This is a genomic window from Solwaraspora sp. WMMA2056 (assembly GCF_030345095.1).
In the GTDB taxonomy this organism is placed as follows: domain Bacteria; phylum Actinomycetota; class Actinomycetes; order Mycobacteriales; family Micromonosporaceae; genus Micromonospora_E.
This window is the reverse complement of record NZ_CP128360.1, coordinates 4,142,063-4,199,733: the sequence shown is the minus strand read 5'-3', so window position 1 is coordinate 4,199,733 and position 57,671 is coordinate 4,142,063. Positions and strand designations below refer to the sequence as shown.

At 72.1% G+C, this 57,671-nt stretch carries 50 protein-coding genes (2 of these 50 running past the window's edge); 19 read left to right on the top strand and 31 right to left on the bottom strand.

All coding sequences use genetic code 11. The annotated features are described in order from the left end of the window. A protein-coding gene (locus O7608_RS19050) for a glycoside hydrolase domain-containing protein (RefSeq protein WP_289210950.1) crosses the window boundary here: on the bottom strand, positions 1-232 show its beginning. It extends 1,985 nt beyond the left edge of the window; the window shows 232 of its 2,217 coding nt (coding positions 1-232); its start codon is at positions 230-232; its stop codon lies beyond the left edge, outside the window. Between the two features lie 193 nt (positions 233-425). On the opposite strand from O7608_RS19050, the gene O7608_RS19045 reads away from it, so the two are divergent. After that, positions 426-1,562: a hypothetical protein gene (locus O7608_RS19045; protein WP_289205879.1), complete on the top strand. Its 1,137-nt coding sequence runs from the start codon at positions 426-428 to the stop codon at positions 1,560-1,562. 197 nt (positions 1,563-1,759) lie between these two features. Further along, on the top strand, positions 1,760-4,213 hold the full coding sequence (locus O7608_RS19040; RefSeq protein WP_289205878.1) for a M14 family metallopeptidase: 2,454 nt from the start codon (positions 1,760-1,762) through the stop codon (positions 4,211-4,213). Positions 4,214-4,267: 54 nt separating this feature from the next. Here the strand turns inward: O7608_RS19040 and O7608_RS19035 are convergent, their stop codons facing one another. Beyond that, the gene (locus O7608_RS19035) at positions 4,268-4,483 is read right to left on the bottom strand and encodes a hypothetical protein (protein ID WP_289205877.1); all 216 of its coding nucleotides are present in this window, start codon (positions 4,481-4,483) and stop codon (positions 4,268-4,270) included. Positions 4,484-4,632: 149 nt separating this feature from the next. On the opposite strand from O7608_RS19035, the gene O7608_RS19030 reads away from it, so the two are divergent. The 3 genes from O7608_RS19030 to O7608_RS19020 all read left to right on the top strand — a co-directional run bounded on the left by O7608_RS19030 (position 4,633) and on the right by O7608_RS19020 (position 10,211). Continuing rightward, positions 4,633-5,268, top strand: a complete 636-nt coding sequence (locus O7608_RS19030) for a M23 family metallopeptidase (protein WP_353850449.1) — start codon at positions 4,633-4,635, stop codon at positions 5,266-5,268. A 176-nt stretch (positions 5,269-5,444) separates the two neighbouring features. Beyond that, entirely contained in the window at positions 5,445-9,251 is a 3,807-nt protein-coding gene (locus O7608_RS19025; protein WP_289205875.1) for an endo-1,4-beta-xylanase, read from the top strand. 258 nt (positions 9,252-9,509) lie between these two features. Continuing rightward, positions 9,510-10,211, top strand: a complete 702-nt coding sequence (locus O7608_RS19020; RefSeq protein ID WP_289205874.1) for a cysteine hydrolase family protein — start codon at positions 9,510-9,512, stop codon at positions 10,209-10,211. Here the strand turns inward: O7608_RS19020 and O7608_RS19015 are convergent. The 11 genes from O7608_RS19015 to O7608_RS18965 all read right to left on the bottom strand — a co-directional run bounded on the left by O7608_RS19015 (position 10,196) and on the right by O7608_RS18965 (position 21,650). Continuing rightward, positions 10,196-11,893: a class I adenylate-forming enzyme family protein gene (locus O7608_RS19015; RefSeq protein ID WP_289205873.1), complete on the bottom strand. Its 1,698-nt coding sequence runs from the start codon at positions 11,891-11,893 to the stop codon at positions 10,196-10,198. The genes O7608_RS19020 and O7608_RS19015 overlap by 16 nt on opposite strands. Continuing rightward, positions 11,890-12,795, bottom strand: coding sequence for a TIGR03619 family F420-dependent LLM class oxidoreductase (locus tag O7608_RS19010; RefSeq protein WP_289205872.1), 906 nt, complete (start codon positions 12,793-12,795; stop codon positions 11,890-11,892). Before O7608_RS19010 ends, O7608_RS19015 begins: the two co-directional genes overlap by 4 nt. Further along, the gene (locus O7608_RS19005; RefSeq protein ID WP_289210949.1) at positions 12,795-13,631 is read right to left on the bottom strand and encodes an enoyl-CoA hydratase; all 837 of its coding nucleotides are present in this window, start codon (positions 13,629-13,631) and stop codon (positions 12,795-12,797) included. Before O7608_RS19005 ends, O7608_RS19010 begins: the two co-directional genes overlap by 1 nt. A gap of 89 nt (positions 13,632-13,720) precedes the next feature. Then, a complete protein-coding gene (locus tag O7608_RS19000) occupies positions 13,721-14,767 on the bottom strand; it encodes an acyl-CoA dehydrogenase family protein (RefSeq protein WP_289205871.1) in 1,047 nt (348 codons plus the stop codon). Between the two features lie 12 nt (positions 14,768-14,779). Then, positions 14,780-15,919: an acyl-CoA dehydrogenase family protein gene (locus O7608_RS18995; RefSeq protein ID WP_289205870.1), complete on the bottom strand. Its 1,140-nt coding sequence runs from the start codon at positions 15,917-15,919 to the stop codon at positions 14,780-14,782. A gap of 3 nt (positions 15,920-15,922) precedes the next feature. Beyond that, positions 15,923-16,747, bottom strand: a complete 825-nt coding sequence (locus O7608_RS18990; RefSeq protein WP_289205869.1) for an enoyl-CoA hydratase family protein — start codon at positions 16,745-16,747, stop codon at positions 15,923-15,925. 10 nt (positions 16,748-16,757) lie between these two features. Then, positions 16,758-17,579 carry an SDR family oxidoreductase gene (locus O7608_RS18985; RefSeq protein ID WP_289205868.1) on the bottom strand — a complete coding sequence of 274 codons (822 nt, stop codon included), beginning with the start codon at positions 17,577-17,579 and terminating at the stop codon, positions 16,758-16,760. Further along, positions 17,566-18,690: an NAD(P)H-dependent flavin oxidoreductase gene (locus O7608_RS18980; protein WP_289205867.1), complete on the bottom strand. Its 1,125-nt coding sequence runs from the start codon at positions 18,688-18,690 to the stop codon at positions 17,566-17,568. Before O7608_RS18980 ends, O7608_RS18985 begins: the two co-directional genes overlap by 14 nt. Continuing rightward, on the bottom strand, positions 18,687-19,448 hold the full coding sequence (locus tag O7608_RS18975; protein WP_289205866.1) for a CoA-transferase subunit beta: 762 nt from the start codon (positions 19,446-19,448) through the stop codon (positions 18,687-18,689). The genes O7608_RS18980 and O7608_RS18975 overlap by 4 nt, the downstream gene beginning before the upstream one ends. Further along, a complete protein-coding gene (locus O7608_RS18970; protein ID WP_289210948.1) occupies positions 19,445-20,302 on the bottom strand; it encodes a CoA transferase subunit A in 858 nt (285 codons plus the stop codon). The genes O7608_RS18975 and O7608_RS18970 overlap by 4 nt, the downstream gene beginning before the upstream one ends. A gap of 97 nt (positions 20,303-20,399) precedes the next feature. Next, positions 20,400-21,650: an acetyl-CoA C-acetyltransferase gene (locus O7608_RS18965; protein WP_502959220.1), complete on the bottom strand. Its 1,251-nt coding sequence runs from the start codon at positions 21,648-21,650 to the stop codon at positions 20,400-20,402. Between the two features lie 189 nt (positions 21,651-21,839). Here O7608_RS18965 and O7608_RS18960 point away from each other — a divergent pair, with 189 nt between their 5' ends. Genes O7608_RS18960 through O7608_RS18940 form a run of 5 tightly spaced genes read left to right on the top strand, consistent with a single transcriptional unit; the run spans position 21,840 to position 28,082 of the window. Next, the gene (locus tag O7608_RS18960) at positions 21,840-23,201 is read left to right on the top strand and encodes an FAD-dependent monooxygenase (RefSeq protein WP_289205864.1); all 1,362 of its coding nucleotides are present in this window, start codon (positions 21,840-21,842) and stop codon (positions 23,199-23,201) included. Beyond that, complete coding sequence (locus tag O7608_RS18955; RefSeq protein WP_289205863.1) at positions 23,198-24,685, top strand: aldehyde dehydrogenase family protein; 1,488 nt, start codon at positions 23,198-23,200, stop codon at positions 24,683-24,685. Before O7608_RS18960 ends, O7608_RS18955 begins: the two co-directional genes overlap by 4 nt. Next, positions 24,672-26,300: a phytoene desaturase family protein gene (locus tag O7608_RS18950; RefSeq protein ID WP_289205862.1), complete on the top strand. Its 1,629-nt coding sequence runs from the start codon at positions 24,672-24,674 to the stop codon at positions 26,298-26,300. Before O7608_RS18955 ends, O7608_RS18950 begins: the two co-directional genes overlap by 14 nt. Continuing rightward, positions 26,293-27,045 (top strand): SDR family NAD(P)-dependent oxidoreductase, encoded by a 753-nt coding sequence (locus O7608_RS18945; protein WP_289205861.1) that lies wholly within the window; start codon positions 26,293-26,295, stop codon positions 27,043-27,045. The genes O7608_RS18950 and O7608_RS18945 overlap by 8 nt, the downstream gene beginning before the upstream one ends. A 35-nt stretch (positions 27,046-27,080) precedes the next feature. Further along, entirely contained in the window at positions 27,081-28,082 is a 1,002-nt protein-coding gene (locus O7608_RS18940; RefSeq protein WP_289205860.1) for a substrate-binding domain-containing protein, read from the top strand. A 56-nt stretch (positions 28,083-28,138) separates the two neighbouring features. Here O7608_RS18940 and O7608_RS18935 read toward each other — a convergent pair whose 3' ends face one another. From O7608_RS18935 to O7608_RS18925, 3 genes are all read right to left on the bottom strand, one after another. Beyond that, positions 28,139-30,343, bottom strand: coding sequence for a putative bifunctional diguanylate cyclase/phosphodiesterase (locus O7608_RS18935; protein ID WP_289205859.1), 2,205 nt, complete (start codon positions 30,341-30,343; stop codon positions 28,139-28,141). Between the two features lie 120 nt (positions 30,344-30,463). After that, positions 30,464-31,225, bottom strand: coding sequence for an SDR family NAD(P)-dependent oxidoreductase (locus O7608_RS18930; protein ID WP_289205858.1), 762 nt, complete (start codon positions 31,223-31,225; stop codon positions 30,464-30,466). Positions 31,226-31,229: 4 nt separating this feature from the next. Beyond that, on the bottom strand, positions 31,230-31,793 hold the full coding sequence (locus tag O7608_RS18925) for a nuclear transport factor 2 family protein (RefSeq protein ID WP_289205857.1): 564 nt from the start codon (positions 31,791-31,793) through the stop codon (positions 31,230-31,232). A 69-nt stretch (positions 31,794-31,862) separates the two neighbouring features. On the opposite strand from O7608_RS18925, the gene O7608_RS18920 reads away from it, so the two are divergent. Next, a complete protein-coding gene (locus O7608_RS18920; protein WP_289205856.1) occupies positions 31,863-32,960 on the top strand; it encodes an ABC transporter ATP-binding protein in 1,098 nt (365 codons plus the stop codon). After that, positions 32,960-33,985, top strand: coding sequence for an ABC transporter ATP-binding protein (locus O7608_RS18915; RefSeq protein WP_289205855.1), 1,026 nt, complete (start codon positions 32,960-32,962; stop codon positions 33,983-33,985). The genes O7608_RS18920 and O7608_RS18915 overlap by 1 nt, the downstream gene beginning before the upstream one ends. 8 nt (positions 33,986-33,993) lie before the next feature. Here the strand turns inward: O7608_RS18915 and O7608_RS18910 are convergent, their stop codons facing one another. Then, a complete protein-coding gene (locus O7608_RS18910) occupies positions 33,994-34,461 on the bottom strand; it encodes a nuclear transport factor 2 family protein (RefSeq protein ID WP_289205854.1) in 468 nt (155 codons plus the stop codon). 66 nt (positions 34,462-34,527) lie between these two features. Here O7608_RS18910 and O7608_RS18905 point away from each other — a divergent pair, with 66 nt between their 5' ends. Further along, the gene (locus O7608_RS18905) at positions 34,528-34,989 is read left to right on the top strand and encodes a nuclear transport factor 2 family protein (protein ID WP_289205853.1); all 462 of its coding nucleotides are present in this window, start codon (positions 34,528-34,530) and stop codon (positions 34,987-34,989) included. Positions 34,990-35,033: 44 nt separating this feature from the next. On the opposite strand, the gene O7608_RS18900 is transcribed toward O7608_RS18905, so the two are convergent. From O7608_RS18900 to O7608_RS18875, 6 genes are all read right to left on the bottom strand, one after another. Next, the gene (locus O7608_RS18900) at positions 35,034-36,260 is read right to left on the bottom strand and encodes an aminotransferase-like domain-containing protein (RefSeq protein ID WP_289205852.1); all 1,227 of its coding nucleotides are present in this window, start codon (positions 36,258-36,260) and stop codon (positions 35,034-35,036) included. Beyond that, positions 36,257-37,060 carry an SDR family NAD(P)-dependent oxidoreductase gene (locus tag O7608_RS18895; RefSeq protein ID WP_289205851.1) on the bottom strand — a complete coding sequence of 268 codons (804 nt, stop codon included), beginning with the start codon at positions 37,058-37,060 and terminating at the stop codon, positions 36,257-36,259. Before O7608_RS18895 ends, O7608_RS18900 begins: the two co-directional genes overlap by 4 nt. 61 nt (positions 37,061-37,121) lie before the next feature. Then, positions 37,122-37,997 carry an ABC transporter permease gene (locus O7608_RS18890; protein ID WP_289205850.1) on the bottom strand — a complete coding sequence of 292 codons (876 nt, stop codon included), beginning with the start codon at positions 37,995-37,997 and terminating at the stop codon, positions 37,122-37,124. After that, positions 37,990-38,946: an ABC transporter permease gene (locus O7608_RS18885; RefSeq protein WP_289205849.1), complete on the bottom strand. Its 957-nt coding sequence runs from the start codon at positions 38,944-38,946 to the stop codon at positions 37,990-37,992. The genes O7608_RS18890 and O7608_RS18885 overlap by 8 nt, the downstream gene beginning before the upstream one ends. Before the next feature lie 25 nt (positions 38,947-38,971). Further along, complete coding sequence (locus O7608_RS18880; RefSeq protein WP_289205848.1) at positions 38,972-39,808, bottom strand: SDR family NAD(P)-dependent oxidoreductase; 837 nt, start codon at positions 39,806-39,808, stop codon at positions 38,972-38,974. Next, positions 39,805-41,442, bottom strand: a complete 1,638-nt coding sequence (locus O7608_RS18875) for an ABC transporter substrate-binding protein (RefSeq protein ID WP_289205847.1) — start codon at positions 41,440-41,442, stop codon at positions 39,805-39,807. The genes O7608_RS18880 and O7608_RS18875 overlap by 4 nt, the downstream gene beginning before the upstream one ends. Positions 41,443-41,654: 212 nt before the next feature. Between O7608_RS18875 and O7608_RS18870 the strand changes: the two genes are divergently transcribed. Next, the gene (locus O7608_RS18870; protein WP_289205846.1) at positions 41,655-42,311 is read left to right on the top strand and encodes a TetR/AcrR family transcriptional regulator; all 657 of its coding nucleotides are present in this window, start codon (positions 41,655-41,657) and stop codon (positions 42,309-42,311) included. Here O7608_RS18870 and O7608_RS18865 read toward each other — a convergent pair. The 7 genes from O7608_RS18865 to O7608_RS18835 all read right to left on the bottom strand — a co-directional run bounded on the left by O7608_RS18865 (position 42,266) and on the right by O7608_RS18835 (position 49,435). Beyond that, positions 42,266-43,900 (bottom strand): FAD-dependent oxidoreductase, encoded by a 1,635-nt coding sequence (locus tag O7608_RS18865; RefSeq protein ID WP_289205845.1) that lies wholly within the window; start codon positions 43,898-43,900, stop codon positions 42,266-42,268. The two genes, O7608_RS18870 and O7608_RS18865, sit on opposite strands and share 46 nt — an antisense overlap. Positions 43,901-43,918: 18 nt before the next feature. Beyond that, positions 43,919-44,650: an SRPBCC family protein gene (locus O7608_RS18860; protein WP_289205844.1), complete on the bottom strand. Its 732-nt coding sequence runs from the start codon at positions 44,648-44,650 to the stop codon at positions 43,919-43,921. Continuing rightward, positions 44,643-44,882 carry a 4Fe-4S dicluster domain-containing protein gene (locus O7608_RS18855; protein ID WP_123602230.1) on the bottom strand — a complete coding sequence of 80 codons (240 nt, stop codon included), beginning with the start codon at positions 44,880-44,882 and terminating at the stop codon, positions 44,643-44,645. Before O7608_RS18855 ends, O7608_RS18860 begins: the two co-directional genes overlap by 8 nt. A 2-nt stretch (positions 44,883-44,884) precedes the next feature. Beyond that, positions 44,885-46,648 carry an FAD-dependent oxidoreductase gene (locus O7608_RS18850; protein WP_289205843.1) on the bottom strand — a complete coding sequence of 588 codons (1,764 nt, stop codon included), beginning with the start codon at positions 46,646-46,648 and terminating at the stop codon, positions 44,885-44,887. 101 nt (positions 46,649-46,749) lie between these two features. Further along, positions 46,750-47,520, bottom strand: coding sequence for a maleylpyruvate isomerase N-terminal domain-containing protein (locus O7608_RS18845; protein WP_289205842.1), 771 nt, complete (start codon positions 47,518-47,520; stop codon positions 46,750-46,752). Next, entirely contained in the window at positions 47,517-48,347 is an 831-nt protein-coding gene (locus O7608_RS18840) for a fumarylacetoacetate hydrolase family protein (RefSeq protein WP_289205841.1), read from the bottom strand. Before O7608_RS18840 ends, O7608_RS18845 begins: the two co-directional genes overlap by 4 nt. Next, a complete protein-coding gene (locus tag O7608_RS18835) occupies positions 48,344-49,435 on the bottom strand; it encodes a cupin domain-containing protein (RefSeq protein WP_289205840.1) in 1,092 nt (363 codons plus the stop codon). Before O7608_RS18835 ends, O7608_RS18840 begins: the two co-directional genes overlap by 4 nt. 57 nt (positions 49,436-49,492) lie before the next feature. Here O7608_RS18835 and O7608_RS18830 point away from each other — a divergent pair, with 57 nt between their 5' ends. The 5 genes from O7608_RS18830 (at position 49,493) to O7608_RS18810 (ending at position 56,207) form a co-directional block, all read left to right on the top strand. Continuing rightward, positions 49,493-50,257 carry an IclR family transcriptional regulator gene (locus tag O7608_RS18830; protein WP_289205839.1) on the top strand — a complete coding sequence of 255 codons (765 nt, stop codon included), beginning with the start codon at positions 49,493-49,495 and terminating at the stop codon, positions 50,255-50,257. A gap of 147 nt (positions 50,258-50,404) precedes the next feature. Next, positions 50,405-52,045, top strand: a complete 1,641-nt coding sequence (locus O7608_RS18825) for an ABC transporter substrate-binding protein (protein WP_289205838.1) — start codon at positions 50,405-50,407, stop codon at positions 52,043-52,045. A 171-nt stretch (positions 52,046-52,216) separates the two neighbouring features. Beyond that, the gene (locus tag O7608_RS18820) at positions 52,217-53,161 is read left to right on the top strand and encodes an ABC transporter permease (protein ID WP_289205837.1); all 945 of its coding nucleotides are present in this window, start codon (positions 52,217-52,219) and stop codon (positions 53,159-53,161) included. Continuing rightward, positions 53,158-54,099, top strand: coding sequence for an ABC transporter permease (locus O7608_RS18815; RefSeq protein WP_289205836.1), 942 nt, complete (start codon positions 53,158-53,160; stop codon positions 54,097-54,099). Before O7608_RS18820 ends, O7608_RS18815 begins: the two co-directional genes overlap by 4 nt. After that, positions 54,096-56,207 carry an ABC transporter ATP-binding protein gene (locus O7608_RS18810; protein WP_289205835.1) on the top strand — a complete coding sequence of 704 codons (2,112 nt, stop codon included), beginning with the start codon at positions 54,096-54,098 and terminating at the stop codon, positions 56,205-56,207. The genes O7608_RS18815 and O7608_RS18810 overlap by 4 nt, the downstream gene beginning before the upstream one ends. Positions 56,208-56,214: 7 nt before the next feature. On the opposite strand, the gene O7608_RS18805 is transcribed toward O7608_RS18810, so the two are convergent. Further along, positions 56,215-57,671, bottom strand: partial view of an oxidoreductase gene (locus tag O7608_RS18805; RefSeq protein WP_289205834.1) — the 3' portion only. The gene runs 613 nt beyond the window's last position; only the last 1,457 of its 2,070 coding nucleotides appear in the window; its start codon lies off the right edge, out of view — the gene reads right to left on this strand; its stop codon occupies positions 56,215-56,217.

Below are 57,671 nucleotides of genomic sequence, written 5' to 3'. Positions count from 1 at the left end.
AGTGGGTGAACCCGGACGCCTGCAGCCGGTCGAACATCTCCTCGGGCACGCCCTCGGTGTTCTTCGAGTACCGGCCGTACCCGGTCGGGTAGGCACCGGAGTAGGCACAGGCCGACACCATGCCCAACGGCGAGGTCGCGCCCGGATGGGTGTTGCCCACCTGCGGCTTCGGCCACCACCACGTGGCGGCCGGACCGTACGACCGGGGCAGGTCGGTCGCTCCGGTACCGATGAACGGGTCGATGTCGTCGAGAATGACCGGACGCTACCAACGCGCCGGCCCCGACGGGTTTCCGCGAGATGAATTCCGGCTGGCCGGCGTCGCTGCTCGACCCGGCACGGGGCGGCGTGAGCACTCGGACCGCTGCGGCGCGCCAGCCGGCGCATGGTCGCAACGGCCGATATCGACTGCGACAATCGCGGCCATGGATGACAGTGAGCGCCAGCTGCACCGTGCCACGTCCGGGGCGGATTTCCTCGAATGGAACTTCTCACTGATGTCCGAGGACTCACCGTGGTCGGTGGAGCAGGGCATGACCCAGCTGCTCGCCCACGAGAACGCCGAGGGATTCGGCCCGCGGCTGTCCGACGCGGCGCAGGACGACGCGAGGATCATCCAGGAACTGGCGCGACGGGCGACCCCGACCGCGCTCGCGGCGCTGCGCGGCTTCGCCGCGATGAGTACGGTCGACACCCAACGTGACCTCGCCCGGCTGCACGCCGACCGGCTGGTCGCGCGCGGCCTGCCGGACCCGCCCTGGGTGTCGACCATCGGCCGGGTCCGGGTGGACGGCTGCTGGTGGGCACACGACCACTACGGCGAGGTCGCCGTGGTGGTCTGTGGCTTCTCCTACGACGGCGACGACGAGCACGGCATCATGGCGGTGATCGACCGGGCGATCGGCGGCGGGCGGTTTCGCGAACTCACCCTCAGTCTGCGGATCGACCCGCTGCGCAGGATCGTCGAGGAGGCGCACGGCACTCCCGACGGCCTGGTCAGTGAGCCGCTCGATCCGGCGGTGGCGCGTCGGCTGTTCGAGGACGCGATCGACACCACCGACGAATTGTCCGAGCGGCCGGAGTACGAACTGAGCCCACTGCCGGTGGCGTACCGGAAGATGCGGGCGCTGACCCTGGCCCGGGCCCGGCGGCTCAGCGCTGCCCCGGCCGCCAAGGAGCCCTTCCCCACCACCGTGGAGATCGAACTGCAGAAGCGGTCCTTCCTGGCCTCGCCGCAGGCGGCCGCACTACCGACGGGTGACGCGACGACCCGCGCGGTCGACCTGCTCGTCGACGAGTTCGTGGAGCAGGCCGCCTGCGACCCGTTGCGGTTGGGTCCACGGCAGGTCGTCGCGGTCCTGGGTCTGCCCGCGTTCGCGGAACGGGCCGGCGCCGACCCGGCCGTCGGCGAGCTGCTGCCGACCGTCGCGGCGGCCTGGATCGATTGGACAGCCGTGCAGCGTGGACTTCCCGAGGACGCCACGGATCGGCTCCGACAGGCCGCCGACCAGGCGGGTACGCAGCTACGCGCGGCGATAGCCGGCGGCACCGGACCCAGCTGACCAGCGACCGGCGGGGCCCACAGGACGCCGTTGACACGGTACGGGCCCGCCGTCCAGGATGGGCCAACCGTACTTGTCGATCTTTCCCGCCCTGTCACGTCGAGGCCGGACCGTCGGGCCATCCCATTCCCGATGTTCCGGTACCGCCCCTGGATCCCACCCCGGTCAGTGGCATCGCCGTCAGTGAAAGGTTGCCCATGTATCCATCGCACCCGCCGCAGTGGCGGCGGCGGTCAGCCGCGGTCACCGCCGCCGCTGCCGCCGCCCTCCTTCTTGCCGGACCGGCTACCGCCGTGCCCACCGCCGCCGCCCAACCGTCCACGGCCGAGACCGGTGCCGACGGCAACCCGCCCGTCCTCGAACGGTTCGCCGGTGAGCAGGCCGACGTCGTGGAAGTCGTGGTCGCCGACCGCGACGAGTTGGACCAGCTGGTCGCCACCGGGGTCGACCTGGACCACCACGTCTCGCAGACCCCGGCGGGCATCGTCGTGCACGCCGTGGTGACCCCCACCGAGCTCGCTGGGCTGCGCGAACTCGGCTACCACATCGGCGCCACCCTGCACGACGCCGACGACACCGAGGCCCGCATCGCCGAACGGGCGACGACGATCTCCGGGCACCGGGCGGACAACCAGGCGTTCACCGCCGAAGTCCAGCAGGACGCCGACGTCGCCGACGTCAGGATCATCCGCGCCGACTACTACACCTCCGGCACCAGCCAGGTGCTGTCGGTGGAGGCCAAGTGGGCCGACGGGCAGACCTCCGGCAGCAGCCTGACGGTCAGCCGTGACAGCGGGCCGGGCACCGAGCTCGGCTCCGGCGGCACCCAGACGATCTCCCGGTTCGTCGATGCCGGGGTCTACCTCTACCACCGTGGGGCCGCCACGGTCGCCGCCCGGCCGGACCGGATTCAGATCGTCAGCCCGACCGGCGACGTCGCCGTCGCCCAGGTCAAGGAGTGGCTGCCGATCCCCGGGGAGTCCCCGGAGGGACCCGGCTACCAGAAGGACTTCGTCACCAGTTACCTGACCCCCACCGAGCTGTACGACCGGATCTCCCGGTTGGCCCAGGAGTTTCCCCACCTCGCCGAGGTCGTCGAGCTGCCGTACCGGACCAACGGGTACCGCCGCAAGGCACAGGTGGTGATCGGCACCAGCACCGCGAACCGGATCGCCGTCGACTCGCACGCCTGGGGTCACGAGGGCGGCAACGACATCACCGTCGAGCTGGTCGACCCGGGCACCGCCGGGGCGGGGCTCGCCGTCGCGGTGACCGGTTCGGCCATCCAGGTCACGCTGGCCACCGACGGTGCCGGCGCGGTCGTCAGCACGGCGGCGCAGGTCGCCGCCGCGATCACCACCACGGCCGGCGACCTGGTCACGGCGTACACCTATCGCGGCAGCGTCGGCGACGGGGTGGTCGCGCCGGTCGCGGTGACACCGCTGTCGGACAACCTGTCGGCGCCGGCGAGCGTCTCCCGCGACCCGCATCCGGTGTACGCGCTGCGGATCGGCAAGTACCGGGACGGTTCCCGCACCGGGGTGCTCGCCTACGCCCAGGAGCACGCCCGGGAATGGGTGCCGCCGCTGGTCGCCATCGAGACCGCCGAGCGGCTGCTGCGCAACCACCGTACCGACGAGAACACCCAGCAGTTGCTGCGGACGCTGGACATCTGGATCGCGCCGTCGATCAACCCCGACGGCGGGCACTACTCGTTCTACGATTTCGCCTCGCAGCGGCGCAACATGACCAACCACTGCACGGCCGGTGGTGCCACCGACGCCCTGGCCCGCAATTCCTGGGGTGTGGACAACAACCGCAACTACACCGAGTACAGCCTGTTCGACGGCTACTCGGGGGCGTCGAACAGTTGCACCAGCGACGTGTTCGCCGGGCCGAGCGAGTTGTCGGAGCCGGAGAACCGGAACCTGGACTGGCTGGCCAGCCGGCCGAACATGAAGTTCTCGATGAACCTGCACTCGTCCGGCAACTACTTCATGTGGTCACCGGGCTCGTACGCCACGCCGGGTCGGGTCTCCGCGCCCCGGCCGACCCTGGCCGAGGAGTCCTTCTTCTGGGGCGCGTCGGCGCGGATCCTGACCGCCATCAAGCGGCACCGCAACCTTGCGGTCACGCCGGCCCGGACCGGTCCGATCTCCGACGTGCTCTACTCGGCGGCCGGCAACTCGGGCGACATGCTCTGGTACAGGTACGGAATCTACGCCTGGAACTTCGAGGTGGGCACGTCGTTCCAGCCGGCCTGGGACGAGGCGCACCAGCAGACCATGGAGTACGCCAACGGGCTGACCGAGTTGATGCGGGTCGCCCGCGACTACGACAAGGACCGTAAACGCCCGACCAGCACTCTGGTCACCGCGCCGGGTGCCACCGACGGCACGGTCGACATCCGGTTCGAGGTCAGCGAGCCCGCGGCGGTGTTCTACACCCTCGACGGCAGCAAACCGACGTACGAGTCCACCCTCTACGCCTCGGCCGGCATCCGGGAAGGCGCTGAGACGATCACCGTGCCGTACGGGACGAAGGTCTTCTGGTTCTCGGTGGACGCCGCCGGCAACATCGAGAACAACTACCGCCCGGACACCGACGCGAAGAACTGGAACCGGGGATTCGCCATCATCTCCGATACCTGATCGTCGGTCGGCGACGGTGCCCGAATGGCACCGTCGCCGGCTGACCGGCGCCGGTCACCACCGCCGCTTGCGCCGGTAGTGACCGTGGTAGCCGTGGTGGCCGTGACCGTAGTGCCCGTACGGGCCGCCGTGGCCGTGGCGGCGGCCGAGCCGGCGCTCGACCTCGCGCAGCAGGCCGGTGACCGCCCGATTGTGGCCACGCCCCCGGGTGTACCGGCTCAGCTTCGACAGGACCATCGGCAGCAGGAAACGTTTGACGAAGCTACTCACCGTGGGCTCCTCCAGGCCGTCGCGAGGCTTCCACGGTACGTCGCCCCGTCCACCCGCCAGCTGTGCGTCAGCTGTCGATCAGCTGTGGATCCCGTGGGGCGGGCAGCGCCGACCCGGTGCGGCGGTAACGGTCTGCCATGCTGGGAAGGGTGAGTACCGGCCCCTCGTACCACCGCCCCGCCCGCACCAGGCGGCGCCGCCACACCCTGCGGTTCGCGCTGGCGGTCGTCGCGATCGCGGCGGTCGGCGCCGCCGTGACGTTCGTCGTACCGCTGCTGCGTGAGCCGGGTCCCCGACCGTTGTTCCAGCTGCCCGTCACCTGCGGGGAGACCTGGCAGCTCGGCACCTACCCCGGCCACGACGACTACGACGTCGATCTGTACCCGACCGACGGGCAGTCGTGGGGCCGGCCGGTGCTCGCTTCGTACGCCGGCACCGTGACCGTCGCCGGGATCAACGGTTCGCTGGGTGGACGGACCGAGCAGAACCCGCAGGGTCCCCGGGGTCGGGGCGGCGGCTACTGGGTGAAGATCGATCACGGTGGCCGCTGGGAGACCCAGTACCTGCACCTGCTCGAACCGCCCATGGTCGCCGCCGGGGACCGGGTCGACCAGGGGCAGCAGATCGGGCTGGTGGGCAGCACCGGCAATTCCGGCGCGCCGCACCTGCACTACGAGCAGCGCCGGGGCTGGCAGAAGGTGGAGGCCTACTTCGACGGCGTGCCGTCGGGCATCACCCACGACGACTTCGAGTACACCGTCACGGCGACCAGCAACAACTGCTGACGGTCCCGCCGTAGTCGAGGTGTCGCACGCGCACCGATCGCGCTGTCGCCACCGACGCGTGCCGGCGAGGGGCTCGACGTACCCGCCATACCCGGATAGCATTTCCGCCGTCTGGATCTGCTGGCGCGATTCACCAGGCACCGACCACACGTACATCCGTCCGTGCAGGAGCCTTCATGCGCCGCAGATATCCGTTCCGTCCACCTTTGCGTACCGCCGTTCTCGCGGCGGTCTGCGCGAGCGCGCTCGCCGCCTCGGTCGCGCTCGCCCCGTCCGCCACGGCGGACACCACCGTGCTGGCCAACGACTTCGAATCCGGGTCGTACGCGCCCTGGAGTCCACGCGGCGAGGTGACCCTGGCGATCGTCGACGAGGGCCGCGACAGCTCGAGCAGCCTGTCGGTGACCGACCGGACCGCCGACTGGCAGGGCCCGTCGACCGACGCGGCCGCCCTGTTCACCCCGGGCGTGCCGTACGCGGTCACCGCCTGGGTGAAGCTGCCGGCGGGCACCGAGGGCGCCGCCGGGGTCCACTTCACCGTCGAGGCCGCCCCGGCCGACGGTGGCGACAACACGTACACCTGGATCGGCGACGAGGCACAGGCCACCGCCGACGAATGGGTGCGTATCGGTGGCAGCTACACGATGCCGGCGGACCTGAGCGCCGCCACCGTCTACATCGAGGCGGCCGGGACCACCCCGTTCCTGGTCGACGACATCGTCGTCACCCGGCCCGACGAGGAACCGGACGTGGTAACGGTCAGCGCCGTCGACTTCGAGGACGGCACCACCGGCACCTGGACGGCCAGCGGCGGCCCCACGTTGACCGTGGTGGACGCCGACCCGGGCCGGGCACTGCGGGTCAGTGACCGGACCGAGGGCTTCGACGGGCTGCAGAGCCCGACCGGGATCTTCGCCGCCGGTGTCACGTACACCTTCTCGGCGCGGGCCCGGCTGGCCCCCGACGGCCCGGAGTCGTCGGGCTTCCGGTTCGTGATGAAGCCGGACTACACCTGGATCGGCGACACCACCGTCAGCGCCAACGACTGGACCACGGTCCGCGGCGAGTTCACCGTGCCTGCCGACGCCGACCCGGCCGCGTACCAGGTCTATCTGGAGGCCGCCGAGGCCACCGCGACCTACCTGGTCGACGACATCCTCGTCACCGCACCACGCACCGACCCCGGCGGTCCACCGCCGGGCACCATCGTCATCGACACCGACTTCGAGGACGGGCTGGACGGCTGGCAACCACGTGACGGCGGTCCAGGGGCGCCGACCGTCGCACTCACCGACACCGCGCACGGCGGCGCGGCGGCAGCACTCGTCACCGACCGGGTCAACCAGGGCGCCGGCATCGGCCGGGACGTCACCGCGCAGTTCGAGGCGGGCGTCGGCTACGAGATCTCCGCGTGGCTGCGCTTCGCCGAGGGTCAGCCGGCCGACGAGATCTGGTTGAGCCTGGCCACCACCTCCGGCGACAGCGAGTCGTTCAGCACCCTCGCCCAGTTCGGGTCGGTCACCAACAGCGGCTGGACCGAGGTCACCGCGAGCTTCACCGCGCCGGCGTTCGACACCGCGTTCCTGTACTTCGAGACGAGCTGGCAGGGCGCGGACGTCGCCGGCAACACCAGCGACTTCCTCGTCGACGACGTCGTGGTCCGGGTGCCGGATCCGCCGGTGGTCGAGGATCTGACCGGCATCTACCAGACCGCCGAGTTCCCGGTGGGTGTCGCGATCGACAGCCGGGAGACCGTCGGGGTCGCCGCCCAGCTGCTGACCCGGCACTTCAACAACATCACGCCGGAGAACCACATGAAGCCGGAGGCGTGGTACGACGACGCGCGCACCTTCCGGCCACACGAGCAGGCGATCGCCATGATGGACTTCGCCGCCGCCAACGACCTCGGCGTGTACGGTCACGTCCTGGTGTGGCACAGCCAGACCCCGGCATGGATGTTCCAGGACGCCGCCGGTGAGCCGCTGACCACCTCCGCAGCCGACCAGCAGGTGCTGCGCGACCGGATGCGCCAGCACATCTTCGACGTGGCCGGTTCGCTGCACGACCGGTACGGGCCGTTCGGCTCGGACACCAACCCGATGAACGCCTTCGACGTGGTCAACGAGGTGGTCAGCGACAGCGGCGAGTACGCCGACGGGCTGCGGCGCAGCGAGTGGTACCGGATTCTCGGCGAGGAGTTCATCGACCTGTCGTTCCAGTACGCCGAGGAGGCGTTCAACGACGTGTACGCCGTACCCGGTGCCGACCCGGTCACCCTGTTCATCAACGACTACAACACCGAGCAGAGCGGCAAGCAGGCCCGGTACAAGGCACTCGTGCAGCGGCTGCTGGACCGGGGTGTGCCGATCGACGGGGTGGGCCACCAGTTCCACGTGTCGCTGGCCACGCCGGTCACCAGCCTGGAGACGGCGTTGGCGACCTTCGCCGAGCTGCCGCTGACCCAGGCGGTCACCGAGCTCGACGTCACCACCGGCACCCCGGTGACCGAGGCACGGCTGATCGACCAGGGCTACTTCTACCGCGACGCGTTCCGGATCTTCCGGGCGTACACCGAGGATCTGTTCGTCGTCACGGTCTGGGGGCTCAACGACGGGCGGTCGTGGCGGTCCGGCAACGGCGCACCGCTGATCTTCAACGACGGCTTCCAGGCCAAGCCGGCGTACTACGGCGCGGTCGACGCCGACCTGCCGGCCCGGCTGCGGACCGCGAACGTCTTCGCTGGTGAGATCGAGCTGACCCCCGGCGTGGCCTCGGCGCTGGAGTGGAGCAAGCTGCCGCTGCACCGGGTGGAGGACGTCGCCGGGTTCCAGCTGCGGTGGACGGCCGAGCAGTTGACCGCGTACGTGACGGTCACCGACGACGCGGCCGACACCGGCGACGGGGTCGACTTCGTGCTGGCGGACCAGACGTACCGGGTGGCCCGGGACGGCTCGGGCGACGTGCCCGCCGTGGTGACCGAACGGGTCGGCGGCTACGACCTCGTCGCGCAACTGCCACTGGACGCGGCCGTCGAGGGCGACACCGTCACCCTCGACGTGCGGGTCAGTGTCGACGGATCCACCACCGCCGGCTGGAACACCCCGGGCGCGGTGGGCACGCTCACCCTGGTCGAGGAGCTGTCCTATCTGGAGGTGAAGCAGGCCGCGGTGGTCCCGGTCGTCGACGGCGAGGTGGACGCCGGCTGGGCCGAGGCCGGGGTGGTCACCACCGACAAGGAGGTCTCCGGTACGGGCGGCGCGATCGCCACCGTACGGACGCTGTGGCGGGACCAGACGCTGTACGTGCTGGCCGAGGTGGCCGATCCGGTGGTGGACGTCTCCGGTTCCGATCCGTGGACACAGGACTCGGTGGAGATCTACGTCGACGCCGGCAACGTCAAGAACGGCGCCTACCGCTACGACGACATGCAGGTGCGGATCAACGCCGACAACGTCGTGTCCTTCGGCACCGGCGACGAGGGCTTCCAGGCGGCCCGGGTCCGCAGCGCCACGGCCCGCACCGACGGCGGCTACACCGTCGAGGCGGCGATCAGTCTGCTCGAGTACGGCGGGCTCGGTACGTTCCACGGCCTGGACTTCCAGGTCAACGACGCCTCCGACGGTGCCCGTACGGCGATCCGCAACTGGGCCGAGCAGGAGGGCATCGGCTACCAGACGACCGCCCGCTGGGGTGTCGGCCGACTGGTCGCCGACTCCAACGTGGACATTACGGTGCGCCGGTTCACCTCGTGGGGCTCGGACAGCGGCGGCGGCTACTGCGCGGAGATCGTCGCGACCAACTCTTCCGCCGCCCCGGTCGAGTGGTCGGGGGTGGTGGATCTCGCCGGTGACATCTACACCGCCTGGAACTTCGAGCGGCGGCAGATCGACGGTCAGACGTACCGGATCAACGGAGTGGACTGGAACCGGACGTTGAAGTCCGGTGCCAGCACGTTCAGCGTGGGCTACTGCGCCACCAACTAGCACCGTGACCCCGGTCGGGGGCGGTACGGCGTCGCCGTACCGCCCCCGACCGCTGTGCGGCGGACCCGACGCGGACCGGGGCGGACCCGACGCAGGCCGAGACGGCCCGGGGCGGACCCGACACGGCCCGACGACCGGCGGCAGGATTGCCGGGCCGGTCGGTTCGGCCTACGATCAGCAGGTCAACCAAGCATTTGATTGGCAGTCGGATCCGCGTACCGCCCACTGCCGCGCCCCGTCGATCCCTGGGAGTTCCCGATGCCCCGCACCTACCTCGGGCACGTCCTGCCCGACCGCCTCGACCTCAAGATCGATCCTGCCCGCACGGCGCTGCTCATCGTCGACATGCAGAACGACTTCGTACACGACGACGGCTACTGCGCCAGGTCGTTCGGCAGGCCGATGGTGGCCGGCTTCCAGGGCGTGGTCCCGCCGATCGGTCGGCTCGCCGCCGCCGCGCGGGCCGCCGGCGCGGCGGTGCTGTACTGCCGGGTGGTGCAGCATCCGGACGGCTCGCTGGCCTCGCCGGTCTGGCTGGCCGACAACCTCCGACACGGATTCGAGCCGATGCACTGCATGCGGGGGACCTGGGGCTGGGAGATCGTGGACGAGCTCACCCCGCAGCCAGGGGACGTGGTGTTCGAGAAGCTGCGGCGCAGCGCCTTCGTCGGCACCCAGCTGGAGAACCTGCTCCGCAGCAGGGACATCCGCAGCCTGGTCGTGACCGGAGTCGCCGGCACCGGATGTGTCGAGTCCACCGTCCGCGACGCGATCGAACGGGACTACTTCACCGTCGTACCGGCCGACTGCGTCGCCAACAACACCGCAGAGCTCACCGCGGCCTGCGAACCGGCTTTCCGGGCGTTGCTCGCCCCGCAGGACTGGACCACGAGCGAGCAGATCGTCGCGGTGTGGGCCGGATCGACCGACGACCCGGCCCCCGGTCACCGCGCCGGCTGACCGAACCGGGTCGCGGCATCGGCCCGCAGCCACGCCTTGTCCGCCTTGCCGCCCGCACTCAACGGCAGCTCCGCCAGGGTGACCAGCCGCTCCGGCCACTCGTACTTGGAGATCCCCCGCGCGGCCAGGTCGGCCCGAAGTTCGTCGAGGGTCAGGTCGGTCCCGTCGGTGGTCACCACGTAGGCGCAGGCCCGCTCCCCGAGCACCTCGTCGGCGGCCGGTACCACCGCGACCTGGGCGACCCGCGCACAGCCGCCGACCGCTTCCTCGACCGCCAACACGCTGACGTTGTGCCCACCCCGGATCAGGAAATCCGCCACCCGGCCGGTCACCGTGAGGTAGCCGGCCGGGTCGATCCGGACCAGATCACCGGTGAGCATCCAGCCCTGCGGGTGGAACAGCTGCAGGTTGGCCTGCGGGTCGTCGTAGTAGCCGGGGGTCAGTCCCGGCCCCCGCGCGGCGCACTGACCAGGGCCACCGGTGGCGGTCACGTCGGCACCCTCGGCGTCGAACAGCCGTACCCGCATCTGCGGGATCACCCGTCCGGCGGTGCCCAGCCGCTGCTCCCGGGAGTCGTCGACCCGGGTCACGCTGATCGGACCCGCCTCGTTGGAACCGTAGAACTGCAGCACGGCGCAGCCGGTCTCCTCCTCGAACCGGGCGGCCCGGTCCCCCGGCACCCGCTCCCCGCCGGTGAACAGCACCCGCAGCGACGACACGTCCCGGGCGGCGCGCCCCTCGGCGTTGAGCATCATCACGAACTGGCTGGTCACAGCGGCGAGCACGGTGACCCGGTGCCGTTCGATCAGTTGCCAGGTCTGTTCCGCGTCGAACTCCTCGGCCAGCACCGTCGGATAGCCGTACATGGCCGGCACCACGTGACCGCTCCACTGGCCGAAGCCGTACGGAGCTGGCAGCACGCTGGCGAAAACCTCGTCCGGCCCGAACCGGGCCGCCTCGGCCGCGAGCGGCCCGAAGTACTTGCGGGTGTTCATCGTCTGCATCACGCACTTGGGCAGCCCGGTCGTACCCGAGGTGGAGTTGAGGAAGAACAGGTCGTCGGCGCCGAGCCCGCGACCGGCGATCGCGGCCGCCGCAGTCGCCAGGTCGGGCAGGTCCAGTGGCTTGCCGTCACGGAGCAGGTGCAGCTCGCCGGAGGCGGTGAGCTGCGCGGTCAGGTGCTCAGGCCGGCCGCCCGGGGCTGGTCGGGCCTGGCGGTACGGATCGACGACGCCGTCGGCCCACAGGTCGGCGGCCAGCTCGGCGGCGGCCCGGCCCCGATGCACCGGCCGGGTGAACAGCGCACTCGCCCCGGTACGCCGGATCAGGTGCCGCACCTCGGCCGTTCCGGCACGCGGACCGATGCCGACCGTCACCAGGCCGGCCTTCTGCGCGGCCAGGTACGCGACGTGCACCAACGCTCCGTTGGTGAGCAGGGTGGCGACCCGCTCCCCTGGTTGCCGGCCGGCCAGGACGTAGCCACCGGCCAGCCGGGTGCTCAGCGTGTCGTACTGCGACCAGGTCAGCGTGGCGTCGGTGGCGAGCAACGCCGGATCGGCGGGCCGGGCGGCGGCGTGCCCGGCCACCATCGACGCGATGGTGTCACCGGTCCAGTACCCGGCACGGGTGTACTCGTCGATGGTCTCCTGGTCGAAGGCGGCCGGTGGGTTGGCAGCGGTCATCGGGTCTCTCCTGCGGGGTGGCCGGTCGATGCCGGGTCGGGCCACAGCGACGCGAGTCGCTCGGCGACGGAGTCCAGGGCGGCCAGCCGGTCCGCCCGGGTGGCCGCCGGTGGCAGTCGGGTGAACGGCGCGACGACCAGGTGGTCGAGCCCGGCGTCGCGGTACGCCCGCACCGTGGCGACGCTGATCGCACCGTGCAGTCGGACGTGGCAGGTGAAGTCGTCGTCGGCACGCCCGACCTGCTCCCGCAGCTGAGCCAACTGCCCGCACAGCCGGGCCGAGGTCGCCAGGTCCACGTCGGGTCCGAACCAGCCGGCACCGTGCCGGGCGGCCCGACGCAGCGCGGCCGGGCTGTGGCCGCCGACCACCACCGGCACCGGCGGCTGCGGCGAGGGACCGAAGTGTACGGTCGGAAAGTCGAAGAACCGACCCTGGTGTGCCACCGGCTCGCCGGACCAGAGCAGGTCGAGGACCCGCAGCATTTCGTCGGTGCGCGCACCCCGGGTGCCGAAGTCGACGCCGAGCGCGGCGAACTCCTCTGCCATCCAGCCGACCCCGACGCCGAGCACCGCCCGGCCGGCGGAGAGCTGCTGCAGACTCGCCCAGGCGCGGGCGAGGTGGAACGGGTCCCGCAGCGGGGCGATGAGCACGCCGGTGCCGAGCCGGATCCGGCTGGTCCGGGCGGCCAGGTGCCCGAGCGTGACCGTCACGTCGGACAGTGGGGTGTCCGGCCGGATACCGGGGTCGCCGGAGGACCGGTACGGGTAGGTCGGCGCGTACCGGGCCGGAGTGATCACGTGGTCGGCCAGCCAGACCGTGTCGAAGCCGAGCCGCTCGGCGTGCACCACCAGCGGCGCGTACTCGGTGGCCGGCAGGCCGAACAGCTGCACGTCGACGCGCATCAGCCGGAACCCTCTGCCGGCTCACGCATGCTGCGGGCGTCGTGTCCGGCCAGCGGATCGTCGCCGACCTCGGCGTTGTGCGCGTGCGCCACGTGGTGCAGGCCGAACACCGAATCCATCCCGGCCCGCAGACCCATCAGGTCCTCGGCCTGGTTGACCGCCTTCTTCGTCAGGGCCAGGCCCAGCCGGGGCATGGTGGCGATCCGGCCGGCCAGCTCCATCGTGTACGGCTGCAGCTCGGCCCGGGGCACCACCCGGTTGACCATGCCGAGGGCCAGCGCCCGGTCGGCGTCGACCCGTTCGCCGAGGAAGAGGAACTCCTTGGCGAAGCGGGGCCCCATCACCCACGGGTGGGCGAAGTACTCGACACCGGGGATACCCATCCGGACCACCGGGTCGGCGAACCGGGCGTCGTCGGCGGCGACGATCAGGTCGCAGCACCAGGCGAGCATCAGCCCGCCAGCGATGCAGGCGCCCTGCACCATGGCGACGGTCGGCTTGGGCAGCTCCCGCCAACGTCGGCACATGCCGAGGTAGACCTCGGACTCGCGGGCGAACCGGCTCTCCGCGCCGGCCTTGCCGACGTGGTCCCACCACAGCCCGGCCCGGCGCGGAAAGCTGCGGTCGGCGTCGCGCCCGGGGGTGCCGATGTCGTGGCCAGCGGAGAAGTGCCTACCGGCGCCGGCGAGCACCACCACCCGTACGTCGTCGTCGGCGGCGGCGCGGGAGAAGGCGTCGTCGAGGGCGTAGGTCATCGCGGAGTTCTGCGCGTTGGCGTACCGGGGGCGGTTCATGGTGACCACCGCCACCGGCCCGTCGGTGGCGTACCGGACCACCGCCTCGTCGGCGACGGGGCCGACAGGGTCGTCGGCGGCCACGCCCGGCCGGTCCTCGGCGGGTGGTGACGGGCTCGCGGCGGCGTCGGTCACGGTCGTCCTCCTTGCTCGGCGGTGGCGGCGGGCAGTCCGATCGCGGTGCCGAGCCGGTCGAGGTGGTGGTCGGTGCCGGCGGTCGCGGCCACGAGCGCCCACGCCCGCTTGGCGTACAGGTGCAGGTCGTACTCGATCGTGTAGCCGATCGCGCCGTGGCACTGCAGTGCGGCGCGGGCGGTCCGTTCGGCGGCGTCGGCGGCGAGCAGGTAGCCGGCCGAGACATCGGCCGGGCGGCTGTCGGCACCGGTGGCGGCCGCCCAGCCGGCGGCGAGCACCGCCGGGGCGGCGAGTTCCAGCCCGAGCAGGGCGTCGGCGAGCTGGTGCTGGACCGCCTGGAAGCTGCCGACCGGGGCGCCGAACTGGCGGCGGGTGCCGACATGCGCGACGGTGAGGTCGAGCATCCGGCGGCCGAGCCCGACCAGCTGGGCCGAGGCGGCCAGGGTGGCCCGGTCGGCGGTCAGCGCCAGCAGGTCGGCCGGCACGTCGAGCCGGATACCGACGGACGGCCCGACGGCGGGCTCGCCGGTGAGCCGCAGCGCGGCCCGGCTGCCGTCCATGGTCGGCACCGGCGTGGTCGCGACCTCGTCCGGCCGGACCAGTCGGGGTCCGTCCGGCGGCGTCAGGAGCAGCAGCAGGTCGGCCCGCCGCCCGTACGGGACGAGACCGCCCGGCCCGACGACGGCGATCCGGCAGCGACCCTCGACGAGCGCGGCGAGCTGCCCGCCGGGGTCGCCGGCGGCGGCCAGCAGCGGTCCGGCGACGACGGCGGTCTCGGCCACCGGCAACGGCACCGCCGCGTACCCAGCGGCGGTGAGCAACGGCACCAGGTCCACCTCGGTCAGCCCGAGGCCACCGGCGGACTCGGGCACCGCCGCGGCGAGCACGCCCATCTCGGCGAGCGCGGTCCAGAGCCGGTCCAGCGGGGCCGGGTCTCCACCGGGCCAGGCGGCGCGGACCGCCGACGGTGGGCATTCGGCGGCGAGCAGGTCGTCGACCGCGTCGCGGAGCGTCGCCTGCTCGTCGGTGAGGGCGAACCGCATTCCGTCTCCTCCTCAGCGTCGGGGCAGGCCGAGCAGCCGCTCGGCGACGATGCCGCGTTGGATCTCGTTGGTGCCGGCGTAGATCGGGCCGGCCAGGGAGAACTGGAAGCCACGGGTCCACTCGGTGTCGACCTCGGCGTCCGGGCCGAGCAGTTCGAGGGCGGTACGGTGCAGCGCGATGTCCAGCTCGGACCAGTGGATCTTGTTGAGACTGGCTGCCGCACCCGGCGGATCGCCGTCGAGCATCCGGGTCACCTGGGCCAGGGTGAACAGGTGGTAGGCACGGGCACCGAGCCAGGCGCGGACCACCTGCTCACGCAGCCGGCCGGTGAGCCGGACCGGCCGGTCGCCGGCCAGCTCGACCAGCCGGGCGGCGGCCGCGGTGAACCGGCCCGGCGGGCGCAGGGTGAGGCCACGTTCGGAGCCGGTGGTGGCCATCGCCACCCGCCAGCCGGCCCCGACCTCGCCGACCACGTCGGCGTCCGGTACGAACACGTCGTCGAAGTGGACGTCGGCGAACCCCTCGTCGCCGTCGAACCGGCCGAATCCCCGCACGGTCACCCCGGGGGCGTCCAGCGGCACCAGGAAGTAGGTCAGGCCCCGGTGCCGCTGCTGCTGCGGGTCGGTCCGGAACAGGCCGAACAGGTGGGTGCAGTACGCGCCCCGGGTGGTCCATGTCTTGTGCCCGGTCAGCCGCCACCCGCCGGCCGCGTCGTCGCGGACCGCCCGGCTGGTCAACGCGGCCAGGTCGCTGCCGGCACCCGGCTCGGACCAGCCCTGGCACCACAGCTGCTCGGCGGCGGCCATCGCCGGGAGGATCCGGTCCCGCTGCTCGTCGGTGCCGAACTCGAACAGCGTCGGGGCGAGCAGGAAGATGCCGTTCTGGGTGACCCGCTGCGGTGCGCCGGCGGCGGCGTACTCCTCCTCGAAGATCAGCCACTGCCAGAGGGAGGCGTCCCGGCCGCCGTAGCGGCGGGGCCAGGAGACCACCGACCAGCCGCCGTCGTGCAGTGTGCGCTCCCACTCCAGGTGGGCGGCGAACCCGGCGCGGGTGTCGCCGGAGGGCAGCGGGCGGGACGGCCGGTGGGCGCGCAGCCAGTCGCGGGCCTCGGCGCGGAACTGTTCGTCGGCGGGGTCCGGACGTAGATCCATCGGTCAGCCCTCCCGGCCCGGGTCGCCAGCCCGGCCAGCACCGTGTTGCCGTGCCGGCCCGGGGGCGGCCTGGTCGCCGAAGCCGTCCCGGACCCGGTGGGCGACACCGGACAGGTTCAACTCGAAGGTGAAGCCCTGCTCGTAGCGGTAGCTGCGTTTGACGTCCCACGGGTCGATGCCGTTGAGCGACTCCTTGGCCGCCCGGATCACCGCCGGGTCCTTGGCGGCGATCTGCCGGGCGACCGCCAGGGCGGCGGCCCGTAGTTCGGCGGCGGGGACCACGCGCAGCACCGAGCCGTAGGCGTGCAGTTCGGCGGCGGTGGCGGTGGCGGAGGTGTAGAGCATCGCCCGGGCCCGGTGCTGCGGGACCAGCCGGGACAGGTGGGTGGCGGCGCCGAGCGCGCCCCGGTCCACCTCGGGCAGTCCGAACGTGGCGTCGTCGCTGGCCACGATGATGTCGGCGTTGCCGACCAGGCCGATGCCGCCGCCGAGACAGAAGCCGTGGACGGCGGCGACGACCGGTACCGGGCAGTCGTAGACGGCGGCGAACGCCGCGAAGCAGCCCCGGTTGGCGCCGATCAGCGCGTCGTTGCCGGGGTCAGCCTGGATCTGCTTGATGTCGACGCCGGCGTTGAAGCCGCGGCCCTGCGCCCGCAGTACCACGGCCCGGGTGGCCGGGTCGGCACCGGCGGCGGTGACCGCCTCGGCGAGGCGGTACCAGCCGGCGACCGGCAGGGCGTTGACCGGCGGCCGGTCGACCACGATCTCGGCCACTCCGTCGGCGCCGGTGGTCGCGACGACCATCGTACTGTCCGCTGTGGATGTCATGGTCGGTTCCTCACGGGTGTTGGCTGCTGACCGAGAGCACCTCGCCCACCAGGTACGAGGCGTAGTCGCTGGCCAGGAAGACGATCGCGTTGGCCACCTCCCAGGGTTCGGCGGCCCGGCCGAACGCCTCCCGGTCGGCCAGCGTGGCCAGCAGTGCGTCGTCGGTGACCTTGGCCAGGTTGGCGTGCATGGCGAGGCTCGGCGCGACCGCGTTCACCCGGACCCCGGCCTCGGCGGCCTCGACGGCGCTGCACCGGGTCAGCGCCATCACCCCGGCCTTGGCGGCGGCGTAGTGCGCCTGGCCCTGCTGCGCCCGCCAGCCGAGCACGGAGGCGTTGTTGACGATCACGCCGCTGCCGCGCGGCATCATGTGCCGCAGCGCCGCACGGGTGCATCGGAAGGTGCCGGTGAGGGTGACGTCCAGCACCCGGTGCCACTGCTCGTCGGTCATCTCGGTGATCCGGGCGGTGCCGCCCAGCCCGGCGTTGTTGACCAGCACGTCGAGCTGGCCGTAGCCGGCGACGACCTGGTCGATCATTGCCTGCACCTGCGACTCGACGGTGACGTCGCAGACGATCGTGAGAGGTTCGGCACCGGTCGCGGCGGCGAGCTCGGCGGCGGTCGTCCGGAGGCGCGCTTCGTGCCGGTCGCTGATCGCCACCCGGGCACCTTCCTCGGCGCAGCGCCGGGCGGTCGCCGCGCCGATGCCGGTGCCGGCCGCAGCGGTGACCAGCACGGTCCGGCCGGCGAGCAGCCCATGGCCGGCCGGTGGGGCGGGCGGGCGCGGCCCGGCGGGGGTGGCGCGCCCGGCCTGCGGTTCAGCGGTCGCCATCGGGTCTTCCCTCCTGCAGGGTGTCCAGCACCGCCGTCGCCTCGGCGACGATCCGGTCGATCAGCTCGGCGCAGCTGGGCAGGTCGTCGATCAGCCCGGTGACCTGTCCGGTCGCCATCACGCCGAGGTCGACGCGCCCGTCGACCATCGCGGCGCGCAGCAGCATCGGGGTGTTCGCGGCGAGCAGCACCTGGCCCCAGGTCAGTTCCCGGTTGCGGCGCATCGCCCGGCCCTCGGCGAGCAGGTGCCGCCACGGGGTACCGGTGAGCCGCCGGAACCGGGCGGCGCTGCTGGCCGACCGGACCAGCCGACGAAGCGGTCCGGCGCGTTCCAGCCGGTCGATGAAGTCGGTCCGCAACACCCGCTGCGGTACGCCGTCGAGCGCCCGGGTGACCACGGTGCCGTCCAGCCCGGCATCGAGGTAGCGCCGCAGCACCTGGGGATCGACGGTGCTGTCGCTGGTGAGCAGGAACCGGGTGCCCATCGCCACCCCGGCGGCGCCGTAGGCGAGGGCGGCGACCAGACCCCGGCCGTCGAAGAACCCGCCGGCGCCGATCACCGGGATGTCGACGGCGTCGACCACCTGCGGCAGCAGCAGACTGGTCGGGACGGCACCGGTGTGGCCGCCGCCCTCGGCGCCCTGCACGACGACCGCGTCGGCGCCCCAGGCGGCCACCTTCTCGGCGTGCCGACGGGCACCGACCGACGGCACCACCAGCACGCCGGCCTGCTTGAGCCGGGCGATCAGCTCCGGTTTCGGGGCCAGGGCGAACGAGGCGACCCGGACGTTTTCCCGGATCAGCAGATCGATTCGCTGCGCGGCGTCGGCGGCGTCGGCCCGCACGTTCACCCCGAACGGCCGCATCGTGTTCCGCCGGATCTCGGCTATCGCCGCAGCCAGGTCGGGCAGGTCGAGGGTGGCACCGGCGAGGATGCCCAACCCGCCGGCCTCGGCGGTGGCCGCGACCAGCCGGGGGCCGGAGACGAAGCCCATGCCGGTCTGAACGATCGGGTAGCGCACCCCGAACAGCTCGCAGATCGGGGTGCGCAGCGCCGGGTGGACCGGGGTCGGCGGCGGGCCGGCGGCCGGCCGCGCCGGGTGGTCGGTCAACGCCGTACCTCCGTGTCGCGGTGGCCGGCCGGGTCGATGACGGTACGGATGAGGGTCAGCTCCTGCGCCGTCGGCTGCCGGGTCTGCGGTACGTCCTCGCCGATCAGCAGGTCGAACCCGGTCGCCTCGCGGATCTGGTCGACGCTGACTCCGGGGTGTGTCGACACCAGCCGCATCCGGTGGTCCGGACCGGCGAAGTCGAAGACCCCGAGATCGCTCACCACCCGGCGCAGCTGGTGGAAGCGCGACGCGGACGGCCCGGCCGCCGCCGCCCGGTCGTAGCCGACGCCGCAGACCAGGTCGACCTGTGCGACGAAGGTCCGGCGGCTGTGCCGGGGCACCCAGTAGCTGCACGGGTGGCTGACCGTGTTGCCGGGTGCGCCCCGTACTCCGAGCAGGGCCACCTTCGGCCGGTGGAAGTCACCGATCGCCGAGATGTTCACGTTGCCGTACCGGTCGATCTGGCCCGGCCCCATCATGACGTGCCGGCGGCCGGACCAGATCAGTTCGAAGATCTGCCGGAACGGCAACGCCCCCTCGGTCTGCGCCGGGGATCCGCCGACCGGCCAGGTGCCGACGCCGAGGGCGGCTTCGCCGTCGGTGAGCAGCAGTTCCGGGGAGAAGGTGGCCCGGGCCAGCCGGGCGCCGATCGTCGGGACCAGCCCGATCGGGCTGGCCAGGATCTCGCCGTCGCCACGCCATGCCTCGGCGCAGGCGACGACGCACACCTCGGCGCGCGTCGGCGGGGTGCCGGTCACCGGATCACCTCCATCTGCGGGCCCCGGGCGGCGACGGCCTGCTGGTAGCCGGCCTCGTCGGTGTCGAGGTAGCGCTGGCGGAACGCGGCCCACCGGTCGGTGCCGGCCGCGTCGGCGTACTCGCGTTGGAACCGCTCGTCACGGGGGTAGTCCGGGTCGCACGAGGTGAAGTGGGCACCGTTGGTGGCCGGAACCACCCCGCGGACCTGGTGGCGGCGGATTAGTACCGAGGCGGCCGGGGTGAGCTGCGCGGCCGGCACGATCTGCTCGCAGGAGACGTACGCGCGGTCGGCGGCCGCGCAGTACAGGTCGTCGAAGTACGGGTCGGGGCCCAGGCAGAGGGCGTTGCCGTGGATGTCGGCCCGGTGCAGGTGGACCAGGGCGGCGTCGAGCCGCAGCGCCGGGACGGCGAGCAGTTCCTCGTCGTCGTAGGGCGACCGCACGGTCCGCAGGGCCGGGTTGATGCGCATCAGGTCGGAGCCGAGTCCGACCCGGGTGGGCAGGAACGGCAGGCGGCAGGCCGCGGCGTACAGGCCGAGGTAGAGCATGCCCTCGTCGTACTCGACGGCCTCGACGGCACCTGCCTGGCGGGCGGCCCGGAAGTGCGGCTCCAGCGGGATCGAGTCGAGCGAGACGAAGCCGTACACCAGGCGACGGACCTTGCCGGCGGCGAGCAGCAGGCCGACGTCGGGGCCGCCGTAGGTGACGACGGTCAGGTCCTCGAGGTCCGACCGAAGAATCGCCCGGACCAGGGACATCGGCTTGCGGCGCGAACCCCAGCCGCCGATGCCGATGGTCATGCCGGAGCGCAGCTCGCCGACGACCTGCTCGGCGGTCATCCGTTTGTCGGTCATCGCCACCTACTCGATCCTTGCTGGTCACGGGTTCGGGTACGCCGGAACCGACGCCTTCGCAATGTACCAAGCGCTTGATTGGTTAGCCAGCCCGGGTTCAGCTCGCCCGCTCGATCACCATCGCCATCCCCTGTCCTCCGGCCGCGCACATGGTGACCAGCCCGAACTGCCGGTCGCGCTCGCGCAGCGCCCGGATCAGACTGGTGGTGATCCGGGCACCGGTCATCCCGAACGGATGGCCCAACGCGATCGCCCCACCGTTGACGTTCACCCGGTCGAGGTCGAGGCCGAGCAGCCGCACACAGGGCAGCACCTGGGCAGCGAAGGCTTCGTTGATCTCCACCAGGTCGATGTCGTCGATGCTCAGCCCGGCATGGCGCAACGCCTGCCGTGTCGCCTCCACCGGGCCGAGCCCCATGATCTCCGGGCTGAGCGCGGAGACCCCGGTGGCCACGATCCGGGCCAGCGGGGTGACACCCAACTCGGCGGCACGGGCGGCACTCGTCACCACCAACGCGGCGGCACCGTCGTTGAGCGGACAGCAGTTTCCGGCGGTCACCGTGCCGTCCGGGCGGAACACCGGATCGAGCGCGGCCACCGACGTCAGCCGGACGCCGGGACGTGGGCTGTCGTCACGGTCGACGACCGTGCCGTCGGGCAACGTCACCGGGGTGATGTCGCGGGCGTAGAGCCCGTCGGCGATCGCCTTCTCCGCCAGATTCTGGCTGCGCACCGCGAACTCGTCCTGGTCGGCCCGGCTCACCCCGTACCGCTGGGCGACGTTCTCGGCAGTCTCCCCCATCGCGACGTACGGGTCCGGCGGCGACCCGGACTCGCGTGGGTCCTGCCACGGCCCACCGTCGCCGGCGGCGCGCGCCGCGCTGCGGGCACCAGCGGCGGCGTAGCGCGGATTACGGGTGCCCGGCAAATTGTCCGATTTACCGGCGTCGTACCGGGAGACCATCTCCACCCCGGCGGAGATGAAGACGTCGCCCTCCCCGGCCCGGATCGCGTGGAAGGCCATCCGGGTGGTCTGCACCGACGAGGCGCAGTACCGGTGGACGGTGGTGCCGGGGGTGTCGTCCAGACCCAGCCCGACGGCGACCATGCGGGCCAGGTTGTGGCCGTGTTCACCGGCCGGCTGGGCACACCCGAGCAGGACGTCCTGCACCTGCGCCGGATCCAGGGCGGGCACCTGCGCCAACGCGGCCCGGGTGATCTCCACGGCGAGGTCGTCGGGGCGCAGCGTGACGAGCGAGCCCTTGCGCGCCCGACCGATCGGCGAGCGGGCGGCGGCGACGATCACGGCCTGCGTGGTGGCGGAGTCTCGGGGCGACATGGCGGGCAGCGTACCCTAACAAGCGCTTGGTACGCCATGGCCGCAGCCGACCAGCAGCCCGGCCGCTGGCCGTCGTTCTGCTGAACAGAAACGCCGGTCGACTCAGATTCTTCTGGACAGAAGCGGGGTTAGCGTCGGGCAACCTCGGCCGGCCCCGCGTCCGCAGACCGGCCCGGCCCACACCCACCAGGAGGCACGTTGACGGCCAGCGACGGGCAGACCGACGAGTTCATCGTGGTCGGTGGCGGCATCGGCGGGCTCGGCACCGCACTCGCCCTGGCCCGCACCGGACGGCAGGTCCGGGTGTTGGAACGGGCCGCCGCCTTCGGCGAGGTCGGTGCCGGCATCCAGCTCGCCCCCAACGCCACCCGGCTGCTGCGCGAGTGGGGCCTGCTCGACCGGTTGATCGCCGCCGGGCTCGCGCCCCGACACCTGGTGCTCGCCGACGCCCGCACCGGCCGGGAACTGAACCGGCTCGACCTCACCGGGCCGTTCACCGAGCGCTACCTGGCCCCGTACGTCGTCGCGCACCGCCGCGACCTGCTCGACCTGTTGCTCGCCGGGGCAGCCGAGGCCGGCGCGGTGCTCGAACCCGGCCGTGAGGTGACCGCGATCCGACCGGGCCCGGACGCCGTCGAGATCGACTGCGCCGGCGGGCAGCGCCACCGGGCCCGGGCGGTCGTCGCCGCCGACGGCCTGCACTCCCGGTTCCGTGCCCTGGTCAGCGCCGACGAGCCGGAATGCAGCGGCTACGTCGCCTACCGGGGGGCCATCCCGATCGAGCAGGCCAGCCGGACCGCCGACCTGTCCGACGTGGTCGCCTTCATCGGCCCCGGCCTGCACTTCGTGCAGTACGCCCTGCGCGGCGGCAGGTACTACAACCAGGTCGCGGTGTTCCGCAGCGAGCGGCACCGGCAGGGTGACCCCGACTGGGGCGGCCCGGCCGAGCTGCAGGAGGCGTTCTCCCGGGCCTGCCCGCACGTGCGGACCGCCGTCCAGGCGATCCGGACCGACCAGCGGTGGCCGATGTACGACCGGACACCGATCGACAACTGGGTGCACGGCGGCCGGGTCACCCTGCTCGGCGACGCCGCCCACCCGATGCTGCAGTACCTGGCCCAGGGTGCCTGCCAGGCGCTGGAGGACGCCGCCGCGCTCGCCGCCGCCGTCACCCGGCACCTGCCCGCCGGGCCGATCGGAGCCGACGCGCCGGTCCACCTCGCACTGCGGGAGTTCGTCGGCGAACGCGCACCCCGCACCGCCCGGGTACAGCGCAACGCCCGGACCTGGGGCGACATCTGGCACGCCGACGGCGTCGCCGCCGCGCTACGCGACGACGCGCTGACCCATCGTGGACCGACCGACTACCGGTCAACCGACTGGCTCTTCGGCCACACCGCCGCCCAGCGCGGCTCCTCCCCCACCGCGAACCACACCGCGAGCCCCGCTGCGAGCCCCGCCGCGAGCCCCGCCGCGAGCCCCGCCGCACGCGCCAGCGCCGCCACGGCGGCGGACGCGCCGACCGCCGCCCCGACGACGAGCCGAGACGAGGCGCGATGATTCCCGACCCCGGACACGACTGGCGACTGCTGATCGACGGGCAGTTCGTCCGTGCCGGCGACGGCGGGACGACCCCGACCCGGTCACCAGCCACCGGCGCGGTGCTCGGCCGGGCACCCGCCGCCACCGTCGCCGACGTCGACCGGGCCGTACGGGCCGGGCACGCCGCGCAGCCACAATGGGCGGCCACCCCGCCCCGGCAGCGGGCCGCCGTGCTGCGGGCGATGGCCGACGTACTGCGCGCGCACCGCGCCGAACTCGGTCACCTCGACGCGGCCGACGGCGGTAACCCCGTCACCGCGATGACCGCCGACGTCGACCTCGCCGCCGAACTGCTGGAGCGCTTCGCGGACTGGGCCGATCAGTTGGGTGGCCGGACCCTGCCCGGCGGCGAGGACCACCTGCACTACACCACCCGACGGCCGTACGGCGTGGTCGCCCGGATCGTGCCGTACAACCATCCGGTCATGTTCGCCGCCTCCCGGGTCGCGGCGCCGCTGCTGGCCGGCAACGCCGTGGTGCTCAAGGCCCCCGACCAGACACCGCTGTCCGCGTTGCGCTTCGGCGAACTGGTCGCCGACCTGCTGCCGGCCGGGGTGCTGGCGGTGCTCACCGGCGACGGCGCCACCGTCGGACCGGCACTGGTCGGCCACCCGCTGGTGCGGCGGATCGCGTTCACCGGTAGCACCGGCACCGGCCAGGCGGTGCTGCGCACCGCTGCCGCGCACGGCGTCAAACAGGTGTCGCTGGAGCTGGGCGGCAAGAACCCGATGGTGATCCTGGCCGACGCCGACGTGGCCGCCGCCAGCGCCGGCGCGGTCGCCGGGATGAACTTCCACTGGACCGGCGGGCAGTCGTGCGGCTCCACCTCCCGACTGCTGGTGCACCGATCACTCGTCGACGAGGTGGTCGAGCGGGTGGTGGCCGGCACCCGCGCCGTACAGGTCGGGGATCCACTCGACCCGGAAACCGAGATGGGCACCATGGTCTCCGCCGCCCACCGGGACCGGATCGCCGGATTCCTGCGGCAGGGCCGTGACGCCGGGCTGACCCTGGCCACCGGCGGCGGTCTGCCGCCCGGTCCCGGCGCGTACGTCGAACCCACCGTCTTCGTCGACGTGCCGCCGGACAGCCCGTTGGCCCGCGAGGAGATCTTCGGGCCGGTGCTCTGCGTCACCCCGTTCGACGACGAGCGGGAGGCACTGCGGATGGTCAACGACTCCCCGTACGGACTGACCGCCAGCGTGTGGACCGGCGACGTCGGTCGGGCGCACCGCTGGGCCCGGGCGGTCGACGCCGGCTACGTGTGGATCAACACCGCGTCCCGGCACTTCGCCGGCCTGCCGTTCGGCGGGGTCAAGGACTCCGGCCTCGGCAGCGAGGAGAGCGTCGAGGAACTGCACTCGTTCACCCAGCCAAAGTCGGTCACCGTCCACCTGGGGCCGACGAACGATCCACGAGGAGGCGACCGTGGCGACCACTGACCACCCGGCCGACACCTACGACGGCATCATCATCGGGGCGGGCCAGCACGGCCTGATCCTCGGCACCTACCTGGCCCGGGCCGGATTGCGGGTACTCCTGGTCGAGCGACGGCTGCGCCACGGCGGTGGGCTGAGCACCGAGGAGCGGACCCTGCCCGGCTTCCAGCACAACCTGCACTCGATCAACCACTTCAGCGTCACCTCGACGCCGTGGTTCCGCGACCTGGGGCTGTCCGCCCGGGTGCGCTACCTGACCCCACGGTACGAGTTCGCCCAACCGCACCGCGACGGCAGCGCACTGGTCTTCTCCCGCGACCTGGACGAGACGCTGGCCAGCATCGGCCGGTTCAGCAAGGCCGACGCCGACACGTTCCGGGAGTGGAACGCCAAGGCGGAGGAGATGACCCAGCGGATCTTCCTGCGCGAGCGGTTCAGTGAGCCACTGAGCCCGGACGACCGCGACGAGCTGCTCGGCCGTACCGCGTTGGGCCGTGACTTCCTGGAGCTGACCCGGCGGCAACCCGGCGAGGTGGTCGAGGAGCTGTTCACCGACGAACGGGTCAAGGTGCTGTTCCTGTTCAAGTTGTCGCTGTTCGGCACGGTGCTGCACGAGACGCTCGGCACGCACAGCCCGCTCGGCTCACTGATCCGCGCCTTCGACCTGACCACCGGCTACGAGCTGTGCGCCGGCGGCAGCTGGAACCTGGCCCGCGGGCTGATGGAGGAGTTCATCGCCGCCGGTGGACACTTCGTGAACCAGGCGCACGTCGAGCGGATCGTCGTCGAGGGCGGCCGGGCCACCGGTATCGAGCTCGCCGACGGGCGCTCGATGCGGGCCCGGCAGTTCGTCGCCAGCACCCTGGACCTGCACCAGACCCTGGAGACGTTGATCGGCCGCGACCAGCTGCCCGCCGACCACCTGGCCCGGCTGGACACGTTCCACTACACCGGCTGGACGCTGTTCGGCCTGCACCTGGCTCTCGACGAGGCCCCGGCGTACACCTCGGCGGCCTTCGACCCGCACGTGAACGGGGCGCTGAAGTACAACATCGGTTCGGAGACCATCGCCAGCCTGATGGCCGCACACGACGACGTGGACAACGGTCGGGTGCCAACCAACGTCCAGTTCGGCGCCGGGGCGCTGAGCGTGCTCGACCCGAGCCAGGCACCGCCGGGCAAACACACCGCGTACGCCTGGCACGTGGTCCCGTGGGCACCCGACGGCGACCACGAGAACCTGCGCCGCGTGCAGGGTGACATGGCCGCATCGATCATGGACAGGTGGCGGGAGTACGCGCCCAACCTGACCGACGCCACCGTGCTGGGCTCGTACACCTACACCGCGTACGAGTACGCGCAGGAACTGATCAACATGCGGCACGGCGACATCTTCATGGGGGCACTCAGTGCCGATCAGGTGCTGCACAACCACTTCGGCTACCGCACCCCGCTGCCGAACCTCTACCTGGCCGGCTCGGCCTGCCACCCCAACGGGGCGATCAGCGGCGGCGCCGGGTACATCGCCGCCGGGGTGATCGCCCGCGACCTGGGCATCGAGCCGTGGTGGCAGCCGATGGACGCCCGTACCGAACTGTCCCGGCTCGGCGATGGCTGACCGGCTGGCCGGCCGGGTGGCCATCGTCACCGGCGGCGGACAGGGGCTCGGTCGGGCCTTCGCGCACCGGCTGGCCGCCGACGGCGCGCGCGTCGTGGTGGCCGACCGCAACACCGAGGCGGCCACCGCCGTCGCCGCCGAGATCGGTGCCGACGCGCTCGCCGTCGAGGTCGACGTGGCCGACCCGGACAGCGTCGCAGCGATGGTCCGGCGCGGCACCGACGTGTTCGGCGGAATCGACGTCCTGGTCAACAACGCGGCGATCTTCTCCACCCTGGCGATGCGCCCGTTCGACCAGATCGACCCGGCCGAGTGGGACCTGGTGATGGCGGTCAACGTGCGCGGACCGTTCCTGTGTACCCGGGCGGTCGCGCCGGTGATGCGGCGGGCCGGCTACGGCAAGGTGGTCAACATCTCGTCGGCCACGGTGTGGATCGGCCGACCGCACTACCTGCACTACGTCACCTCGAAGGCGGCGCTGATCGGGATGACCCGGGCGCTGGCCACCGAGCTGGGCCCGGCCGGCGTACGGGTCAACGCGATCACCCCCGGCGCCACCCGGACCGAGATCCCACGGGCCACCGTCACCCCGGAGCAGGAGGCGGCGATCGTCGCCGGCCAGGCGATCAAGCAGCGGCAGGTGCCGGCCGATCTGGTCGGCGTCGTCGCCTTCCTGGCCGGGCCGGACAGCGATTTCATCACCGGGCAGACGGTCAACGTCGACGGCGGTGCGGCATTCCACTGAGGAGTACGCGAATCGGTACGAGGATCGGAGGCACCATGGCATACCGGCTGCCGATCAGCCTGGCCTGCTGGGACTACGACCGCACCCGGGCGCTGCGGGAGGGCACCGTCCGGCCCGCCGGCGTGGACCTGACCTATCTGCCGCTGCCGCCGGAGGAGACCTTCTTCCGGATGCTGCGCTGGCAGGAGTTCGACGTCGCGGAGATGTCCCTGTCGTCGTACGTGCTGTCGCTGTTCGCCGACGAGCCGCCGTTCGTGGCGATCCCGGTCTTCCCGTCGCGGGTGTTCCGGCACGGTTCGATCTACCTGGCACCGTCGTCGACGGTCCGCGACCCGGCCGAGCTGGCCGGCCGTACCGTCGGAATCCCGGAGTACCAGATGACCGCCGCCGTGTGGATCCGCGGCGTTCTGGCCGAACACCATGGGCTGCCGGTGGACGGGGTCAGGTACCGCACCGGCGGCCTGCACCACGCCGGCCGGCAGGAGAAGCTGCGCCTGGACCTGCCAGAGCGGTTCGACGTGACGCCGATCAGGTCCGACGAGACCCTCGACGGGCTGTTGCGCACCGGCGCGATCGACGCCCTGTACACCGCGCGGGCACCTCGCTCCTTCGATCCGGCGGGCGGCCCGGACCGGGTCCGTCGGCTGTTCCCCGACCCGGCTGCCGCCGAACGGGCGTACCTGCGGGCCACCGGGATCTTCCCGATCATGCACACCGTGGTGCTGCGCCGCGACGTCTACCAGCGGCACCGGTGGCTGGCCCGGGCGCTGCTGGACGCCTTCGCGGAGGCGAGGGACCGGGTATACGCCGAGCTACGGGAGGTGACCGCATTGAAGATCAGCCTGCCGTGGGTGGTCCCGGCCGCGGAGGAGGCGGCGGCGCTGCTGGGGCACGACTTCTGGCCGTACGGCGTCGAGCCCAACCACGGGGTGCTGGAGACCTTCCTGCGGTACTCGCACGAACAGGGACTTGCCCGGCGGCTGCTGGAGCCGACGGAACTGTTCGCCCCGGAGACCCTCGCCGACACACTGGTCTGAGCCCGCCGCCGCGCCGTCGAACCGCCCTGGACCCGGCCGGCTCCGGACACGGCTGCTCAGGAGACGGCGCGGCGCTGCAGCAGCGCCCGTAGGGCAGGCTCCTCCACCGGCCGGGACAAGCCGAAGCCCTGACCGAACTCGCACCCCATCGCGGTCAACTCGCTACGTTGGTCGTCGTTCTCGATGCCCTCGGCCACCGTGCTCAACCGCAGCCCGTGACTCATCGCCATGATCGCCCGGACCACCGGCAGGCAGGTCGGGTCCTCGGCACCGATCCGGGCCACGAACATCTTGTCGATCTTCAGCTCGTCGATCGGGTACCGGTGCAGGTGGCCGAGGGAGCTGAAACCCGTACCGAAGTCGTCGAGGGCGATCCGGACGCCGAGGCGGCGCAGCGCGGACAGCTGCGACTCGATCGCGTCGTGCTCGGTGGCCAGGACGCTCTCGGTCATCTCCAGGGTCAGCGTCGTCGGCGGCAGGCCGGAGCGTTCCAGCGCGGCCAGCACGTCGGCGACCACGTCGCCCAGCATGAACTGGCGGACGCTGACATTGACGTTGATCTGCAGCGCCCGGCCGGTGAGCCGTTGCCAACCGGCTCCGCTGACGCACGCCTGGCTCAGGATCCAGCGACCAAGCGGCACGATCAGTCCACTGGCCTCGACCAACGGGATGAACTGGTCCGGTCGCACGACGCCCCGCTGTGGGTGGCGCCACCGGACCAGTGCCTCCACCCCACGCACGGCACCGTCGGCCAACGCGTGGATCGGCTGGTAGTTGAGGACGAACTCGCGCCGCGACAGCGCGTCCTGCGCCTCCATCTGCAGCCGGATCCGGTCGACCGCGTGCTGGTGCAGTTCGGAGCGGTAGCGTACCCGCCGGGTCCGCGCCGATCCCTTGGCGATCTGCAGCGCGATGTCTGCCTCGCGCATCAGTCGGTCGACGTCGGCGGCGCTGTCGACACTGACCGCGATGCCGACCCGGGCCGAGACGAGTCGCAGCTCGCCGGCGACCTGGATCGGCCGGTCGAAGACCGCGAGCAGGTCGTCGGCGATCTGCTCGGTGTCGCGCGCGGCTGCCCGGTCGGCCGTCAGCAGTACGGCGAACTCGTCACCGCCGAGGCTGGCGAGCAGGTCGGTCCCGGCCAGCCGCGCCGTCAGCAGTCGCGCGACCTCGACCAGCAGGGCGTCCCCGGCATGGTGGCCGAGCGCGTCGTTGACCACCTTGAACGAGTCGATGTCGAGCAGCAGCAACGCGACGTCGCTGCCCGCGCCGAGCGCCGTGGTCACCCGCTCCCGGAGCAGGGCCCGGTTGGCCAACCCGGTCAACGGATCGTGGTACGCCTGGTGGCGCAGCCGCTCGGTGAGCAGCACCCGCTCGGTGACGTCCCGTACGGCGAACGACAGCCCCCGTACGTTCGGATCGTGCAGCAGGTTCTGCCCGCTGATCTCGACCGTGGTCGGCGGGTCGGCCCCCGGGCCGGGAACCCGGCACTGCAGGGTGGCGGCGGCACCGGGCTCGGCGAGCAGCCGGGTCAGCCACGCGTCGGCGGCCGGCCGGTCCGGCGCGACGATCCAGGACAGCAGCCGGTCACCGGGCAGGCCGGCGGGCAGGCCGAAGACGTCGGCCGCCGCCGGGCTCAGGTAACTGACCGTGGTGTCCCGGTCGGTCAGCACGATCACGTCGCGCGAGGACCGGACGACCGCCTCGAACCGGGCCGCCGTACCGGCCTCGTACCGCCGCACCGCCATCAGCACCAGGCGCAACGCCAACGACGACAGCAGCAGGCCCGGACCGTACTGGGCCAACTGCACGTCGGCTGGCGAGCCACCGGCGGCGAGCACCCCCGTGGTCATCGCCGTGAGGGTGAACAGGACCGACAGCAGCGCCCCGGGAAGTCCACCGTAGAGTGCCCGCAGGGCGGTGCCCACGAACAGCACTCCGCCGGCCGGCAGCGCCCCGACCGACCAGATCACCACACCGACGGCGACAGCGGCGAGCAGGTCGTGGCCGATGGTCGGCCGTTCCCGCCGGTACAGCCGTACGGCGAGCACCGCCAGCACGACGACGGCGATCAGCACCGGCCACGACCGTCCAGCGGGCACCACCGGTGCGGCCGCCCACTGCGCGACGATGATCACCAGGCAGACGAGCAGGAAGGCCAGGAACGCTCGGCGTACCACCGGCAGCAGCGGCTGATCCGCCCCGACCCTCATCCAGGATCGCAGCGCGGTCAGCCACTGCCGGTGGCGTCCAGGGGCCATGCCGCCAGACTACGACGCGGGATCATGGACCCGCTGGCCGACACTCCAGCGTTCGGTGTCCCTGGTGGACTGTTCGGTCGATGTCGCGAGGCCCGTCCCGGGTGATACCGGTCGACTTCGTCACAGCAGATTGGACCGGTGGAATCCACCGTCGACCGGGATCATCGCCCCGGACAGATAGGACGAGTCCTCCGCGCACAGGAAGGCGATGGCCGCGGCGAACTCGTCGTACCCGCCGACCCGGCCCAGGTGGACCGCCCGGTCGAGATGCCGCTGGCGGTCCGGGGTCCGGTTCGGAAAGGGTGCGTTGCCCACGACGATCCCGTTCGAGGAGACGCCCCGGGGCCCGTACTCCTTGGCGATCGAGGCGACCAGCGCGCTCATCCCGGCCTTGGCGGCGGCGTACGCCGCGCCGTTGACCTGACCGTTGGTACCGGAGATCGAGCCGACGCCGACGATGTGCCCCCTACCGGTGGCGAGCATCCCCGGCAGCACGGCCCGGGCGCAGAGGAAGGCCGAGGTGAGGTTCAGCGCGAGAAAGCCGGACCAGTCGTCGAGGCTGGCGTCGGCGACCGCCGCCCAGGCCGCGCCGGGCAGCGCGCCACCGGCGTTGTTGACCAGGATGTCGACCGGGCCGTACCGGTCGGCGACCTCGGCCACCAGGTCGTTCACCTGCTCGGCCGAGGTGACGTCGGCCCGGCCGGCGACGGCGTGGCCGGCCAGTCCGTCGGCCGCCGCCAGCGTCCCGGTGATGCCGTCAGGGTTGATGTCGTTGACGACCACCGTCGCTGACTCGGCGGCGAGCCGCAGCGCGGTGGCCCGGCCGATCCCCCGGCCCGCACCGGTGACCAGAGCGACCTTCCCCGAGAACCTTCCGGGCATCGGGTCAGCCTTTCTGAAACAGGGGGTTGCGGGCGTTTTCGCTGATCACGACCATGGTGGCGAAGCGCCAGCCGACGTCGGGCTCCCGGCGCATGCCGAACAGGTAGGCACCTTCGTGCTCACCTCGGCGAAACTGCGGGCCGTCGCCGCTGGTCGCGACCAGGCTGTAGACGGCGGCGACCGACGCGGTCCGACCGTCGTCGGCGACCCGGATCACCGGAGGGTGGATGAGGTGACGCAGTTCGTAGGTGTTGATCACGTCGGCGGACGGTGGCCCGTCGGCGTCGCCGGAGCGGGGCAGGACCGGGCGGAAGTACAGCTCGCGCAGCTTCTCCTTGCCCTTGACGGTCTCGTTCAGGGTGCCGCGCAGCTGCCGTTCGAAGTCCTCGGTGTAGTACTCCAGCAGGTCGTCCCATCGACGGCGGTCGCACAGCCAGCCGTAGAGCATCACCAGGTCGGCGATCCGACGGTGGTCCTCGGCGAGGGCCACCCGCTGCTCGACCGTGTCCGGCGTGCGCTCGGGCAGTTGGACCACCGCGATCAGTTCGTCCAGTTCGTCGTCAGTCATCGGGTCTCCACGTTTCAGGCAGGTAACGGGGGCTCGCTCAAAGTACCAAGCGCTTGTTAGGCTGGCAACGTGCGATCCGATGAACCGGCTCCGTTGCTCGCCGTCGAGAACCTCGCCACGAGCTTCTCGACGCCGCGCGGTGTGCTGCGTGCCGTCGACGGAATCTCCTTCACCCTCGCGCCCAGCGAGGCACTCGGCGTCGTCGGCGAATCCGGATCCGGCAAGTCGGTACTGGTCCGGACCGTCATGAACATCCTGCCCCGGCAGGCGCAGGTCGCGGCGGACAGTCGGATCCTGTTCGAGGGCCACGAGGTACGCGACCGTCGGGGCGCGGCCGCCCGGCACTTCTGGGGCGCCGAGGTCGCCATGGTGTTCCAGGACCCGATGACCTCGCTCAACCCGGTCCGCACCATCGGCCGGCAACTCACCGACCCGATGCGTCACCATCTCGGGCTCAACCGACGGGCCGCCGCCGCCCGCGCCGCCGAACTGCTCGCCGAGGTCGGCATCAACGAACCGACTCGACGGTTGACCCAGTACCCGCACGAACTCTCCGGCGGCATGCGGCAACGGGTCATGATCGCGATAGCTCTCTCCTGCTCCCCCAAGCTGCTCATCGCCGACGAGCCCACGACCGCGCTCGACGTGACGGTGCAGAAGGAGATCCTCGACCTGCTCGCCCGACTGCGCGCCGAACTGCGGATGGCGATGATCCTGATCAGTCACGACCTGACCGTGGTCTCCGGCCGCACCGACCGGACCATGGTGATGTACGCCGGCCGGGTGGCTGAGATCGGTCCCACCGAGGAACTGTTCCGACACACCCGGCACCCGTACACCGCCGCGCTGCTGCGCTCCACCCCTCGGATCGACCAGCCGAGCCACACCCCGCTGGAGGTCATCGCCGGCACCGCCCCCGACCTGGTGCACCCACCACCCGGCTGCCGGTTCGCCCCCCGCTGCCGGCATGCCCGGCCCCGGTGCCAGCAGGAGGACCCACGTCTGGTCGACGACCCCGGGCACCGGTACGCCTGCTTCTACCCGGTCGGCACCGGGGCTGGCGACCGGGCCTTCGCCGAGAACCTCGCCGCCGGCCGGACCGGCGCCGGACTGGATCTCGCCACGGTCACCGGTGACCGGTCCGCCCTCGACGAGGCGGTGAGCTGATGGCCGGCACCGGCAAGGCGCATCTGCGTGACATCGACGACGTGGTGCTGCGGGTCGAGGACCTGACCGTGGAGTTCCCCGCCGGCCGGGGCCGTACCGTCCAGGCGGTCTCCGGAATCAGCCTCGACGCCCGGGTCCGGGAGACCGTCGGCCTGGTCGGCGAGTCGGGCTGTGGAAAGTCCACCACCGGTCGGGCGATCCTGCAACTGCCGCCACCGACGGGCGGATCGGTCCGCTTCGACGGCACCGAGCTGACCGCGCTGCGCGGCGAGCGGCTGCGCCGCACCCGTACCCGACTGCAGATGATCTTCCAGGACCCGATCTCGTCGCTCAACCCACGCCGTACCGTCCGGGACATCGTCGCCGAAGGTCTGCGGATCTGGCACCGCGACGGCGGTGCCGCCGCCCGGCGGCGGGTCGACGAGGTACTCGACGCCGTCGGGCTGGACCCCCGGCTGGTCGGCGACCGGCGACCACACGAACTGTCCGGTGGGCAGTGCCAGCGGGTCTGCATCGCGCGTGCCCTGGTGCTGGAACCGGCTGTGCTGCTCTGCGACGAACCGGTCAGCGCGCTGGACGTCTCGGTCCAGGCACAGATCCTCAACCTCCTGGAGGAGATGAAACACCGGTACGGCCTGACCCTGCTGTTCGTCGCCCACGACCTGGCGGTGGTCAAGCGGGTCAGCGACCGGATCGTGGTGATGTACCTGGGCAAGATCTGCGAGGTCGCCGCGCCGGACGCGCTGTTCGCCCGGCCCGCCCACCCGTACACGGCGCTGCTGCTGCGCTCGATCCCGGAGCTCGACGACGGCTCCCCGGCACCGGAGCGCACCAGTGGTGAACTGCCGTCGGCGCTCGATCCGCCGAGCGGCTGCCGGTTCCGCACCCGGTGCCCGCGCGCGGCGGACGTCTGTGCCCGTACCGAGCCGCAGTTGCGCCGGACCGGCCCGGACCAGTACGTCGCCTGCCACTTCCCGCAGGACGCGCCGGCCGACGGACCCACCGCCGGCCGGTCGCGGCCGTGACGGGCAGGTCAGTCCGCGGCCGCCGGCGCGACCAGCAGTTCGTCGCGGCGCATCCAGTCCAGCAGGTGTTCCCGACGGCTGATCAGCCAGCGGCCGTCGACCCGGACCAGTTCGTCGAGGTAGCGCAGACCCCGGGTACGCATCCGGGGGCCGGTGGCCGGCCGGTCGATCAGGTGGGCCTGGGCATAGGTCCGTGCCACCGCGCGGTCGCCGGTCACCTCGGCGTAGTGGTTGCCGATGAAGTGCATCGACGCCCGCAGGTCGACGATCTCCAGCGGGAAGCGTACCGGCGAGCGGCCGGTGAAGAACGCCATGATCTGTTCGATCCCACCGGCCACCCGCACCCCCTCGTAGATCCCCTCCACGTCGTCGGTGAAGCAGCCGCGCAGCCGGTCCCAGTCCCGGCTGTCGATCGCCATGAAGTACCGGTTCACCACATCGGCGATGGCCAGCCGGTCGGCGGTGTGTGTGTCCATGACCCGATCTCCCGTCCCTGCAGTGGTGCCGCCGTGGTGGCGGCGCCCCGTCGAAAGGTGGGCACGATGCCCGGATACGCCGATGACCGTGCGGCCATCGTCGAATTGCTGAACCGGTACGCCCAGTGCTGCGACCGGCGTGAGTTCGAGGCGGTCGGCGACTGCTTCACCGACGACGCCCGGGCGGAGTACTCCGGTCGACGGCTGGAGCCAGGAGTGCGCCACATCGTCGCGCACATGGCGCCGCTGGCTCGACTGGCCGCCAGCCAGCACGTGGTCGGCTCGGCCACCGTCGAGGTCGACGGCGACTCGGCGGTCGCCAGCTCGTACACGGTGGCCCATCTGGTGCGCCCGGTCACCGACGGCCACGAGGTGGTGCACCGGGGACTGCACTACGCCGACCGGCTGGTCCGCACCGACAACGGCTGGCGGATCCGCGAACGGGTACACCAGGTGCTCTGGAGCACCAGCTCGCCGACCGTCTGGCCGGTACCCCGATTCACCACGGCCGCTCAGCCGGCCGACTGACCTGTCGTCGCGGGCTGGTCCGGGTGGGTCCGGCTTCGCCGGGCTCACCCGGACGCCGTCAGGTCGTCGAAGGCGTCCCCGAGGCGGTCGACGGCGCTCACCAGACGCGCCGGATCCAGCATGCTGAACGACAGGCGCAGGTGCCGGGGAAAGGCGTCGGTCAGGGAGAACTCGCTGCCCGGCACCACCGACACGGCGCGGCGCATCGCCGCGCGGGCCAGCTCCAGCGCGTCGGGCCCCGCCGCCGGCAGGCCGGCCCAGACGAACATCCCGCCGTCCGGCATCGGGGTGACCAGCCGGCCGGCCAGCCGACCTGCCACCGCGCCGGTCAGTGCCTCGGCCCGACGGCGGTACAGCCCCCGCAGCCCGGCCAGGTGACCGGCGAACCAGTCCGGGTCGGCCAGCAACTCGACGAGCAGCCGTTGGCTCAACGCGGCCGAGTTCAGGTCGGTCGCCTGCTTGGCGACCGTCAGCGTGCGGTGCAGCCACCGGGGCGCGGCCAGGTAGCCGACCCGCAGGCCGGGTGCCACCAGCTTCGAGAAACTGCCGAGGTAGACCACCTGCTCGGCGTCGTCGGCGGCGATCGGTGGCAGCTGCGTGCCGGCGAAGCGCAGCTGACCGTACGGGTCGTCCTCGACGATGAGGAAGCCGTACCGGGCGGCGAGAGCCGCCAGTCGGACGCGCCGCCGCGTGGTCAGGGTACGTCCGCTCGGGTTGGAGAAGTTCGGCACCAGATAGCACAGTTTCGGCCGCAGTCCGGTCCGCAGCAGCCTGGCCAGTTCCTCGGTGTCCATCCCGTCGCCGTCGACCGGCACCTCGACGATCCTCGGCTGGTATCCGGCCAGCGCCCGCAGCGCACCGACGTAGGCCGGCGACTCGACCACCGCCACGTCGCCGGGGTCCAGCAGTACCTTGGCGATCAGGTCGAGGGCCTGCTGCGAACCGGTGGTGACCAGCAGCCGCCCGGCCGGTTCGGGCAGCCGCAACCGCCCGGCCAGGTCGGCGCCGACCAGGTCGAGCAGGTCCGGGTCGCCGTCGGTGGCCGAGTACTGCAGGGCGGTGGTGGCCGCGCCGGTCAGCACCCGCTCGGCCGCCCGGGCGAGCGCCTGCGCCGGGAACGCCTCGGCGGGCGGCAACCCGCCGCCGAGCGAGAGCAGCTCGGGCCCGGACGCGGCGTCCGCGTGCGGCGCGGCCGCTGCCGCGACCAGCTCCCGTAGCTTCGACGGGCGCATCCCGACGGTACGGGCGGCGAGCTCGGGACGGGTGGTCAACTCATGGTCCATCCGCCGTTGGCCCGGATCAGCTGCCCGGTGACGAACCGGGCGGCGTCGGAGACCAGGTAGAGGACCAGCAGCGCCTGGTCCTGCGGGTCGCCGACCATGTTCAACGGTGACCGGGCCGCCATGCCGGCCAGCCACTGGCGCTTGCGCTCGGCGTCGACGGTGCCGTCCGGATCGGTGAAGTTGCGGGCGCTGAAGTTGGTCAGGGTGGCACCGGGCGCGATCGCGTTGACCCGGATGCCCTTCGGTCCGAGCTCCAGGGCGAGGGTGCGGGTCATCCCGACGACGGCGAGCTTGCCGAGATGGTAGAGCCCATAGCCGGCGGCGGGCAGGTCGGCGGCAGTCGACGAGATGTTCACGATGGCTCCGTGGCCCTGGCGGGTCATCACCGTCGCGGCGGCCTGGCAGCCGTACAGCACGCCCTTGAGGCTGATCGCGAACTCGGCGTCGAGGTCCGCACCGGTGACCTCGGTCAGCTCGCGGACCGGGGACGGCACGCCGGCGATGTTGCACTGCACGTCGAGGCCGCCGTACCGGCCGACGGCGGCGGCGGCCAGCTCGTCCAGGTCGGCCCGCCGGGTGACGTCGGTGTGCTGGAAGCTGGCCCGCCCGCCGGCGTCGGTGATGGCGGCGACGGTCGCCGCGCCACGCTCGGCGTCGAGATCGGCGACCACCACGGCGGCACCGACCCGGGCCAGGGTCTGGGCGACCGCCTGCCCGATTCCGCTGCCGGCGCCGGTGACCGCGGCGACGCGGCCGTCCAGCCGGAACGCCGACTCGTCCATCCGCATGACGTACCTCCTGCTGCTCGGGTCGAGGGTGTCGAGAACGGGCCGACCCCGGACACTGCGGTCAGACCTGGGAGTCCCGGGGATCCCACCGGGCCCGGGCACGCTCTCCGACGATGTTCAGGCTGAAGACGGTGAGGAACATGAACACGCCGGGAATCAGCGGTACGTGCGGATGGCGGCGCAACTCCCGCAGGCCACCTTCGGCGATCATGTTGCCCCAGGACGGTGCGGGTTGTTGCAGGCCGAGGCCGAGGAAGGCCAGTGAGCCCTCCGCGACGATCAGGACCGCCGCGACGATGAAGGCGTAGGAGACCAACGGCAGGGCCACGTTCGGCAGCAGCTCCCGGAACAGGATCCGGCGGTGCCGGGCACCCATCGCCCGGCTGGCGGTGACGAACTCCCGCTGGGCGAAGAGCAACGTGTTGGCGCGGGCCAGCCGGATCATCGTCGGGATGCCGACCACGGCCAGGGCCAGGCCGCTCTTGAGGACCGCCTCCGGCACGGTGCGGGGCGGGCCGAGCACCGCGGCGAAGGCGATCAGCAGGACGAGCGCGGGGATCACCAGGGCGGCGTCGGCGAAGATCCCGATGACCACGTCGACCCAGCCCCGGAAGTAGCCGGCGAGCATCCCGACCGTACCGCCGATCAGCAGGCTGACCACGACGGTGCAGCCGACCGTCAGCAGGCTCACCCGCGCTCCGTGGATGGACCGGGCCAGCAGGTCGAGCCCGAACCCGTTGGTGCCGAGCGGGTTGGCCGAGAACAGGTCCGGCCGCGCGTAACCGGCGACGCCGATCGTCAGGGTGGTGTCGTCGGCGTTGCCCAGCGGCAGCAGATCGGCGAGCAGGGCGCAGCCGGTGAGGGCGACCAGCCAGCAGACGCTGAGCCAGAAGGCGAGGTCGGCCCGACGCCGTCGGGTACGGCTGAGTTCAGGCATGCCGTCTCCGGATCCGTGGGTCGAGGTAGCCGTACAGGACGTCCACGGCGAGATTCAGCAGCAGGTAGATGACCGCGATCAGCAGCACACCGCCCTGGACCAGCTTGTAGTCGTTGTTCTGCGCGGCGTTGATGATGACGTTGCCCACCCCGGGCAGGACGAAGACCGCTTCGACGATGATGGTGCCGCCCAGCAGTCGGCCGGCGCTGACCCCGGCCAGGGTGATCAACGAGAACGACGAGGGGCGCAGCGCCTCCCGGAGCATGATGTGCCAGCCGGGCATGCCCTTGGCCTTCGCCGCCAGGATGAAGTCCTCCTGCAGGGTGGCGACCAGGTCGCCGCGCAGCAGGCGGGCGAAGACCGGCGCCTCGGCCAGTGCCAGGGTCAACGCGGGCAGGAACGCGTGCCACAGGTTCTGCCCCCAGCCGGCGTCGGACGGCCGGGCCCACTGCCCGAGCGGGAACCAGCCGAGCTGGATGGCGAACACCAGCAGCAGGAGCAGACCGACCAGGAACGGTGGGACCGAGATGACGCCGATGGTGCCGGCGGAGATCCACCGGTCGACCAGCCCGCCGGCCCGGTAGGCCGACCACATCGCCAGCGGGACGGCGATCAGCAGGGCCAGCACGATGGCCATGGCGGCGAGTTGCAGGTTCACCGGGAACGCGCGCAGCAGCCGGTCGGAGACGTTCTCGATCGGCGGGACGAGGTTCTGCCCGAGATCGCCGCGCAGCACGCCGCCGAGCCAGTCGAGGTAGCGCTGCACCGGCGGCTGGTCCAACCCCATCTCGGTACGGATCCGCTGGTAGTCGGCGGCCGTCCCGGTGTTGCCGAGCACCTGGGCGGCGGGGTCGCCCGGCCCCAACTGGAGCAGCCCGAACGTGCCCACGCTGACCAGGAACAACACCGGGACGAGCAGGGCCAGCTTGATCGCCACGGTCCGCAACATCAGCGTTGCCTCCCCTTGTCGCGGGTCACACCAACGGAGCCGGGCCGCCGTCGACCTCGATGGTCTGACCGGTCAGGTAGGACGCGGCGTCGCTGGCCAGCCAGCGGATCGCCGCGGCGATCTCGGCTGGCGCGCCGATCCGGCCGAGGACCGCGATCCGCCCCATCGCGTCGATCTCGGCCGCGCTACGGTTACGTTCCATCAACGGGGTCCGGACCGGCCCGGGCGCGACACAGTTGACCCGGACGCCGGCGGGACCGTGGTCGATGGCCAGTGCCCGGGTCAGTCCGACGACTCCGGCCTTGGCCGCGCAGTACGCCGGGTTGGCCTGCATGCCCCGCAGGCCGGCACCGGACGAGACGTTGACGATCGACCCGCCGACCGCCGTCAACTGCGGCAGCGCGGCCCGGCACATCAGGAAGACCGAGGTGAGGTTGAGCGCGACCCACCGGTCCCACTCGGCGAGGTCGATGTCGAGCACGGTCCGGCCGGGCCGGCTGCCGCCCACCACGTTGACCAGGGTGTCGAGCCGCCCGTACCGGGTGACGGCCGCGTCGACCGCCGCCGTGGCCCCGGCCTCGGTGGTCGCGTCGGCGACCACCGCGACCGTCGCCGACGGGTCCAGGCCGCTGCCGGCGAGGTCGGCGGCGGTCGCGGCCAGCCCGTCGGCGTCGACGTCGGCCAGGACCACCCGGTGTCCCGCCTCGGCGAAGACCCGGGCGGTGGCTGCCCCGATGCCGTGGGCGGCCGCGGTGATCAGGGCCACCGGGGGTGCCGGGGTGGTGCCGGCGCCGCCGGCACCACCCCGCCCGCCGACCCGCGCCGACGGGTCAGCGGCGTCGGTCGCGGATCGGCCGGTCATTCCCGCGTCGCCTCACCGAGCAGCACCACCGTGTTGACGCTCTGCAGCACGCCGCCGATCTCGTCGGAGATCAGCACCACCTCCGGCTGAGCGGTCAGCGCGAGGAACGGCACGTCCTCGGCGTACGCCCGGGCGATCGTGGTGATCGCGGCCTTGATCTCGGCCTCGCTGTCGGACGCCCGGCCGGCGGCGATCGCCTCGTCGACGGTGGGGTTGACGTAGCCGGAGAAGTTCCCGCCGCCGGCGGTGACGTAGGTCGAGTTGAAGTCCCGGTTGAGGGCGAAGAACGGCTCGGCGTCGGAGATCGACGACCCGAAGCAGGCCAGGTCGAAGTCCTTGCGCACGATGACCGCCGACGTGTTCGCGGCGATCTCCTGCTGGTCGGTGAGCTCGACCTGCATGCCGGCCGCCTCCAACATGCCCTGCACGGCGGTCCCCCAGGTCGGTAGACCCGTATGGCAGCTGACCCGGATGCGTCCGTCCCAGCCGTCGGCCTTGGCCTGCTCGACCAACTGGCGGGCCCGGTCGATGTCGTACGCGGGTCCGTCGACGCCGTTGTACCAGCGGGACTCCGCGGAGATCAGCGCGGTGGACATGGTGCCGGATCCGCCGTACACCCGTTGTTTGAGTGTCTCGGGGTCGATGGCCGCGGCGACCGCCTGCCGGACCCGCTTGTCGGCGGTCGGCGCGGTGGACTCCAACTGCGTACCGTCGGGCTGGCCTTCGCAGCGCGGTGCCGGCTCGCCCTGCTGACAGATGATCGGGAACCCGTTGTTCATGATCAACGTGTCGTTGGCGGAGTACGGGACGCGGATGCCGTCGGCGCCGTCGGCCTCGGCGTCCGCGATCGCCCCGGCGTCGCGTAGGAAGGCCAGGTCGACCGTGCCCGCCCGGAACGCCTCGTAGGTCTGCGGTCCGTCGCCCGCGTGAATGAACCGTAGCCCGTCGAGCGGGACGTCGCCGCCCCAGTACTCAGGGTTGCGGGTCAGGGTGAGCGACTCTCCGGGGCGAAACTCGTCGATGGTGAAGGGGCCCGCGCCGCCGCCCTGCGGGTCGGTGCCGAAGGCGTCGCCCTGGGCTGCCACGGCCGCCGGGTTGACCACCATGCCGGGCGTTCCGGCGAGCGCGAACGGAAAGTTGTTCCACGGGAAGGCCAGGGTGAACACCACCGTGCGGTCGTCCGGGGTGGCGTAGTCGGTGATCGGGGCGACCAGCGAGCTGGCGTTGGAGCGCGCCTCGGTGTGCCGCTGCAGGTTCGCCACGACCGCCGCCGCGTCGTACGGCGCGCCGTCGCTGAAGGTGATCCCGGAGCGCAGGGTGAGCGTCCACTGGGTGAAGTCGTCGTTTGGGGTCAGCGACTCGGCGGTCTGCGGCTCGAAGGTGCCGCCGGCCGGGTCGTACCGCATGATCGTGTCGTAGAGCGCCGCGAGTTCCGCGCCGCCGGAGTTGCCGGTGCCAGCGACCTGGACCGGGTCGAGTGACTGGGTGGCGGACCAGGTGGCCATGGTGAGGATGCCGCCGGTCTCGCTGCTATCGCTGTCGTCGCCGCACGCGGCGACGCCGGCGAGCAGCAGCCCGGCCACCGCGACGCGGGCGGACGCCCCGTTCCACTTGTGTTTCCGACCAGTTGCCATCTGCTTCTCCTGGTAGCCGTGAAGCCCGAGGCTTTGTGAATGACATGTAAACTATCGGCGTCCCGGCCACCAATCAAGCGCTCGCTTGGATATTGTTACCCGAGCTCCACCTGGCCGACCAGGCCGCCGTACTCCGGGCGGCGCACCAAGCGCTTGATTGACACTGCTATGCTGACGCCCGCCCGTCGCATCGCAGACCCGAAAGAGGCACCGTGGCAGAGTCGCTGGATCGACGACAGCAGATCACCGCCTGCGCGGCGGCCTTCTTCGCCAGTCGTGGCGTGGCCGCCACCACGGTCCGGCAGATCGCCGACGAGGTCGGCATCCTGTCCGGCAGCCTGTACCACCACTTCGACTCGAAGGAAGCGATCGTCGAGGCGATCCTCGGCCCCTACCTGGAGGACCTGCGCCGGCGGTACGCCGAGGTGCTGGCCGGGGAGAACGATCCCGCGACCCGGCTGCGGGAGCTGGTGCGCGCTTCGCTGGACACCGCCGCCGCGCACCCGCACGCCACCGAGATCTACCAGAACGACGTCAACTACCTGCGCGGTCTGGCCCGGTTCCACTACCTCAAGGACGTCGCCCGCGAGGTGCAGAGCGCCTGGCTCGGGGTGATCGACGCCGGCGTCGGCAGCGGAGCGTTCCGCGCCGACATCGACACCCGGGTCTTCTACCGCTTCATCCGCGACGCCGTCTGGCTCTCGGTCCGGTGGTTCCACCCCACCCCGGAGTATCCCACCAGCCGACTCGCCGACCAGTGCACCGCGATCTTCCTCGACGGCCTCGCCGCCCGGCCGACCGACGACGACCGGTCCGGAGCCGCTCACCCTGCGGCGAGTCTCGCCGCGAGCGAGCGTCCACTGAGATAGCCGTACGTCATCCCGGCGGACAGGGTCGCCCCGGCACCCGGATAACCCGGCCCGAACGGGCTCGCGGCGACGTTGCCGCAGGCGTACAGCCCGCCGATCAGGTCTCCGTCGACGCCGCGCACCTGCCCGTTGCCGTCGCAGAGCGGACCACCCTTGGTACCCAGGCAGCCCAGGTGCAGCCGGACCGCGTAGTAGGGGCCGGTGCCGAGCGGACGCAGGTTGCGGTGCGGCGTCACCGTCGGGTCGCCCCGGTACCGGTCGTAGACGGTCGTACCGCGACCGAACTGCGGATCCCGTCCGTGCTCGGCGTGCCGGTTGAACTCGGCGACCTGCGCGGTCAGTCCGTCCGGGTCGATGCCCACCGCGTCAGCCAGCTCGACCAGCGTCGGTGCCGTCGCCATCCACCCAGGAGTCGGCGCGTCCGGGGTCGCCGTGGCCACCGAGTACGACGACCGGAACCGGTCGTCGAACACCAGCCAGCAGGGCAGGTTGGCGTACTCGTAGCGGATCGGGTCGAAGGTGGCCATCGCCTTACCCAGGTCGTTGTAGTTCATCGCCTCGTTCGAGAAGCGCCGGCCCTGCCGGTTGACGATGATCCCGCCCGGTAGCGCCCGCAGACCCGAGGTGGGCCGGAACAGCGGCGCCCCGTCGTAGGTGTCGCCGACCGCGTACACCATCGGACCCCACCATGCCTCGCTCATGTTGCCGAGCGCGGCACCGACCTCCATCACCATGCGCAGCCCGTCCCCGGCGTTCGCCGGTGGGCTGGCCGGCGCGTCCATCGGTACGCCGAGGAAGCGCCCGACCATCTCCTGGTCCCATTCGAACCCACCAGAGGCAAGGACCACGCCCCGTTCCACGGCGATCTCCACCTCGCCGTCACCGGTGGCCACGGTGATCCCGTCGACCTGATCGCCGGTACGCCGCAGCCGGACCGCCCGGGTCTGCGGGTGCACCGTGGCACCGAGCCGCAGACAGCCGTGCAGGAGCTCACCGACCAGCGCGGCACCCATCCCGACGACACCCTTCGCGGTACGTTCGGCGATCAGCGCCCAGTCCCACCGGTCGAGCGTGTCCATCCCCCACTGGTCCAGTTCGAGCTTGGTGACCGGCACGGTCGAGTGGGTCGGGCGCAACCTGCCGCGCAGCTCGCCGAGAACATTCGCGTCGAACAGGTCGCTCTGCAGGGTGCGTCCGCCGGGGTGTGCGCCGGGCAGGTCCGGCTGGTAGTCGGGGTGCTCCAGGTTCGGGGTGAAGCGCAGCCCGGTGTGCGCCACCACCAGGTCCAGCATCGGGTTGACCTGATCGACGAAGGTCTCGATGAGCTGGTCGGGAACCCGGCCCAGGGCAAGCCTGCGCAGGTAGCTCACGGCGTCGTCGCGGCTGTCCGGCACCCCCGCCTCGGCCAGCCAACGGTTCGCCGGTGCCCAGATGGAGCCGCCGGAGACGACGGTGGTGCCGCCGATCACCGAGGCCTTCTCCACGATGGTGACCCGCAGGCCGGCGGCCGCGGCGGTCAGGGCCGCGGTCAGCCCGGCGGCCCCGGTGCCGACCACGACCACGTCGGTACGTCGTGGCAACTCGTGCATGGCTCGTCTCCTGCCTCGTCAGGCGCTGGCCCGCCGGGCTTCGAGAGCCTGGCGGATGTTGCGCAGGAAGTCCTCGGCCGTCGGCTCCACCATCGGTCCCATCAGCAGCTCGACCATCGGGGCCATCGGTCCCTGCGGGGTGAGCTGCAGATGGAAGCGCAGCCGGGACCGGTCCGTCCGGGGCGGCCCGGACGGTGTGGGCGTGGTCGACTCCTGGCCGGCCGCCGCCGGAGAGCCGGCCGCCGACCCGGCCGGCGGATGGGTCGCCCGGCGGCGGTTCAACCAGCGCAGCAGACGGCCGGCCAGGGCGAACCTGATCCGGCGCAGCAGTCCGGGGCGCGTCTGCTCCTCGGACTCCGACCGCCGCGGCTCTCCCGAGGCCGAGGTACCGTCGGCCGAGGCCGACGAACCGTCGCCCGGGTCGGCCGCGGTGGCGTCGCCCGGCACCGACGGCTCGTCGATCGGCTCGATGTCGAAGCTGCCCTGCCCGGTGATCCGTTCGGTCAGCCCGGTGATGGTGAACTCCGCCCGCCGGCCCGGTTCCCAGACGGTGATGTCGGCTTGCAGGTCCACCTCACGGGCGAGGACCCCGACGTCACCGCGCAGCGTCCAGATCGACCGCCGGTCGTCGACCAGGTCCAGCTTCTGGAAACCGACCAGGAAGTGCGCCCAGTTCGGGATCACCTCGACGAACGACCACACCTCGTCGACGCCGACGTCGATGTCGAGGGTGTAGCTCGCCTCAATCATGGTCGGGCCGGCCCGGCAGGATGGAGATCGGCTGCTGCCGCATACTCCAGGTGAACTCGATGTCGATCGCGCCGGCCGGACACTCCACCCGGCAGACGTCGCAGTAACTGCACTCGTCCGGGTAGCGGACCATCTCCGCCACACCCCGGTCGATGTGCAGGATGTCACCCGGACAGACGTCCTGGCAGATCCCGCAGAGCGTACAGAGGTTCTCGTTGATCCGTGGTGCCATGGCTATCCCACCTTTCCGGCGAGCCGCGCTCCCCGTTCACCGACCAGTTCCACGACCGACCGGTTCTCCAGTTGCGCCGCACGCCAGGACGGGGTCGGCACGGTGTGCTCCAGGACCGGCTGCTCGCCATCGTGTCCAGCCAGGATCGACACACCGAGCCACCGCTGGTCGTCGGGACCGGGCCGGTCGGTGCGGTAGTGGCCCATCAGGAAGCTGAACCGGCTCTCGTCGCGCTCCAGCGCGACGGCGGTCATCATCTCGTCGAACAGCCGCAGGTCGAACGCCTCATGGGCGCGCATCAGCTCGTGGCCGTTGCCGGCGTGGACCTCGCCGGCCGCCGCCGCGTACCCACGCAGGTACTCGGCGGCCTGCCGCAGCCCGATCTCGTTGCGGTCCATCCCGACGTACGTGGTCATCAGGTCCTGCAGTTGGTGCTCGTAGTCGCGCCAGCCGATCCCGCTGGTCCGGTTCAGCGGTGCCAGGGTCCGCCGACGTTCAGCGGCCACCGCCGAGGCGTCCAGTATCGGCGCAGCGGCGGACCGGGCGAACTCGGCGGCGGTCCGGCCGATGACGTACCCGCTGGCCAGCGAGCCGGCCAGGGCGTACGCCGGGGTGGCCAGGTCGCCGGCGGCGAACAGGCCGGGGACCCGGGTCTGCCCGTCCGCACCGACCACCACCCCCTTGGGTGACCCGGTGGCCGACCAGGCGCCGTTGAACAGCTCGAACTCGACCGGGTGCCGGGACAGGTCGATGCCGGACTGCTCCAGGAACTCCAGGAACAGCGGCGCGTCATAGGAGATGTAGTCGCTGATCGCGGCGATCTCGGCGGGCGGCAGGTGGGTGCAGTCGATGTACACCGGGCCACGGCCGGCGAGCACCTCACCGGCCGCCTTGCCGACGATGCCGAACCCGAACCGCCGCTCCCCCTCGATGTCCGGCAGGTCGGCGATGAGTTGCCCGTTGCCGTTGACCAGCCGGCCACCGGCCTCCAGCAGGTTGCCCATCGCGCCGGTCGCGAAGCCACGCGGGAAGAGGAAGGTCCCGAGGAACTCGATGTTGGCGGCCACCGCACCGGCCCGCGCGGCGAGCGCGAACCCGGTGGTGGCGTGGTACGGCCGGTGGTAGGTGTGGAACGCGTCGCGCCGGGGCGAGTTGAAGATGACCCGTTCGGCGTTGCCGGTGGCGACGATCACCGCGCCGGCGCGGAAGGTCAGGAACTCGCAGGACCGGATGTCGAAGCCGGTCGCGCCGACCGCGCGGCCGGTGTCGTCGACCTGAACGCTGGTGGCGTGCACGCCGCCGATGATCCGGACCCGGTCGGTGGCCGCCGCCCGCTCGGCGAGCCGGGGCTTGATGTCGGCGCCGTCGAACTTGAGCACGATCGGACCGGGCGTCCACATCCGGCCGACCCGCTCGTATTCACCGTCGGCGTTGCGCAGCGGCACGCCGGACTCTTCGAGGAACCGGCAGACGGCCGGCAACGGTTCGATGCCCAGCGGTCGGGCCACCGCCATGTCAACCAGCCCGAGGGCGATGTCGCAGTACCACTCGGCGAAGACCTCCGGGGTGTCCCAGGGCTCGCCGAGATCAAGGTAGGTGGTGAGGAAGGCCAGTCCCCGGCCGGCGTCGCCGGAGCGGCGTACCGATCTGGTCTTGTCGACCAGGACCACCGAGGCCCCGGACTCGGCGGCGCGGACGGCCGCCACACAGCCGGCGATTCCCCCACCGATGACGAGTACGTCGGATTCGATCACGTTGCCGTCCACCGGTGCCTCCTCCTATCGCCGGTGACTCGCCGTAATCGACGGACACCGAAAGTCGATCATGTCATCGCCCCTGGTCAGCGGGGTCGGTCGAGCGGACCGGGTCATATCCACGGCGGCGGCGCCGCGACTGCGGCCCCGACCGGCCGCACCGTCAAACGGCTGGCCGGCACTCGGCCGATCAGCCAACCGAGCAGCTCCCCGGCGGTCCCGGACAGCTCCACCGAACGGTCGCGGCCGGTACCACCGACCCCGACGGCACCGGAGGGCGACCCTGACCCCGTCACCACCCGCCAGCTCCGCCGCCGGTCGGTGGCCCGCAGCCGCACGGCCGGGCCCGTGCCACGGTGGCTGTAGGTGGCGGTCACCTCGTTCAGCAGCGCGTCGGTGAGTGGACCGGGCAGGTCGGCCAGGGTTCCACCGAGGTCGAGGTCGGCCTGGTGCACCCAGACTTCCCGGACCCGCAGCCAGAGCACCTGATCGGCGGGCACCTCGCGGCCCTGACCGGTACGGACGGTGGCCGACCAGGCGTCGTCGGGCATCGCCCGGACCGCATCGGCGAGCCGACCCGCCGCGCCGGCCAGGTCCGCGCGCAGCTCGTCGGCCCCGCGTCCGGCGCCGGCGTCGATGTCCGCGCCACGCTCGGCGGCGCTGGCGTACATCGGGCTGACCCTCCCGGTCCGTGCCCAGGTCAGCAGGTTCACCAGCGCGTCGGCGTTGCGGGCCAGGTGGGTGACCAGGTGCGCCCGGGTCCAGCCGGGCAGCCGGCTCGGTGCCGCCGCGTCGGCGTCGCTGAGCTGGTCGACCAGGTCCCGGCACCGCTGTTCCCCGGCGGTCAGCCAGCCCATGGTGGCGGCGGCCTCCGCGCGGGTCACGGCCGCTCCGCCCGGCAGGTGTTGCGGCACTCCCCGACCCCGCCGATCCGGGTGACCAGCACGTCACCGTCGGCCAGGTATCGGGGTGGTTTACGTGCGTGGCCCACTCCGCCGGGTGTCCCGGTGGCGATCACGTCGCCGGGCCGCAGGGTGCAGATGGTGGACAGGTACGCCACCAGTGCGGGCGGGTCGAAGACCAGCTCGGTGCTGTCGGAGCTCTGCACCACCTCGCCGTTGACCAGGCACTCGACGCTGAGCCCGGCGTCAAGGTCGAGTTCGTCCGGGGTGACCAGGCAGGGTCCGAGCGGGGTGGTCGCCTCGAAGGTCTTGCCGGCCAGCCACTGCGGGGTGCGGTACTGCCAGTCCCGGGCGGTGACGTCGTTGAGCACGGTGTAGCCGGCGATCGCGGCGGCGGCCTGCTCGGCGTCGGCGTGCCGGACCGTGCTGCCGACGACGACCGCGAGTTCGGCCTCCCAGTCCATCGCGGCCGAGGCGGCCGGCAGTACGACCGGGTCGGTGGCCCCGATCAGCGCCGGCGGATACTTGGCGAAGATCGTCGGATGTTCCGGCAGCTGGCGGCCCATCTCCAGGATGTGCCGGCGGTAGTTCAGCCCGACACAGATGATCTTCTCCGGTCGGCTGACCAGCGGCGCGTGGTCCAGTCCGTCTACCGGGTGCCGGGTGCCGTCGGCGGTGGTGGCGCGCTGCGCCCAGCCGGGGTCGGTGAGCAGTTCGCCGAGGTCGGCGGCGCCGACCTCGACCGCCGCGTCGGCGTCGACCCGGACCACAGCGGTCCCGTCGCTGGTACGAATGGTGGCCAGTCTCATGCCGGATCACCCGCCGGCTGGTGCTGCAGGTGCAACGCCTGGTAGACGGGCGCGTCGCTGAACCGGAACAGGTCGGCACCGGATGCCGTCCGCAGCCGCACCGGGCACCAGGACGGTACGGCGAACAGGTCGCCGGTGCCGACCTGATGCTCCCGGCCGTCGAGCTCGACGGTGGCCTGCCCGCTGAAGACCTGCCACACCGACGAGCCGACCTCCCGGCGGGTCGCCGTACTGGTCGCCTCGGCCAACCGGTGCATCTCCAGGCGCAGCGTGCTCAGAGCGTCCCGCCCGGTGGTCGGGTTGACGAAACGCACGGCGGCGTGGCCGGCTTCGACGAGCGCCGGATGGCCTTCGTCGCCGAGCTCCAGCTGCGCGGCGAGCGCGGCGTCGGTGTGCGCCCACCGGTACGCCGGCAGCGGCGAGTTGACGGTGTCCCGGTCGACGGCGAGTGGCCGCAGTCCGGGGTGGGCCCAGAGCCGCTCGCCCCGCGAGGCTACCGGGGTCGACGTGTCGGTGAGTTCGTCCGGCCCGAACTCGAAGAAGCCGGCGTCGAGTTGGGAGTTGAGTGGGATGTCGAGTCCGTCCAGCCAGACCATCGCGGTGTCGGCGGTGTTGTGGTGTTCGTGCCACGCCCAGCCCGGGGTCAGCAGCAGGTCACCCCGGCGCATCGCCACCGGGTCGCCGTCGACCACCGTCCAGACGCCCTCCCCGTCGAGCACGAAGCGGAACGCGTTCTGGCTGTGCCGGTGCGCCGGGGCGACCTCGCGGGGCCCGAGGTACTGCACCGCCGCCCAGAGGGTGGCGGTGGCGAACGGGTCGCCGGGCAGCCCGGGGTTGGCCAGGGCGATGGCCCGACGTTCGCCACCGCGCCCGACCGGGACGAGGTCGCCGGCGCGGGCGGCGAGCGGCAGCAGCCGGTCCCACGGCCAGACGTGGGGTACCGCGCGGGGTGCCGGGGCAACGGGCATCAGACCATCCCGCACCGTCCACAGCGGTTTGAGCCCAGCGGCGTCGAAATCGGTGTAGAGCTGCTGCAGAGCGCGGTCCTGCACCGTGCCGGCAGCGGCCTCGGAGTCCAGGTCAACCATGTCGCCAGGTTAGGAACCTTCTTTACGACGGAATGATCGCATGGTCATAATTCTCTGGTGCAGAACGCTGTGCCGTACCCCATCGAGTCCGTCGACAACGCCCTGCGGCTGATCCTGCTGTTGCGGGAGCGGTCCCGGCTCGGCGTGGCCGAGGCCGCCCGTCACCTCGGGGTGGCGCCGTCCACCGCCCATCGGCTGCTCGGCATGCTGAAGCACCACGGCTTCGCCGTCCAGGACGGCCGTCGGGCGTACCTACCCGGACCGGTCTTCGCCGACCTGGGGCTGGCCGCCGGGCGGCCCGGTCCGGATCTGCGTACCGTGGTCCGGCCGCATCTGGAGCGGCTCAGCGGTGAACTGCAGGAGACCGTGCATCTGGCGGTCCTGCAGGGGACCGCCGTCAAGTTCCTCGACGGCGTGGAGGCCACCCACGGCCTGCGCGTCGGCTCCCGGGCCGGGATGTCGATGCCGGCGCACTGCACGTCCGGCGGCAAGGTGCTGCTCGCCCAGCTCAGCCCGGCGGAGCTGGAGGTGCTCTATCCTCGAGGGCTGCCCGCGGTGTACGGGCCCGCGGTAGAGGATCTGGCCACCCTGCGTCGCCAGTTGACCACGGCACGCCGCGTCGGCTACGCGGTGAACCGCGAGGAGAGCGAACGCGGCATCACCGGGATCGGGGTCTGCCTGCGCGACTCGACGGGCCGGGTGCGTGGCGCGCTGGCCGCCGGGATGCCCACCGCACGCTGCCCGAACACCCGGATCCCCGAGGTCGCGGCGGCGCTGCGGACCGCCGCCGGCCTGATCGCCGCCGAGCTGGGCGGAAGCTGACCCTGGCACCAAGCTGCAACATCGGCGCAACACGCCGTTGACGAAGCAAGCGCTTTGTTGGTAGCTTCCTCGCCTACTCTCGCCGGCGCTGTGCCGTGCCGCACCGCTGGTAGAGCAACTGCCGCCTACCGAAGGTGGGACCGAAAAGTGAGATCCGTACACCGCACACTCGCGCCGTTGCTGGCGTTGTCCCTGCTGCCGATCGCCGCTTGCAGTAGCAGTTCCGACCCCGACTCCGACACCACCGACGACGCCACCGCCGCGCCCGGCTGCCCGCCGGCGACGCCGTCCGGCACGGTGGCCCACGACCCGACCGCGATCCTCAAGTACGGCAGCGTGCCGGCCAGCTCACTCGACCCGATCCGGATGGTCGAGGCGAACGAGATCACCGTGCTGCAGACGATCTTCGATCCACTGGTCAAGCTCGACGCCGACGACCAACCCGTGCCCGGCCTGGCCACCGGGTGGAGCGTCGTCGACGACGGCGTCATGGAGTTCACCCTCCGCGACGGCGTCGTCTTCTCCGACGGCACCCCGTTCGACGCCGAGGCGGTGCGCTTCAACATCGACCGGGCGATGAACGACGAAGAGTCCAACATCAAGGGCGACCTGGCCAACGTCCGGGCCGTCGAGGTGGTCGACGAGCTCACCGTTCGGTTCGAACTGGATCCGCCCAACCCGGCCGCCTTCCCGATCGTCCTGTCCGACCGGCCGGGGCTGATGGCCTCACCCACCGCGGTGCGGGCCGCCGGCTCCTCCACCGCGTTCAGCGACGCGCCGGTCGGCGCCGGTCCGTACACCGTCGACGGCCCCTGGTACGCCCGTGAAAGAGTCAGCGTCCGGGCCTGGGACGGCTACTGGAACGCGCAGGAGCGACTGCTCGGCGGCATCGACTTCATCGAGACCTCCACCGACGCCAGCCTCGGCGCGCTGCAGGCCGGTGACCTCGACGTGCAGTACATCGAGGACGACAAGGTCGCCGCAGCCTGCGCCGACGACCGGCTGCGGGTGATCTCCTCGTCGACCAATGAGATCCGCGCGTTGCTGATCAACCAGGCGATTGAGCCGTTCGACGACGTCCGGGTCCGGCAGGCCCTGCGGTACGCCCTGGACCGCGAGGCGATCACCGAGGCGCTGACCGACGGCCGGTCCGAGGCGGCCACCCAGTGGTTCCCGGAGGGCTCGGTGCCCTACTCGCCCGAGCTCGCCGACGCTTACCCGTACGACCCGCAACGGGCCCGGGAGCTGCTCGCCGAGGCCGGCCACCCGGACGGGGTGACCTTCACCGCCGAGATCGGCGGCACCTTCACCGCGTACGTCCGGATGGGCGAGCTGGTGCAGGCGCAGCTGGAGCAGGCCGGGTTCACCATGGACCTGCAGCTGATCGACCCGGCGCAGATGCTGGCCCGGCTGTACGGCACCGCCGACTCTCCGCCGCAGATCGCGGCCGCGCCGCTGGCCATGGCACCGGCCCGGTCGCCGTCCAGCCGGTTCCGGGAACGGTTCTTCGAGGACGGCCGGTACAACCCGTCCGGCGAGACCATCGCCGGTCTGCGGGACCTGGTCGTCCGGGCGGACGCCGCCGTCGACCCCGACGAGCGGGCCGACCTGCTGCGTCAGGCGGCCGCCCTGGTGTCCGAGGAGGCCGCCGCCGGAGTGCCGCTGTTCTTCGTCGCCGGTCACACCGCGATGGGGGCCCACGTCGGCGGGGTGCAACGCGGCTCCACCCGGTCGAACATGATCTTCGACGGGCTGTACATCACCGAGGGCCGGGTACCGGTCGACTGACCGCCGCGACCGCCCCTTGTGGGCGGACGCGGTAGCGGCGCTGTGGGATCCGCTGGACGGGTCCCACAGCGCCACGGACCCACGTTGACGAACAAGCGCTCGTTAGGTACGTTGCCCCGACAGTCAGACGCTGGTCAGCCAGCGTTCCGGCGGCCAAAGGATCACCCACAAATGGTCACCCTCGTCCTCCGGCGCCTCCTGTCAGCGATCCCGCTCCTGCTGATCGTCTCGCTGGGCGCGTTCTCCCTGGTCGCCCTGCTCCCCGGCGACCAGGCGACGGCGATCGCCGGCGAATACGCCACCCCGGAACAGCTGGCCGCGCTACGCCAGCAGCTGCGTCTGGACGACCCCTTCCTGGTCCGCTACGCACACTGGCTCGGCGGCATCGCGCAGGGCGACCTCGGCGACTCGCTGGTCACCGGCCGGGCGATCAGCGACGAGATCCTGCGGCGCGCACCGCTGACCGCCAGCATCGCCCTGGGTACCCTCGTCGTCGTCCTGCTGATCGGCGTACCGACCGGCATCCTGCAGGGCGTCTACGCCGGCCGCGTCGTCGACCGGCTCGGCCTGCTCGGCAGCGCCGCCGGACTGGCCGTACCGAACTTCTGGCTTGCCACCATGCTGATCACCATCTTCGCGGTGCAGCTGCGCTGGTTGCCGGCCACCGGCTACACCCCGCTCAGCGAGGGGGTGCTGCCCTGGGCGCAGCACCTCATCATGCCGTCGATCACCCTCGGCGTGTTCACCGCCGCCGAGATGGCCCGCCAACTGCGCACCGGCTTCCTCCACGCGTACTCCCAGCCCTACATCCGGACCGCCTGGTCCAAGGGGTTGCCGGCACGCACCGTGATCGGCAAACACGCGCTGAAGAACGCGGCGGCCCCGGCGATCACCGTGCTCGGCATCCGACTCGGGCACCTGCTGTCCGGCGCGGTGATCGTCGAGTCCATCTTCGGCATGCCGGGGCTCGGCAAGTTCGCCATCGACGCCATCCTCAACCGTGACTTCACCGTCGTACAGGCCGTCGTCCTGGTCTCCGCGGTGGTCGTGCTCACCGCGAACCTGCTCGTCGACATCGCCTACGGACTCCTCAACCCGAAGGTGCGGATCGCATGAGCCGACCAGTGGGAACCGACGGCACCGCATCGACCACCGGGCCCGACGGCACCGCCGGGCCGGAGCCGGGCGGGCTCGACCGACGCGACCGCGGTGACACCCTCGTCGCCCGGGTCCGCAGCCAGCCGATGACCATGGTCGCCCTCGGTTACCTGGTGCTGCTCAGTCTGTTGGCGGTCGCCGCGCCGCTGGTCAGCCCGTACGACCCGTACGCCACCGACTTCCGGGCGATCCTCGACCCGCCGTCGGCCGCGCACTGGCTCGGTACCGACGACCTCGGTCGGGACATGCTCAGCCGGCTGCTGTACGCCTCCCGGTCCTCGCTGCTGGCCTGCCTGCAGGCGGTCGGCCTCGGCCTGCTCGGCGGGGTGCTGCTCGGGGTGACCGCCGGCTACTTCGGCGGCTGGGTGGACCGGCTGGTGATGACGCTGATCGACGCCGTGCTCAGCGTCCCCGGCCTGCTGCTGGCGATGTCCATCGTCGGCGTGCTCGGGCCCGGACTGCGCAATGCCATGTTCGCCCTCGCGGTCATCTTCGTGCCGATCTTCGCCCGGCTCAGCCGCATCCAGGCACTGGCGGTACGCGAGGAGACCTACATCGAGGCGGCCCGGTCGATCGGGGTCTCCCACCTGCGGTCGGTGTTGCGGCACGTGCTGCCCAACATTGCTGGTCCCCTGGTCGTCCAGGTCTTCATCACGATGGCCGTGGCGATCGTCGCCGAGGGCGCGATGAGTTACCTCGGGCTGAGCATCCAGCCGCCGGAGGCGAGCTGGGGCAACCTGCTGCAACGGGCATTCTCGTCGGTTGCCTCGGCACCCTGGTTGATCTTCATCCCCGGCCTGACCATCACCCTGACGGTCGTCGCCTTCCAGGTGCTCGGCGACGGACTCAGCCAGGCCATCTCCGGCGGGCACCAGCAGAAAGCGGGAAACCGATGACTGCCGCGAGCACCACGACCCGACCACTGCTGGAGGTCGACGGCCTCACCGTCAGCGTCGGGTCCGGACGCGACACCGTGCATCTGGTCGAACAGGTCGACCTGAGTGTCGCCGCCGGTGAGACCCTCGGCCTGGTCGGCGAGAGCGGCTCCGGCAAGAGCATCACCTGTCTCGCCCTGGCCGGGCTGCTGCCGCCCGGCGCCCGGATCACCGGCGGTTCGATCCGCTTCGCCGGGCAGGAACTCACCGGCCGCTCCCCCGCCGAACTGACCCGGTTCCGGGGCAACCGGGTCGGCATGGTCTTCCAGGAGGCGTTGAGCAGCCTGAACCCGGCGTTCACCGTCGGCAACCAGATCGTCGAGAGCCTGCTGCGGCACACCGGCATGAACCGCCGGCAGGCCCGGGCCCGCGCGGTGGAACTGCTCGACCTGGTCCGGATCCCGGATCCGCAGCAGCGGGTGGCCAGCTACCCGCACGAACTCTCCGGCGGGATGGCCCAACGGGCGCTGATCGCGATGGCCATCGCCGGCGAACCGGAGCTGCTGATCGCCGACGAACCGACGACCGCTCTGGACGTGACGGTCCAGCTGCAGATCCTGCAGCTGCTCGGCGACCTGCGTGACGCGCTGGGCATGTCGTTGCTGCTGGTGTCGCACGATCTCGGCGTCATCGCCACGATGGCGCAACGGCTCAGCGTCATGTACGCCGGTCAGGTCGTCGAGTCCGGTCCGGTCCGCGACGTGTTCGCCGCGCCGCGGCATCCGTACACCTCGGCGCTGATCTCGTCCAGCGCGGAGGTCGCCGAGAAGGCCACCCGGCTGCCGGTCATCCCCGGCCAGGTGCCGCGCCCGGGTCACTTCCCCGCCGCCGGCTGCCGGTTCGCCAACCGGTGCGCCCACGCCCAGCCACAGTGGACTCGGACCGACCCGCCGTGGACGGTGCTGGACGGCGGTGACCGGGGCACCCGGTGCGGCCGGCAGGCCGAACTGGAACTGCCCGGCGCCGGGCCGGCGCCCGCCACCGAATCCGGCCCTCCGGCGGCGGCCGAGGCGGTGGCCGACGCGACCGTCGAGGATGCCGGCACCGCCGGTCCGACCGACGACAGCGATCCGACGGGTGCCGGGGACACCGGAGACGCCGGGGACGGGGCGGTGCTGCGACTGCGCGGCCTCGGCAAACAGTTCCCGCTCCGACGCGGGGTGCTCGGCCTGCGCCGGGTGGTGGTGCACGCGGTCGACGGCGTCGACCTGACGGTGGCCCGTGGCCGCACGCTCGGCCTGGTCGGTGAGAGCGGCTCCGGCAAGTCGACCGTCGGCCGGCTCGCCCTGCGGTTGATCGAACCCAGCAGTGGGGAGGTCTCCTTCCTCGGTCGGGACCTCGCCGCGATGAGCCGGGGCGAGCTGCGGTCACACCGACGCGGCATGCAGATGGTCTTCCAGGACCCGTACGCCTCGCTGGACCCGTCGATGACGGTCGGCCAGAGCATCGCCGAGCCGCTGGTGGTGCACTCCCGGCTCACTCCGGCCGAGCGTCGCTCCCGGATCGGACGGCTGCTGGAACGGGTCGGGCTGGACCCGTCGCTGGCCCGCCGGTCGCCGCGCTCGCTCTCCGGCGGTCAGCGCCAGCGGATCTCGTTCGCCCGCGCGCTGGCACTCGAACCCCAACTGATCATCTGTGACGAGCCGGTGAGCGCGCTGGACGTCTCCACCCGGTCGCAGATCGTCAACCTGGTCCAGGACATCCAGGAGGCTGAGGGCATCGCCTTCCTGTTCATCGCCCACGACCTCGCGTTGGTCCACCATGTCAGCCACGAACTGGCGGTGATGTACCTGGGCCGGGTGGTGGAGAGCGGTCCCGCCAGTCGGGTGTACTCCCACCCCGCGCACCCGTACACCCAGGCACTGCTGGCCTCGATGCTGACCCCGGCCAGTCACGGGCTCGCCGACCGGAGCACCCCGACCGGAGAGATCCCCAGCCCGATCGACCCACCGTCGGGTTGCCGGTTCCGCACCCGCTGCCCGCACGCGATGCCGCTGTGCGCAGCGGAGACCCCACAGCCGACGCCGGTGGCCGGCGGCGGCTGGTCCGCCTGTCACCTCACCGGCTGATCCGACGTCAGAGATCGGCGGCGGACAGCGCGTAGCCGAACCGGGCTCCTTCCAGCACGGCGTGTGTCAGCCGACGTGGCGCCAACGCGTCGCCGACCACCTGACATTCGAGGTCCGCCGGCAGCGCGGCGCGCAGCCCGTCGTTGGCGGTACGGCCGTGCGCGAGAACCACCGCACCGGCGTCGAGGATCGACCGGTGCCCGGTGAACAACTGCTCCACCTCGACGGCTCCGCCGGACCACCGGTGCACCCTGCTCATCGGGGCGAACCTCACCGCCCGGCCGTACAGCCGACGCAGCACCGCCGGCCGGGTCCGCTGATCCAGATCGGGTCCGATGTCGACGCATTCGGTGCACACCTGGACCGGCCAGCCCTCCCCGGCCAGCAGGTCGGCGGCGAGCAGCGGCTCGAGGTGCCGTTCGGCGCCGCCGACCACCAGCACCGGCACTCCCGGCGGTGGTCGGCGACCGGCCAACAGATCCATCGTGGTCAGTACCGGTCGGTCGACGGGGAAGCCGGCCGGGCCTGGCCGGCCGCCGGTGGCCAGCACCACCAGGTCCGCGCCGACCAGGTCGGGATCGTCTGCGGTGGCGGTGGTGCCGGTACGCAGGACCACCCGCCCGCCGGCGGGAGACGGCCAGTCCAGTAGCGGGGCCAGCCGGCGTTCGAGCCGGTGCAGCAGCGGCGCCCAGTCTGCGAGCAGTGGCGTAGCGACCAGGTGACGCAGTGCCCCGCCGATCGCGTCGGCGGCCTCTACCAGGGTCACCTCGGCTCCGGCCGCTGCGGCACCGACCGCCACCTCCACCCCGGCGGGCCCGGCGCCGACGACGGTGATCCGTCGGCGGGCACGCCGGTGCCGGACGAGAGCCGGCCCAGCTGGTGGTTCGGCGGGCAGCGGGTCGAACTCGGCTTCCCGGCCGGCGGCCGGGTTCGCCGGGCAGGAGAACGGCACCCGTACGCATTCGTTGCAGGCGACGCAGCGCACGATGCCGGCGTCGTCTCCGCGGACCGCACGCCGGGGGAAGGTGGGGTCCGCGATCAGCGCCCGGGCCAGTCCCACCAGGTCGGCAGCGCCGTCGGCGATCAGGCCACGGGCGGTCGCCGGGTCGGTGATCCGACCGGAGACCAGGACCGGCACGTCGACCACGGCGCGGACCTGTCGGGCGATCTGCGCCGCCGGCGCCGGCGGCACCAACCAGGATCCGGTGTACGCGGTAGCCGGCCGGCCGTCGCGCAGCCCGTCGTGGTTGCCCAGCGACAGGTTGACGTAGTCGACGAGATCGCTGATGCCGGCGGCGATCCCGGTCACCCCGGCGGCGTCGATGCCGCCCGGCACCTCCTCGCCGGCGGTGAGCCGGACGCCGAGCAGCGACCGCTCCCCCAGCTCGGCGCGCACCGCGCGCAGGATCCGGCGGATCAGCCGCAGCCGGTAGGCCGGCGAGCCGCCGTACCGGTCGGTGCGCC

Coding starts and splice junctions, on each gene's coding strand:
- O7608_RS18935 (WP_289205859.1), bottom strand. CDS start 30,343: ATGGCCCCTGGACGCCACCGGCAGTGGCTGACCGCGCTGCGATCCTGG.
- O7608_RS18875 (WP_289205847.1), bottom strand. CDS start 41,442: ATGGCAACTGGTCGGAAACACAAGTGGAACGGGGCGTCCGCCCGCGTC.
- O7608_RS18985 (WP_289205868.1), bottom strand. CDS start 17,579: ATGGCGACCGCTGAACCGCAGGCCGGGCGCGCCACCCCCGCCGGGCCG.
- O7608_RS18955 (WP_289205863.1), top strand. CDS start 23,198: ATGATTCCCGACCCCGGACACGACTGGCGACTGCTGATCGACGGGCAG.
- O7608_RS18855 (WP_123602230.1), bottom strand. CDS start 44,882: ATGGCACCACGGATCAACGAGAACCTCTGTACGCTCTGCGGGATCTGC.
- O7608_RS18905 (WP_289205853.1), top strand. CDS start 34,528: ATGCCCGGATACGCCGATGACCGTGCGGCCATCGTCGAATTGCTGAAC.
- O7608_RS18990 (WP_289205869.1), bottom strand. CDS start 16,747: ATGACATCCACAGCGGACAGTACGATGGTCGTCGCGACCACCGGCGCC.
- O7608_RS18945 (WP_289205861.1), top strand. CDS start 26,293: ATGGCTGACCGGCTGGCCGGCCGGGTGGCCATCGTCACCGGCGGCGGA.
- O7608_RS18895 (WP_289205851.1), bottom strand. CDS start 37,060: ATGCGGATGGACGAGTCGGCGTTCCGGCTGGACGGCCGCGTCGCCGCG.
- O7608_RS18995 (WP_289205870.1), bottom strand. CDS start 15,919: ATGGATCTACGTCCGGACCCCGCCGACGAACAGTTCCGCGCCGAGGCC.
- O7608_RS18890 (WP_289205850.1), bottom strand. CDS start 37,997: ATGCCTGAACTCAGCCGTACCCGACGGCGTCGGGCCGACCTCGCCTTC.
- O7608_RS19015 (WP_289205873.1), bottom strand. CDS start 11,893: ATGACCGCTGCCAACCCACCGGCCGCCTTCGACCAGGAGACCATCGAC.
- O7608_RS18930 (WP_289205858.1), bottom strand. CDS start 31,225: ATGCCCGGAAGGTTCTCGGGGAAGGTCGCTCTGGTCACCGGTGCGGGC.
- O7608_RS19020 (WP_289205874.1), top strand. CDS start 9,510: ATGCCCCGCACCTACCTCGGGCACGTCCTGCCCGACCGCCTCGACCTC.
- O7608_RS19045 (WP_289205879.1), top strand. CDS start 426: ATGGATGACAGTGAGCGCCAGCTGCACCGTGCCACGTCCGGGGCGGAT.
- O7608_RS18885 (WP_289205849.1), bottom strand. CDS start 38,946: ATGTTGCGGACCGTGGCGATCAAGCTGGCCCTGCTCGTCCCGGTGTTG.
- O7608_RS18970 (WP_289210948.1), bottom strand. CDS start 20,302: ATGACCGACAAACGGATGACCGCCGAGCAGGTCGTCGGCGAGCTGCGC.
- O7608_RS18820 (WP_289205837.1), top strand. CDS start 52,217: ATGGTCACCCTCGTCCTCCGGCGCCTCCTGTCAGCGATCCCGCTCCTG.
- O7608_RS18925 (WP_289205857.1), bottom strand. CDS start 31,793: ATGACTGACGACGAACTGGACGAACTGATCGCGGTGGTCCAACTGCCC.
- O7608_RS19010 (WP_289205872.1), bottom strand. CDS start 12,795: ATGCGCGTCGACGTGCAGCTGTTCGGCCTGCCGGCCACCGAGTACGCG.
- O7608_RS19040 (WP_289205878.1), top strand. CDS start 1,760: ATGTATCCATCGCACCCGCCGCAGTGGCGGCGGCGGTCAGCCGCGGTC.
- O7608_RS18865 (WP_289205845.1), bottom strand. CDS start 43,900: ATGCACGAGTTGCCACGACGTACCGACGTGGTCGTGGTCGGCACCGGG.
- O7608_RS18835 (WP_289205840.1), bottom strand. CDS start 49,435: ATGGTTGACCTGGACTCCGAGGCCGCTGCCGGCACGGTGCAGGACCGC.
- O7608_RS18840 (WP_289205841.1), bottom strand. CDS start 48,347: ATGAGACTGGCCACCATTCGTACCAGCGACGGGACCGCTGTGGTCCGG.
- O7608_RS18810 (WP_289205835.1), top strand. CDS start 54,096: ATGACTGCCGCGAGCACCACGACCCGACCACTGCTGGAGGTCGACGGC.
- O7608_RS18940 (WP_289205860.1), top strand. CDS start 27,081: ATGGCATACCGGCTGCCGATCAGCCTGGCCTGCTGGGACTACGACCGC.
- O7608_RS19025 (WP_289205875.1), top strand. CDS start 5,445: ATGCGCCGCAGATATCCGTTCCGTCCACCTTTGCGTACCGCCGTTCTC.
- O7608_RS18915 (WP_289205855.1), top strand. CDS start 32,960: ATGGCCGGCACCGGCAAGGCGCATCTGCGTGACATCGACGACGTGGTG.
- O7608_RS18860 (WP_289205844.1), bottom strand. CDS start 44,650: ATGATTGAGGCGAGCTACACCCTCGACATCGACGTCGGCGTCGACGAG.
- O7608_RS18880 (WP_289205848.1), bottom strand. CDS start 39,808: ATGACCGGCCGATCCGCGACCGACGCCGCTGACCCGTCGGCGCGGGTC.
- O7608_RS18910 (WP_289205854.1), bottom strand. CDS start 34,461: ATGGACACACACACCGCCGACCGGCTGGCCATCGCCGATGTGGTGAAC.
- O7608_RS19000 (WP_289205871.1), bottom strand. CDS start 14,767: ATGCGGTTCGCCCTCACCGACGAGCAGGCGACGCTCCGCGACGCGGTC.
- O7608_RS18815 (WP_289205836.1), top strand. CDS start 53,158: ATGAGCCGACCAGTGGGAACCGACGGCACCGCATCGACCACCGGGCCC.